Origin of the sequence: Streptomyces flaveolus, from assembly GCF_000716535.1 — a bacterium.
GTDB lineage: Bacteria > Actinomycetota > Actinomycetes > Streptomycetales > Streptomycetaceae > Streptomyces > Streptomyces flaveolus_A.
This window is the reverse complement of the sequence record NZ_JNWV01000038.1, coordinates 1-57671: the sequence shown is the minus strand read 5'-3', so window position 1 is coordinate 57671 and position 57671 is coordinate 1. Positions and strand designations below refer to the sequence as shown.

Genomic DNA, 57671 nt, shown 5'->3' with positions numbered 1-57671 from the left:
GTGGACAAGCCGCGGGTGGCGGGCGCGGTGGACTTCCGGGGCGCGCGCTGGGTGGGGGCCTCGGCGGCGAACTACCGGCTCGCGGACCGGCCGTCCGACTACCGGGTGGACCGGGTGGTCATCCACGTCACCCAGGGCGGCTACGCGTCCGCGGTGAAGGTCTTCCGGGACCCGGGGCACGGGGCGGCGGCGCACTACATCGTGCGCAAGGACGGGCGGGTCACGCAGTTGGTCCGGGAGCTGGACGTGGCCTTCCACGCGGGCAACCGGCAGTACAACGAACGCAGCGTCGGCATAGAGCACGAGGGCTTCGTGGAGGACGCGTCGTCCTTCACGGACGAGATGTACGCGGCCTCGGCGCGGCTGACGGCGGCGATATGCGAGCGGTACGGCATGCCCGTGGACCGCGAGCACATCATCGGGCACGTGGAGGTGCCGGGGACGGACCACACCGATCCGGGACGGTTCTGGGACTGGGACCGGTACATACGCCTGGTCCGCGCCGCGCGGAAGGCGGCCGGGACGGCCGCGTCGCCCCGCGCGGCTACGTGAGTCCGGCCGCGCGGGCGCGTTCCACCGCCGGGCCGATCGCCTTGGCCACGGCCTCGATGTCCGCCTCCGTGGAGGTGTGGCCGAGGGAGAAGCGCAGCGTGCCGCGGGCCAGGTCCGGGTCGGTGCCGGTGGCGAGCAGGACGTGGCTGGGCTGGGCGACGCCCGCGGTGCAGGCGGAGCCGGTGGAGCACTCGATGCCCTGGGCGTCCAGCAGGAGCAGCAGGGAGTCGCCCTCGCAGCCGGGGAAGGTGAAGTGGGCGTTGGCCGGGAGCCGGCCCTCGGGCGCCGGGTCGCCGCCGAGGATCGCGTCCGGTACGGCGCTGCGCACGGCGTCGATGAGCTGATCGCGCAGGGCGCCGATCTCGTGGGCGAACCACTCGCGCTGCTCGGCGGCGAGCCGGCCGGCGACGGCGAAGGAGGCGATGGCCGGGACGTCCAGCGTGCCGGAGCGCACATGCCGCTCCTGGCCGCCGCCGTGCAGGACGGGTACGGGGGTGTGCTCGCGGCCGAGGATCAGCGCGCCGATGCCGTACGGGCCGCCGATCTTGTGTCCGGAGACGGTCATGGCGGCCAGGCCCGAGGCCTCGAAGTCGACCGGGACCTGGCCGAAGGCCTGGACCGCGTCGGCGTGCAGCGGGATGCCGAACTCGGCGGTGACGTCGACCAGTTCACGGATCGGCATGACCGTGCCGATCTCGTTGTTGGCCCACATCACGGTGGCCAGGGCGACGTCGGCGGGGTCGCGGGCGATGGCCTCGCGCAGCGCCTCGGGGTGGACGCGGCCGTAGCGGTCGACGGGGAGGTACTCGACGGTGGCACCCTCGTGCTCACCGAGCCAGTGCACGGCGTCCAGTACGGCGTGGTGCTCGACGGGGCTGGCCAAGATGCGGGTGCGGGCCGGGTCGGCGTCGCGGCGGGACCAGTACAGGCCCTTGACGGCGAGATTGTCGGCCTCGGTGCCGCCGGAGGTGAAGACGACCTCGCTGGGGCGGGCGCCGAGTGCTTCCGCGAGGGTCTCGCGGGATTCCTCGACCGTACGGCGTGCTTGGCGGCCGGATGCGTGGAGGGAGGAGGCGTTGCCCGTGATGCTCAACTGGGCGGTGAATGCCTCCGCCGCCTCCGGGAGCATCGGGGTGGTCGCGGCGTGGTCGAGGTAAGCCATGGTGAGGCGATTCTACGGCTCTCCTGCGGTCGGTTTCGGCCGCGAGTGGGTGCTGTTGGCTTCGCGCCTCGCGTCGGCCGCGCCAGGGCTCGGTGGCGGCGCACCCGGCACTGTCGGCCGCGCCCACCCGTTCCACCCTGCGGAACGATCGCCCACGGCGGGCGCGGCGCGGTGCAGCCGGTCCGACGGGGCGGCGATGCAGCCGGTCCGACGGGGCGGCGATGCAGCCGGTCCGGCGGGACAACGGCCGTGCGGGTGCCGCCAGGCGACGGAACGGCCAGTCGACAGGTGCGGCAGGGCGGCGGGGTGCCGGTCGGCACGCGCGACGCTGCGGCCGGCCGGCACGTGCGGTCGGACAGCAGCGCTGCGACCGGTCGGCCGGTGGGGCCGCCGTACGGGTGCGGCGGGACAACGGCCGTACGGGTGCCGCCAGGCGACGGGGCGGCCAGTCGACGGGCGCGGCGGGGCGGCGGGGTGCCGGTCGGCGCGCGTGACACTGCGGCCGGCCGGCGCGTGCGGTCGGACAGCAGCGGGGCGACCGGTCGGCCGATGCGATCGGACAGCAGCGTGGCGGCCGGCCAGCCGGTGGGGCCGCCTTGCGGGTGCGGCAGGACAACGACCGTGCGGGTGCCGCCAGGCGACGCAGCAGCCAGTCGACGGGTGCGGCGGGACAACGACCGTGTGGGTACCGCCAGGCGGCGGGGCGGCCGGGTGGGGCCGCCGTGCGGGTGCGGTGAAGGGCCCGGGGCTGCCGGCCGCTCACAGGCTCCAGGACACCGTGCCCGAGAGTTCCATCGCCGTGACGAGGACCGCCAGGTCGGCGATGCCCAGGGCCAGGCCGAGGTAGGCGCGGCCCCGGCGGGTCGTGCCGCGCCAGAGGGCGACCGTGGCCAGGACGATGGCGATCGGGCCGAGGAAGAGGTTGAGGACGAGCAGGCCGAGGAGGCCGAGGATGAAGGACGCGACGGCCATGCCGTCGGCGTCGCGGGGGCGCGGGCGGATGTCGGTGCGGGTGCGGCCGGTGGCCGGTGCGGTGAGGTGCATGACGCTCAGCTCCTGAAGTCCTTTCCGGGGGCGGCTGGCCGAGGTTCGGGCGGTCAGTTGGCCGAGGTGTGGCGGCGGCGCCCGTGACGCTCGCGGATGGCGAAGACGCCGAGCCAGACGGCGATGACGGCGGCCAGGACGGCGGTGACGGTCAGCGATGCGTGAGCGACGGTGCCCAGCACGACGCCGAGCAGCATGAGTGCGGCGACGAGGAACAGCATGGGATCAGATCCCCCCTCCGATATGCCTCGTGTTCAGCCGGTGTGAAGTCTCGGTGAACAGTTGTAGTAACAGTTGTTCACTGACTTCGAGTCTAGCGCTCCCGACGGCTTTTCAATTCCAGAGAACAGTTGTTAACTGGATGACATGAGTCACACCCTCGGCATCCGGCAGGCCCAGAAGCAGAAGACCCGGCAGGCGTTCCTCGACGCGGCGCTCGCGCTGCTGGAGGAGCAGAGCCTGAGCAGCCTGGGTCTGCGCGAGGTCACCCGAGCCGTCGGGGTGGCCCCGACCGCCTTCTACCGGCACTTCCGCTCGACCGCCGACCTCGGCGTGGCCCTGGTCGACGAGGCGCTGGGCAGCCTGCATCCGATGGTGCGGACGACGGTGTCCACCACGGGCGACAGCGAGGAACGCATCACGCGCGCCGTCGAGTTGATCGCCCGTCACGTAGACGCGTACCCCGCACATGTCCGTTTCATCGCCCGGGAGCGACATGGCGGAGTTCAGCCGGTGCGCGAGGCCATCCGGTCCCAACTGCACCGGTTCGCCGAGGAGGTGAAGACCGAGCTGGCCAAGGACCCGGAGGCGGCGGGCTGGAGCGACGACGACCTGCTGATGCTCGCGCACCTCTACGTCGACCAGATGCTCATCACCGCCTCCCTGTTCCTGGAGGCGCTGGAGGCCCCGGCGGAGGAGCGGGAGCGGGTCACGCAGCTCGCCACCCGCCAGCTTCGGCTCATCAGCATCGGCCGCAGCCACTGGCTGGACTGAGCCGTTCACGGCAGGCCGCACCTCTCCGCCACCGCTGGCGGGTTCAGCCGTCGGCCGGATCCTCCCCCTGGTACAGGGCCGTGACGGAGCGGGCCCCGGCCAGCAGTTCCGCGCGGGCCTCGGGCGGGTCCAGGATCTCCACCCGGTCGGAGAAGGCGAGGAGTTGGCGCACCGCGCGCAGCACCGGGTAGGCCAGCCGCGCGGTGACCCACTCGCTCGCGCCGTCGTCCTCGGGCGGAGCCGTCAGTTGTGCGGCGACCATGCGCTGGAACATGTCGAGCAGTTCACGCCGTACCCGCACGGTGACCTCGATCTCGTCCTCCCGCTCCTCCACCTGTCGGCGCAACAGCTCCCAGACGTCCGCGAGTTCGACGCCGGGCCGGCGCCGTACGGGCTCGTCCAGCAGACGGGCCGAGCGCACGCGGTCGGCGCGGAACAGCCGGGGCCGGCCGCGCCGGTCGGCGACGAGGTACCAGACCCCGGCCTTGGCGACGAGGCCGTAGGGATCCACGGTGTACGTCCGCGGTTCCCGCTCCCCGCTGTGCCGGTAGCGCAGTCTCAGGCGCCGGTCGGAGAACACCGCGTCCTGGAGCACGTCCAGGTCGGCGGAGTGCCGCGGGCCGCTCCTCCAGCGGGTGGCGTCGACCAGGATGCGGCGGCTGGTCACCTCGGCGGCGGGCCGGTGCGGCGCCGGCAGCGCGGCCATCACCTTGCGCAGGGCCGAGCCGAGAGCCGCGTCGAGGCCGAGTGCGGCATGGGCGCCCTGAGCGGCCAGGACGAACAGGGCGCGGGACTCGTCGGTGGTCAGCCCGGTGACGTCGGTGCGGAAGCCCGGGAGGAGTTCGATGCCGCCGTGCCGGCCGCGCTCGGCGTACACCGGGACGCCGGCGGCGGACAGCGCCTCCACGTCGCGGTAGATGGTGCGGACCGACACCTCCAGCCGGTCGGCGAGTTCGGGCGCGGGGACGCGGCCCCGGGTCTGGAGGAGCAGCAGGATCGAGAGCAGCCGGTCGGACTTCACCGCGCCAGGATCCCGCCGTGCGGGTGGCCGGGACAATGCCTGACAGTGGTTGTCAGGTTTTCGAGGGAGCCTCTTCCCAGCACCGACGCGCATCCACCCGAGAGAGGCCCGGCATGTCCATCGATCCCCGCCCCCTGTACGCCCGCGCCACCGTCCAGGCGACCGAGCTCATCCGGACCGTCCGCCCCGACCAGCTCACCCTCCCGACGCCCTGCACCGAGTTCGACGTGCGGGCGCTGCTGGGCCATGTCGTCGGCGGCACCCGCCGGATCGCGCTCGTCGGTGAGGGCGCCGACGGGCAGTCCGAGCCGATGACCGCGCCCGACGTCCCGGACAACCGCTGGGCGGAGGCGTACGACGAGGTCAGGGAGCGGGCCGTGAAGGCCTGGGCGAGCGAGGAGCGGATGGCGTCGACCGTGCGGATGCCGTGGGGAGAGATCTCCGGGCGGGCCGCGCTGTCGGCGTATGTGATGGAGATCGTGGCGCACACCTGGGATCTCTCCGAGGCGGTCGGCCATCCGCTCGCGCTCGATCCGGAGCCGGCCGAGTTCGCGCTGGCCGCCGCGCACGAGGCACTGCCCGACGGGCCGCGTGAGGGCCGCCCCTTCGAGGCGCCGGTGCCGGCCCCAGAAGGAGCCGGCCCCTACGAGCGCCTGGCGGCCTGGCTGGGGCGCGAGCCGCTCAGCCGAGCCTGACCCGGGCAAGCTGACGGGACTGGGCGACCAGGCGGTCCGCGCTGTCCCAGACCTCGGCGTCCTCCTCCAGGAAGCCGCCGGCCAGGTTGCGGGTGGTGATGGACACCCGCAGCGGGCCGGGGGCCGGGCGGTGCCGGACGTGGACGGTGAGCTCCACGGTGGGCACCCAGCCCTTGAGGCCCAGCTCGAAGGCGGTGGGCGGGAGGGCGTCCACGGCGAGGAGCAGCGAGAGCGGGTCGGCGTCCCGGCCGTCGGCGAGGCCGAGCCAGGCGCGCATCTCCCCCTTGCCGGAGGGCGCGCCGAGCGCCCAGCCGAGGGTGGCGGGGTCGAGCTTGAGCATCAGCCGGTCGGCGATGGCGGAGCTGCCCTCGACCGGGGCAGGCCCGTCCTCGGGGCCGAAGCACTGCTCCAGCGGAGGCATCGCGGGCGGGGCGGCGGTCGTCCGGACGTCGTCGGGGAGGGTGGCGAGGTCGCCGTAGGAGGCGAGGACGCGGATGCGTTCGACCTTGTTGCCCTCGTCGTCGTACTGGAAGAGCGAGGCCTGGCCGGTGGAGAGGGTGCGGCCGGTGCGGACGGTCTCGGTGCGGACGACCGCCGGGCCGGGCCGGGAGGCGGTCAGGTAGTGCGCGGTGACGGAGAAGGGGTCCGGGTGCGGGAGGGTGTCCGCGAGGGCCCGGCCGAGCACGGCCAGCAGATAGCCGCCGTTGACGGCGCTGATGATGGTCCAGCCGGCCGAGAGGTCGATGTCGTAGACGCCGGGCTCGCGCCGGGTGACCGCGGTGTCGCGGTCGAACTCGCTGTCGCCGATCAGGGCCCGCGTCGGGGATGGGGCGGAAGCTGCTTCTGGCATGGCTGAACGGTACAGCAGGAAACTACTAAGCGGTAGCTTTCTTGGCCTGGGGTGAAGTGATCAACGGATGATCCGCTCCCGCTCCCGGGTGAGGTTCCGGCAATTTCTCGGTAAGTGTCCGGACTCGTCCACAACCCGCCGCTCCGAATTCCCCTCTATGGGGACATGAGCCTCACCGGGACCCCGTTCCTCTGCACGGCCATCCTGCTGTCGGTCGTCGCCCTCATACTGCCGCTCGTCCTGTGGTCGCGGATGCGCGGGCCGAAACCCCTGCGGATCACGGCCCGGATCCTCATGCTGCTGTTCGCCCAGGGCACGGCCGTCACCCTGGTCTTCGTGCTGGTCAACAATCAGAACGACCTCTACGACAACTGGGCCGACCTGCTCGGCACCGGCGACCACGTCCAGCAGGCCGCCGACCTCGGCAAGGACGGCACCGGCGGCATCACGGTGGCCCGGCTGCCCAAGGTCCGACAGACCTTCGCGGCCGCCGACGGACCCGGCATGCGCGCGGCCGGCGGAGTCCGCGTCACCCAGCTCAGGGGCCGGGTCTCCGGCGTGAACGCCGAGGTCTACGTCTGGCTGCCGCCGCAGTACGACGAGCCGGCCTACCGGAACAAGAAGTTCCCGGTGGTGGAACTGCTGCCGGGCTACCCCGGTTCCGCGAAGGCGTGGTTCGGGTCGCTCAAGGCGCACGAGCAGTTGCTGCCGCTGATGAGGAGCGGGCGGGTGGCGCCGTTCATCCTGGTCGCCCCGCGCACCAACCTGCTGGCCGGCGTGGACACGGGCTGCGCCAACATCCCGGGACAGGTCAACGCCGACACCTGGCTCAGCATCGACGTCCCGAAGATGGTCATGGACAACTTCCGGGCCCAGCCGGCCCCCCGGGGCTGGGCGGTGGCCGGGTACTCGGCGGGCGCGCACTGCGCGGTGAAGCTCGCCGTGGCCCACCCCGACCGGTACCGGGCCGCGGTGAGCATGTCCGGCTACAACGACCCGATCGGCGAACGCGACTCCCTCGCCGCCCAGACCCCCGCCCTGCGCGCCGCGAACAACCCCTATCTCCTGCTCAGGCAGGCGGCCGTGCCGCCCAGGATCGCGCTGTACCTCTCCGGCGAGTCCGGCGACGGCTACCAGGCGGGCATGGCCCTGCAGGCCGTCGCCAAGGCACCGACCACGGTGCGGGTGGTGTTCCTGCCGCGCAGCGCGGGCGGGCACACCATGGCGCTGTGGCGCCCGCAGGTCGACACCGCCTTCCGCTGGCTGACCCTCCAGATGGGCCAGAGCCACGCCGAGGGGCGGGACACCTCCGTCGCCGGGACCGCTCCCGGGACTACTCCTCGGTCACCGTCGACCGGCGGTTCCACGCGCGCGGCGCTCGCCAGTGGTACCGCATCGCGAGCAGGCGCAGTACGAAAGCCGTGATCACCGCGAGCCCGCTGGTGAGCGGGGTCAGGACGTCGTAGCGGATGCACAGGACGACCATCGTGGCGCCGACCATCGCCGGGACCGCGTAGAGGTCGCGGTCCCAGCGCAGCAGCGAGGGCACCTCGTTGGCCAGGACGTCCCGCAGCACGCCGCCGCCCACGGCGGTGGCGAGGCCCAGCGTCGCCGACGCGGTCAGGCCGAGACCGTAGCTGTACGCCTTCGTCGTACCGCTGACACAGAACAGGCCGAGGCCGGCCGCGTCGAAGACGAGCACCGCCGCCTGGATGCGCTCCACGTGCGGATGCAGGAAGAAGACGACGAGCGTGGCGAGCAGTGGGGTGACGAAGTAGCCCAGGTCCGTGAAGGCGGCCGGGGGTACGGCTCCGATCACCAGGTCGCGGAACAGCCCGCCGCCCAGCGCGGTGACCTCGGCGAGGACGGCGATGCCGAAGACGTCGAAGTTCTTCCGCACGGCCAGCAGGGCGCCGGAGATCGCGAACACGAAGATGCCGATCACATCGAGCGTGTGCTGGACGGAGGGACTGAAGAGTTGCTGGAGCTGCACCCCGACATTCTCACCCGCCAGAGTGCGTGAACCTTACAAAGCCAGGCTCACAGGGCGGGTTTCCCTGTGGTGAACAACCAGGTGTCGAAGAGATCGTCGAGCTGCCGGCCACTGACGCGCTCGGCGAGGCGGATGAAGTCGGCGGTGTCCGCGTTGCCGTACCGGTGGAGCTTCGTCCAGGCCGGCAGCAGCTTGAAGAAGGCCGTGTCACCGATCCGCTCGCGCAGCATCTGGAGCGTCATCGCGCCGCGCTGGTAGACGGCCGAGGCGAACATCGTGTCCCGTTGCGGGTCGGCGACCTTGATCTGCCAGAAGGCGGAGTCGGCGGGGCGGGAGTCGTAGCCGGCCAGGAAGGAGTCGTGGGCGCTGCGGGTGCCCTGGTGCTCGGCCCACAGCCACTGGGCGTAGGTGGCGAAGCCCTCGTTGAGCCAGATGTCCTTCCACCGGGCCACGCTCACCGAGTCGCCGAACCACTGGTGGGCCAGCTCGTGCACGATGGTCGACTCGTTGCGCACGGCCGAGTAGGCGGGCTTGCTCTGCACCTCCAGCGAGAACCCCGCCTCCGGCATGTCGTCGACGATCGCGCCGGTCTCCTCGAAGGGGTAGGGCCCGAAGACCTGCGACCAGTAGTCGGTGGCGGCGGCCGTGACGGCGTACACGTCGACGCTGTTGCCGTTCTTCAACACGGGGTCGATGGCTACGTAGATGGGGATGCCGCCGGGGGTGCGCCCGGTGCGCACGTCGAACTTCCCGATGGTGGCGGTGGCGAGGTAGGTCGCCATCGGCTTCGACTCCCGCCAGTGGGTGTACGTCGAGCCGCCCTTGTCGTACGTCGACACCAGCCGGCCGTTGGAGACGCCGGTCAGACCCCGGGGGGCCTTGATCCGGATGTCGTAGGTGGCCTTGTCGGCGGGGTGGTCGCTGGACGGGAACCAGGTGGAGGCGGCGTTGGGTTCGCAGGCGACGAAGACGCCGTCGGGGGTCTTCATCCACCCGTAGTCGGAGCCGAAGACGATCGGCCCGCCGAGGGCCTGCGGTATGCCGCCGTAGGTCACGGAGACGGTGAAGTCCCGTCCCTGGGCGAGCGGGTGGCGCGGGGTGACGGTGATCTCGTCGCCGTCGCGGGTGAACCGCGCGGGTCTGCCGTCGACCTGGACACCGGTGACCTCGAGCTGCTGGAGGTCGAGGTCGAAGGAGGAGAGCTTCTGGGTGGCGCGGGCCGTGAGGGTCGTACGGCCGTCCAGGCGGCCGGTGTCCGGGGCGTAGGAGATGTCCAGGCCGTAATGGCGGGCGTCGAAGCCGCCGTTGCCCAGCCGGGGGAAGTAAGGGTCGCCGATGCCGGGGGCGCCGGGGGTGGGCGCGGAGGAGGCGGCGATGACGAAGAAGGAGGCTGCCGCGGTGGCGACAGCCCCCAGACGTGCCGAACGGGAGAGTGTCATGTGTCGTCCCTTTCGAGCGTGCCGATCAGTGGTCGGACACGGACGACTCTGCACTCTCCCGTTCGGGCATGTACATGACTTTACTGAGTTGTCATGTGCTACTTGTCGGTTGACTCCTGGGAGTCGGCGCCGGACGCCTTGCCGGTGGCCTCGGCCTCACGGCCGGTCTCCTCGGCGACGGCCTCGGTGTCGCCCGAGCCCTCCGTGGGAGCGTCGGCCGCGGCACCGGTGTCGGCGGTGGGCTCCTCGGCGGGAGCGTCGGCCGCGGGCGCGGCCTTCCCGGCCGAGACCTTCGCGCCGGGACCGGTCTTCACACCGGAAGCCGCCGCCTCCTCGGAAGCCGACTTCTCCTCAGAAACCGCCGGCTTCTCCTCAGAAACCGCCGGCTTCTCCTCGGAGGCCGCCGCCTCCTCTGAAGCCGCCGCCTCCTTCTCAGAAGCTGCCGTCTCCTTCTCGGAAACCGCCGCCTCCTCAGAAGTCGCCGCCTCGGAAACCGCCGCCTCTTCGGCGGCGGCCGTCTCCTCGTCAGCCGTCGCCTTCTCCGCCACCGGTTCCTTCTCGGCCGGACCCTCGGAGAGCACCGCGTCCGGTACCAGCTCCGAGGCCTCCTTCGCCGCCGTCAGCAGGACCGTGTCCTGCGGGGCCTGGTCGGCGAAGTTCTCCGGGTGGTGGCAGGCGACCCGCTGGCCCGGCCTCAGCTCCACGAGCTGCGGCTCGGTCGTCTTGCAGATCTGCGTCGCCTTCCAGCACCGGGTGTGGAAGCGGCAGCCGGAGGGCGGGGCGATGGGCGAGGGCACATCGCCGCGGAGCAGGATGCGCTCGCTCTTCTGGCCCCGGCGCTTCGTATCCGGCACCGGCACGGCAGACATCAGCGCCTTGGTGTACGGGTGCATCGGCGACTCGTACAGCGAGGTGCGGTCGGCGAGTTCCACGATCTTGCCGAGGTACATCACCGCGATGCGGTCCGAGACGTGCCGGACGACCGAGAGGTCGTGGGCGATGATCACGTAGGTCAGGCCCAGCTCCTGCTGGAGGTCGTCCATCAGGTTCACGACCTGCGCCTGGATCGACACGTCCAGCGCCGAGACCGGCTCGTCCGCCACGACGAGCTTCGGCTTCAGGGCGAGCGCGCGGGCGATGCCGATGCGCTGGCGCTGACCGCCGGAGAACTCGTGCGGATAGCGGTTGTAGTGCTCGGGGCTGAGGCCGACCAGGTCGAGGAGCCGCTGGACCTCCTTCTTCACCCCGCCCTCGGGCTCCACGCCCTGGAGCCGGAAGGGCGCCGAGACGATCGAGCCGATGGTGTGCCGGGGGTTCAGGGAGCCGTACGGGTCCTGGAAGATCATCTGGATGTCGCGGCGCAGCGGACGCATCTGCCCGGTGCTCAGCCGCGTGATGTCCTGGCCCTCGAAGGTGATCTTCCCGCCGGTCGGGTCCTGGAGGCGGGTGATGACCCGGCCCATGGTCGACTTGCCGCAGCCCGACTCGCCGACCACGCCCAGGGTCTCGCCCTTGCGCACCTCGAAGTCGATGCCGTCGACGGCCTTCACGGCGCCGACCTGGCGCTGCAGGATGCCCTTCTTGATCGGGAAGTGCTTGGTCAGCCCCTCGACCTTGAGCAGCACGTCCCGCTCCTCGGGAGCCGACGCCTGCTTCGGGACCGCGGCCTCGGCGGCGGTGTCCGTCTTCTTGGTCTCACTCACAGCTTGGGCGCAATCTCTTCGGTCCAGATCCGCTGACGGTCCTCGGCCGAGAGGTGGCAGGCGGACCAGTGCCCGGTGCTCACCTGCTCCAGCTCGGGGCGCACCGTGCGGGTGACGTTCCCCTTCGGGATGTCCGCGTACGGGCAGCGGGGGTGGAAGGCGCAGCCCGAGGGGACGTTGATGAGGCTCGGCGGCGAGCCCTTGACCGGAATGAGCCGTTCGGAGGTCTCGCGGTCGATGCGGGGCATCGAGCCGAGCAGGCCCCAGGTGTAGGGGTGCTGCGGCTGTTCGAAGACCTCGTCGGCCGGACCGCGCTCCACGCACCGGCCGCCGTACATCACGAGGACGTCGTCGGCGATCTCGGCGACCACGCCGAGGTCGTGGGTGATCATGATGACCGCGGAGCCGAACTCCTTCTGCAGGTCACGGATCAGGTCGAGGATCTGCGCCTGGACGGTCACGTCGAGGGCGGTGGTCGGCTCGTCCGCGATGAGCAGTTCGGGGTTGTTCACCAGCGCCATGGCGATCATGGCGCGTTGGCGCATACCGCCGGAGAACTCGTGCGGGTAGCCGTCGACACGCTTGGCCGGCTCCGGGATGCCGACCCGGTCGAGCATCTCGATGGCCCGCGCGCGGGCGACCTTCTTGCTGACGTCGTGGTGCACCCGGTAGGCCTCGACGATCTGGTCGCCGACCTTGTAGTACGGGTGCATCGCGGACAGCGGGTCCTGGAAGATCATCGCCATCTCGCGGCCGCGGAGCTTGCGCACCTCGTCCGGGGCGGCGGAGACCAGTTCCCTGCCGTCCAGCCAGATCTCGCCGGACATCTGCACGTTCTTGCCGCGGGTGCCGAGCCGGTGCAGGCCCATGATGGCCTGCGAGGTGACGGACTTGCCGGAGCCGGACTCGCCCACGATGGCGAGGGTCTTGCCCTTCTCCAGCGAGAAGCTGAGCCCGTCGACGGACTTCACCAGGCCGTCGTCGGTCGGGAAGTGCACCTTGAGGTCGCGGACCTCCAGGAAGGCTTCGGGGGCCTTGCCGGACTCGGTGGGCTCGCCCACCGCGGCGCCGGTCTTGGAGAGTTCGGTCACGAGAGCCTCACCCGCGGGTCGGCGGCGGCGTAGAGCACGTCCACCACAAGATTTGCGATCACGACGAAGAAGGCGGCGAGCAGGGTCACGCCGAGGATCTTGGGCAGGTCGTTGTCGGTGATGCCCTGGACCGCGTACTGACCGACGCCGCCCAGCGAGAAGACACTCTCGGTGATCACGGCGCCGCCGAGCAGCAGACCGAGGTCCATGCCGAACACGGTGATGATCGGGGTGAGGGCCGCGCGCAGTCCGTGCCGGACAACGACGTTGCGCTCGCGCAGGCCCTTGGCGCGGGCCGTGCGGATGAAGTCCTCGTTCATCGTCTCCAGCATGCCCGAGCGGGTGAGCCGCGCGTAGATGGCGGAGTAGAGCAGCGCCAGCGAACACCAGGCGGGGAAGAGGGTGTTGGCCCACTGCTCGGGGTTCTCGGTGAACGGGACGTAGTCGCGTCCGAAGATCGGCCAGTTGAAGACGAAGAGCAGGATCGCCAGGTTACCCGTGAAGAACATGGGCAGCGAGACACCGGCGAGTGCGATGCCCATGAAGGTGCGGTCGAAGACCGAGCGCGGCTTCAGCGCGGAGATGACACCGATGACCACGCCCGAGACGAGCCACAGTACGGCGGCGCCCGCCGCGAGCGAGAGGGTGATCGGAATGCGCTGGGTGAGCTGCGGCCAGACCGCGACGTGGTCCTTGAAGGAGTAGCCGAAGCAGGGCACGTCGCAGTGCACCGTGGTGGGCCCGAGGTTGTAGTCGGCGCCGGCCACGATCCCCTTGATGAAGTGCCAGTACTGGACGTAGACGGGCTGGTCCAGACCGAGGTTGTGCTTGACCGCGGCGATGTCCGCCTTCGACGGGCTCTTGCCGATGTACTGCTGCGCCAACTGATCCGCTGTCTGGCCGGCGAGCCGTGGCAGCAGGAAGAAGATGGCAAAGGTGACCGCGGAGACGACCAGCAGCAGGATCACTGCCGCGAACGTCCGGCGGAGGATGTACGAGATCACGGGGACCGGCGCTGGTGCCCGCGGGCCGCGAAGCCCGCGGGCACCAATGCCTTCACCTGCCTTCCGGGGCTGCTACTTCGACGCGACGCCGATGTTGAGGTAGTCGTACTGACCGCTGAAGGCCGCCGTGGAAACCAGGTTGGTGTAGTTCTGCGGGCGGGCCAGCAGGACCTTGAAGTAGGTCAGCGGGACGAGGACAGCGTCGTCCATGGCCTTCTTGTCGATCTGCGTGTAGAGGCTGTTGCGCTCGTTGGTGTCCTGAGTGCCGATCGCCTTGGACAGCAGGGCGTTGACGTCCTTGTTGTCGTACTGCGACAGGTTGGTGTTACCGGACTGGCTGATCGCCTTGCCGTTCAGGATCTGCTGCAGGAAGCCGTAGCCGGAGGGCCAGTCGGCGCCCCACTGCATCATCTCCAGGCCGATGTTCTGCTTCTTGGTGAACTTCGGCACGCCCGCGTAGTCGGTGAAGTACTTACCGGACGGGTACTGCTTGAGGGTGGCGTTGATGCCGACCTTCTTCAGCGAGTTGATGATCGCCGTGGCGGCGTCGATCTCCTGCGGACGGTCCGAACGGGCGGAGATGTTCGTCGAGATCGAGGACTTGCCGCAGGCCTTCAGCTGGTCCTTGGCCTTGGCGACGTCACCCTTGTTGCCCGTGGTGGCGTAGACGTCGGACTTGGCGTAGCCCGGGATGTCCGGCGGGAGGACCGTGGAGGCGATCTCACCGCGGATCGGGCCGCCCTCGGCGGTCTGCACCGAGACCTTGTCGATCGCGTACTGGACGGCCTTGCGGCACTCGACCTTGTCGAACGGCGCGACCTTGGTGTTGATCGCCATGTAGACCAGACGGCCACCGTAGGTGTTGTCCGTGTTGGCCTTCTTCGACGGGTCGGTGATGACCTGCGCCTGCGTGGCGGCCTGGACACCCGTGCCGCCGAGGTCGATCGCGTTGCCGGCGAGGACGTCCTTGTCGATCGTCTCCGGGTTGACCTTCAGCTTGACGACGATCTTGTCCGGCAGCTGCTTGCGCAGCGGGTCGGTCTTCGCGTCCCAGTTCTCGTTGCGGACGAGGACGGCCTGCTGGCCCTCCGCGTAGCTCTGGAACTTGTACGAGCCCGAGGAGACGATGTGCTTGACGTAGTCGACGCCCGTGTCCTTCGCCTTGGGCACCGGGGCCGTCTGCGGGGCGGCGACCAGGTAGTCGAACTCCTGGAAGGCCTGCTTCAGGTGGAAGACGATCGTGGTGTCGTCCGGCGTCGCGATGGAGGACAGGCCCTTGTCGCTCTTGTCCTTGTACGGGCCCTTGTACTTGTCGCCGCCGGCCAGGAACTGCTGGAAGTAGTTCGGGCCGAGGGAGAGCACGTCACGCGCGAAGTTCGAGCGCTCGACGGCGTACTTGACGTCCTTCGAGGTGATCGGCGAGCCGTCCTCGTACTTCAGGCCCGAACGCAGCTTGTACGTCCAGGTCTTGCCGCCGTCGCTCGGGACGCCCTTGCTCGCGGCGAGGTCCGGGACCAGGGCGTTGCCCTCTTCGCCGGGACCGGGCTTGAAGGTCATCAGCGGGCGGGCCCACAGCCGGCTGAGGTTGTACATGTACGCGTAGTACGTGTTGCCCGGGTCGAACGAGTCCGGGACGTCGGACAGCTCGTAGGTGAGCGTGCCGCCCTTCTTGTCGGACGCGTTGACGACGCCCTTGGTCGCGGCGTTGGCCCCGGCCGACTTGGTGCCGTTCTCGTTCTTGTTGTCATCGGCCTTGCTGCAACCTGCAAGAAGCAGGCTGGCGGAGCCGATGGCCGCGATCGCGGCCAGCGCTGACCTTCGCATGATGGGCGCTTTCCCCTCCATTGATCGGAAAATTTTCGGGCTCTCCGCGGCAGGCGTCAGCGGCTGCGCGGGTCGAGAGCGTCGCGGAGACCGTCACCCAGCAGGTTGAACGCCAGGACGGTCACGAAGATGGCGAGACCAGGGACGATCATGAACATCGGGTCGACCTGGTAGAAGTTGACCGCCTCACGGAGCATGCCACCCCAGGACGCCTGCGGGGGCTGGATGCCGACGCCGAGGAAGCTGAGGGACGCCTCGAAGAGGATGTTGGTCGGGATGAGCAGCGTCGAGTAGACGATGATCGGGCCGACCAGGTTGGGCATCAGCTCCCGGAACAGGATGTACGGGGCCTTGGCGCCCATGCCCCGGGAGGCGTCGACGAACTCGCGCTCGCGCAGGGCGAGGGTCTGGCCTCGGACGATCCGGCCCAGGTAGGGCCAGTTGAAGAAGCCGATGACGAAGATCAGCACGCTCAGGTGGAGCGGCAGTCCGTCCAGGCCGAACGCGCCGCCCTGGAGGGTGGCGGAGATGGAGATGGCGAACAGCAGGAGGGGGAAGGCGAGGAACGTGTCCATCAGCCGGCTGATGATCGAGTCCACCCGTCCGCCGTAGTAGCCCGCGATGACGCCCATGATGGCGCCGATCACGTTGGACAGGATGGTGGCGCCGAAGGCGACCACCAGCGACACCCAGGAGCCCTCCAGGATGCGGGTGGCGATGTCCCGGCCGAACTTCGGGTCCACACCGAGCGGGTGATCGGCGCTGATGCCGCCGAAACTGCCCTTCGGCAGCGAGGTGTCCGGACTGATCAGGTCCTGGTTGAAGGCGTTGGGGTCGAGCCCGAACGCGGCCTGGATGGGGCGCGAGAGGATCGCGACGAGGATCAGCAGGACGACGATGACGCCGCCCGCGACGGCGACCTTGTCCTTCTTGAACCGGGTCCAGGCGATCTGGCCCAGGGAACGACCCTCGATCTGCCCCTTACCGGCACCCTCCAGCACAGCCTCCGGCTGTGCCTCGGCTGCCGCCCCGGTGGTCTCGATCGGTGCGGTCACGGTGAGCGACCCCTCTCGCCGGTGGTGACCGGCCTGCGCTGCCGCGGATTGCGGCTTTGTCGACTTGCCATCGAGCATGAGGTCTCGACCTCATGTCTGAGTCGGGAGTCTTCAGCGTCTTTGTGATCACCCGCCAGAGCTGACGGCGAAAGTATGCGCAACCGTGATGCAGTCCAGGGGATTCCGTTATCCGATCAGTGGGTAACGGCCATCGGACGCGGGCCAGTTGGGACAGAACGGCGAATCTACGCGCTTCGGGACGATCGGGCGATGTCTACGCGCGCAGAAGTGTGTCGGCCGTGTGAATTCTGCGACCCGGCCTCAAAGAACGTGCCACTCCGCTTGGTTGTCAGTAACCGCCGTGCACCGGTGGGTAGCCGTACCCGCCGGCCGGGGCCTGCGGCGGGACGGGAGCCTGAAGCTGGGGCTGCGGCGCGGGGGCGTGCGCCTCGCGGTCGTAGAAGGGGCGCGCGTTGGCCCGCATCCACATCACGACCGGGTCGTAGCCGTCGGTCATCGCGACCGTCGACACCGGCAGCCCCTCCGGGACGGCGCCGATGGACTGCTGCATCATCGCGCGCACCGAGTCGACCGCGGCGGGCGAGGTCTCGTACACGTCCAGGCCGATGGCGAGATACGGCGCCCCGAGCGCGGGCTGCACCCAGGCGCGGCGCAGCGAGCGGAGCGCGGGGGTGCGGTGCGCGTTCTGCGCGAGCAGGGCGTAGAACTGCGGGATCTCGATGCCGGGCTCCGACAGGCGGAGCGGGCCGGCGGGCTGGCGGTCCAGGCCGGTGGCGATGCGGCGCAGGTCCAGCCAGGGGATGCCGACGCCGCCGCCCGGGGCGTGCGGATTGAGCCAGAGGCCGAAGTGGTCGGGGTAGAGGGTGCGGGCCACGTCCAGGCCGTCGACCACTTCGTACGAACGGTTCCAGCCGCTGGCCGACAGCTCCTGGGCGGAGGTGACGCAGGGGGCGTAGTGGAAGCCGTCCACCTCCATGTCCCCGTACTGGGCGTCCGGGGAGCCGGCCTGGCCGTGCCACAGGAGCATCCAGATCTGGCCGGAGGAGGGGGTGGCGAGGGCGCGGAGCAGGGCCTCGTAGGCGTCGTAGCGTCCGGGGGTGACCTGGCGCAGCATGTGCTCGACGCTGCCGCTGTGGCTCGCGCTCACCTGTTGTACCGGCCCTTCTTCTCCGTGCCCCGCGTTTGGAGACAGCTTAAGCGCCCAGTGGCTCGGGGCCTTCTGTTCGTGCGCGGGTGCGGGTGGTGGTGGGTTCTCGCGCAGTTCCCCGCGCCCCCTGCGTCGGCTGCACCTGGGCCGGGTTCTAGTGGCCGTACTGGTAGAAGGGCCGGACGTTCGTCTTCAGCCAGTCGGAGACCGGGTCCTCGGCCACGTCCATGAGGACCAGGTTGACCGGCCATTTGACCGGGACTTTGCCGAGGGCCCTGCCGAGGGCGTCCAGGGGCAGGGCCCGGATGTCGCCCTCCCACTGGGAGAGTTCCACGCCCACGAACATCACCGGGTCGGCCGTCTCGATGGCGGCCAGGCAGCGGCGGGCGGTGAGGACCACGCCGGTCCCCGCGAACTCGGCGGAGGCCGCGGAGAGGAAGTCGACCGGGTCCTCCTGCCAGTCGGGCTCGAAGAGGCGGACCCGGCCGCCGGTGCCGGGGCCGTCGAGCGGGGTGCGGCCGGCGCGGCACAGCTCGGCCACGGCGTCGGGCGGCAGCGGGATGCCGACCACACCGCCCGGGTTCACCGCGATGCCCGCCTGCGGCGGCAGACCGCGCGCGAACTCCACGGCCGGGGCGATGGTGTACGACATGTGGGAACCTGCCGCCTGGCGCAACTGCTCCTCGGAGCTGAACACCGGGACGTACACCTGGCCGTCGATGTCCATCGTCGGCAGGTCCAGCGGGCCGCTGTGCGGTCCCCCGCCGTTGGGCAGCGGTATCCACAGGAAGCTGCGGCCGAGGACCTCGATGATCCGGCCGCCCGCCGAGGGGATGCCCAGGGAGGCCGACAGCACCTCCTCCAGTTCGTTGCCGGGCCATCCGCCGTGCGGGTGGGGGTGCGCCTGTGCCGGGAAGTCCGCGGGAATGTCCGCCGGGAAGTCCATCTGCCTACCGCCTGCTGGTAACCACTGCTGTGAGCAAGAAGGCTAGCGGGTGGCCGTGACGGTGCCTCACCGTGCGAAGCCGACCCGGCTCAGGACGTCCGCCGCGTCCCGGTCCAGCAGCACCGCCGCGCCGCAGCCGGCGGGCAGCTCCCCCTTCTCCACCGCGCGCAGCAGCCGTCCCGTGGTACGGCGGTGCCGGCGGAAGGCGTAGCGGGAGACGCCCCGGCCGCGCTCGCGCTGGCCCGCCCGGGCCGTCTCGGGGCTGACGTCGAGGAGGAGCAGGTGCAGGGTGGCGCCGCGGCGCCGGGCCTCGCGGGCCAGCCAGGCGCGCACCCAGGGCTGGGTGCCGCAGTCGTGCACGACGACGCCCTCGCCGGTGCGCAGCGCCCGGCGCAGCCCGGCGTAGTGGGCGAGGCGGACCAGCGGGCGGTAGAGCGCGTAGGGGACGTGGCGGGGGACGCGGGCGTCCCAGCGGTCGCGGGTGTCCTGGGAGTCGACGCGGTGGCCGGTGACCGCGCGGTGCATCAAGGTGGACTTGCCGCTGCCGGGCAGACCGGTGATCACCACCAGGTCGCGGGGGCCGAAGAGCAGGGCGTGCGGGCTGCGGCCCGCGCGGTCGCGCAGGTCGCGGACGACCGGGGCGGGGCGGTCCGCGCGGCGCCCGCGGGCCAGGGCGGAGGGCTGTCCGGGCACCGCGATGCCGGCGTCGGTGGCGTAGGCCGATGTCCTGTTCACCGTGATCGTCCTCCCCTGTGGGCTCGGTCATCCCCATGCCCGTTGTATGTAAAGAGAAGGTAATGGGCAACGGTAGGAGGTTCATGTGCGTTCTGCCACAGCTCGGTCACAAGGAGCACGCTCTGGATGGCCGGGGAGCGGCGTGCAATGATGTGCCCGCCAACTGCATACCGGCCGCTTGAATCCGCGCGGGAGAGTTCCCAGCCCCGGGCTGGGACGCCGAAGGAGCAAGTCCCTCCCTTGAATCTCTCAGGCCCCGTTACCGCGCGGGCGAGGCACATCTGAAAAGCGGGCCGCTGTGTCAGTGGCTCCACCCAAGGTGCAAGCCCCGATCGTCCCTGTGGCGGTCGTGGCGAACCTCTCAGGTTCCGATGACAGATGGGGAGGAACGTTCCTCGCCTGTCCGCTCGCCTTGGGAGACGACCGTCCGATGAGCAGCACTGAACTCCGCCACACCGCGCTCGATGCCGTGCATCGCGCGCTCGGTGCGACGATGACCGACTTCGCCGGCTGGGACATGCCCCTGCGCTACGGCTCCGAGCGCGACGAGCACCTCGCCGTGCGGACCAGGGCCGGTCTCTTCGACCTCTCCCACATGGGCGAGATCACCGTCACCGGCGACCAGGCCGCCGCGTTCCTGAACCACGCCCTGGTCGGCAACATCGCCTCCGTCGGCGTCGGCCGCGCCCGCTACACGATGATCTGCCAGGCCGACGGCGGCATCCTGGACGACCTGATCGTCTACCGGCTGGCCGAGACCGAGTACATGGTCGTGGCCAACGCCTCCAACGCCCAGGTCGTGCTGGACGCGCTGACCGAGCGCGCCGAGGGCTTCGACGCCGAGGTCCGGGACGACCGGGACGCGTACGCGCTGATCGCCGTGCAGGGCCCGGAGTCCCCCGGCATCCTGAAGTCCCTCACCGACGCCGACCTCGACGGCCTGAAGTACTACGCCGGCCTGCCCGGCACGGTCGCCGGCGTCCCGGCGCTGATCGCCCGCACGGGCTACACCGGTGAGGACGGCTTCGAGCTGTTCGTCAGGCCGGAGCACGCCGTCGAGCTGTGGCAGGCGCTGACCAAGGCGGGCGAGGGCGCCGGGCTGGTCCCGTGCGGGCTGTCCTGCCGGGACACGCTGCGCCTGGAGGCGGGCATGCCGCTGTACGGGCACGAGCTGACCACCTCCCTCACCCCGTTCGACGCCGGGCTCGGCCGCGTGGTCAAGTTCGAGAAGGAGGGCGACTTCGTCGGGCGCGAGGCGCTCGCCGAGGCCGCCGCCCGGGCCCAGGAGAACCCGCCGCGGGTCCTGGTCGGCCTGGTCGCCGAGGGCCGCCGGGTGCCGCGCGCCGGTTACGCCGTCGTCGCCGGCGGCGAGGTGGTCGGCGAGGTCACCTCCGGTGCCCCCTCCCCCACCCTGGGCAAGCCGATCGCCATGGCCTACGTCGACGCGGCGCACGCGGCGCCCGGCACCGAGGGCGTCGCCGTGGACATCCGGGGCACCCACGAGCCGTACCAGGTCGTGGCGCTGCCGTTCTACAAGCGCCAGAAGTAGACACTGGGCGCGGTCGCGCCTCCCGGGGACCCCGGTCCCGTGGCCGGGGCGTGACGCTGCGCACATTCGCCCGCTCACCAGCGGTTTCCATAGTCACCCCGTCATCAGCACCCTCGCGTGTACAGGAGAATTCAGGCCATGAGCAACCCCCAGCAGCTGCGCTACAGCAAGGAGCACGAGTGGCTGTCGGCCGCCGAGGACGGCGTCGCGACGGTCGGCATCACGGAGCACGCCGCCAACGCGCTCGGTGACGTCGTCTTCGTCCAGCTCCCCGAGGTCGGCTCCACGGTGTCCGCGGGCGAGACCTGCGGCGAGCTGGAGTCGACGAAGTCGGTGTCCGACCTGTACTCGCCGGTCACCGGTGAGGTCACCGAGGTCAACGAGGACGTCGTCAACGACCCGTCGCTGGTGAACTCCGCCCCCTTCGAGGGTGGCTGGCTGTTCAAGGTACGCGTCGCGGAGGAGCCGGCCGACCTGCTCTCCGCCGACGAGTACACCGCCTTTTCCGCCGGCTGAGGAGTCGTAGCCGTATGACTGTCCTGAACACGCCCCTGCACGAGCTGGACCCGGAGATCGCCGCCGCGGTCGACGCCGAGCTGGTCCGCCAGCAGTCGACCCTGGAGATGATCGCCTCCGAGAACTTCGCGCCGCTCGCGGTGATGGAGGCGCAGGGCTCGGTCCTGACCAACAAGTACGCCGAGGGCTACCCGGGCCGACGCTACTACGGCGGCTGCGAGCACGTCGACGTCGCCGAGCAGATCGCCATCGACCGGGTCAAGGAGCTGTTCGGCGCCGAGTACGCCAACGTGCAGCCCCACTCCGGCGCCTCCGCGAACCAGGCGGCCCTGTTCGCGCTGGCCCAGCCCGGGGACACCATTCTCGGCCTGGACCTGGCGCACGGCGGCCACCTCACCCACGGGATGCGGCTGAACTTCTCCGGCAAGCAGTTCGACGTGGTCGCCTACCACGTGGACGCCGAGACCGGCCTGGTCGACATGGCCGAGGTCGAGCGGCTCGCCAAGGAGCACCGCCCCAAGGTGATCATCGCGGGCTGGTCGGCGTACCCGCGGCAGCTCGACTTCGCCGAGTTCCGCCGGATCGCCGACGAGGCGGGCGCGTACCTGTGGGTCGACATGGCGCACTTCGCGGGCCTGGTCGCGGCCGGTCTGCACGCCAACCCGGTGCCGTACGCCGACGTGGTCACCTCCACCACCCACAAGACGCTGGGCGGTCCCCGCGGCGGCATCATCCTCGCCAAGAAGGACTTCGCGAAGAAGCTGAACTCGTCCGTCTTCCCGGGCTTCCAGGGCGGTCCCCTGGAGCACGTGATCGCGGCCAAGGCGGTGTCCTTCAAGGTCGCGGCCTCGGAGGACTTCAAGGAGCGCCAGCGTCGTACGGTGGAAGGTGCCCGCATCCTCGCCGAGCGCCTGACCGCCCCGGACGCCCGCGAGGCCGGCGTGAACGTGCTGTCCGGCGGCACGGACGTGCACCTGATCCTGGTGGACCTGCGCGCGTCCGAGCTGGACGGGCAGCAGGCCGAGGACCGGCTCCACGAGGTCGGCATCACGGTCAACCGCAACGCCGTCCCGAACGACCCGCGGCCGCCGATGGTCACCTCGGGTCTGCGCATCGGTACGCCGGCCCTGGCGACCCGCGGCTTCACGGCCGAGGACTTCGCCGAGGTCGCGGACGTGATCGCCGAGGCGCTGAAGCCGTCCTACGACGCCGAGGCCCTGAAGGCGCGCGTGAAGGCGCTCGCCGACAAGCACCCGCTGTACCCGGGCCTGAACAAGTAAGTCCCCGGTGGGGCACCCGCGGAGGGTGCCCCACCACCCCCCTGCTGTCTTGAGGAGTGACCGTGGCCATCTCGGTCTTCGACCTGTTCTCGATCGGCATCGGCCCGTCCAGCTCCCACACGGTCGGCCCGATGCGCGCGGCGCGGATGTTCGCCCGCCGCCTGCGCAACGAAGGCCTCCTGGAGCGGGCCGCCGCCGTCCGCACGGAGCTGTACGGCTCCCTGGGCGCGACCGGCCACGGCCACGGCACCCCGAAGGCCGTCCTGCTCGGCCTGACCGGCGACTCGCCGCGCACGGTGGACGTGGAGACGGCGGACGCGCGCGTGGAGGCGATCAGGTCGGAGGGGCGGATCCGGCTCCTGGGCGAGCACGAGATCGCCTTCGACTTCGACCGGGACCTCGTGCTGCACCGCCGCAAGGCCCTGCCGTACCACGCCAACGGCATGACGCTGTGGGCCTACGACGCCGACGGCGAGGAACTGCTCACCAAGACGTACTACTCGGTGGGCGGCGGTTTCGTCGTCGACGAGGACGCGGTGGGCGCGGACCGGATCAAGCTGGACGACACGGTCCTGAAGTACCCGTTCCGCACGGGCGACGAGCTGCTGCGCCTGACGAAGGAGACGGGCCTGTCGATCTCCTCGCTGATGCTGGAGAACGAGCGGGCGTGGCGCTCCGAGGAGGAGATCCGCGCGGGCCTGCTGGAGATCTGGCGGGTGATGCGCGCGTGCGTGGAGCGCGGCATGTCCCGCGAGGGCATCCTGCCCGGCGGTCTGAAGGTCCGCCGCCGCGCGGCCGTCTCGGCCCGCCAGCTCCGCGCCGAGGGCGACCCGCTGGCGCACGCCATGGAGTGGATCACGCTCTACGCGATGGCGGTGAACGAGGAGAACGCGGCGGGCGGCCGGGTCGTGACCGCCCCCACGAACGGCGCGGCCGGCATCATCCCGGCGGTCCTGCACTACTACATCAACTTCGTGCCGGGCGCCGACGAGGACGGGGTCGTGCGGTTCCTGCTGGCGGCGGGCGCGATCGGCATGCTCTTCAAGGAGAACGCCTCCATCTCCGGCGCCGAGGTCGGCTGCCAGGGCGAGGTGGGCTCCGCCTGCTCCATGGCGGCGGGCGCGCTCGCCGAGGTGCTCGGCGGCTCCCCCGAGCAGGTGGAGAACGCGGCCGAGATCGGCATGGAGCACAACCTCGGCCTGACCTGCGACCCGGTGGGCGGCCTGGTGCAGATCCCGTGCATCGAGCGCAACGGCATGGCCGCGGTGAAGGCCGTCACGGCCGCCAAGATGGCGATGCGCGGCGACGGCTCCCACAAGGTGTCCCTGGACAAGGTCATCAAGACCATGAAGGACACCGGCGCGGACATGAGCGTCAAGTACAAGGAGACGGCGCGGGGCGGGCTCGCGGTGAACATCATCGAGTGCTAGCCCGGCCGGGCCCCGGGAGGGGAGGCGGATCCCGAGGATCCGCCTCCCCTTCGCCGTCTCGTGGGCGGGTCGGCCGGTCGTCAGCGTGGTGTCCGGGCGGGGACGGTGGCCGAGACCGCCTGCTTCCACAGCGTGTAGGCGACACCGTCGGCGCTGCGGTTCAGGCCGGTGACGTTGACGTTGGCGGTGGTGTCGCAGGAGGAGTGGTAGCAGCGGTCGTACGCGGCGCCCGCCGTGCCGCCCCATTTGGCCGCCTGCGCCGAGGTCTTGCGGGCGCTCGCGCCCATGGCGTAACCGGACGTCGCGATGCCGTAGGCCTCGAAGGAGTAGTCGTCGGAGCGGCCCGCGCCCTCGGTGTTCTCCTCCGGCCGCAGGTTCAGCGAGTCCCAGTACGCCTTCATCGGCGCGGCGGCGGTGGAGTTGATGTGGTTGATGAAGTAACCGCCGTTGGGCGAGGCGACCATGTCGAAGTTGTAGTACGCCTTGATCGCCGAACGCTGGGCGGAGGTCAGGGAACGGACGTAGAAGTCCGAGCCGTTGAGACCCTGCTCCTCGTCCGTCCACCAGCCGAAGCGGACGCGGGCCGCCATCGAGGGGCGGGTCTCGGCCAGTTTCAGCGCGACCTCCAGGAGGGTCGCGCTGCCGGAGCCGTTGTCGTTGATGCCGGGTCCGGCGGAGACGCCGTCGAGGTGTGAGCCGAACATGTACACCTTCGACGCGTCGCCGTAGGGCCACTCGGCGATCAGGTTGGGTCCGGCGCCGCGGGTGCAACCGGAGGTGCACGCCTGCTCGGTGACGGTGTAACCGGCCGCCTGGAGCCTGCCCTTCACATAGGCGACCGAGTCGCGGTAGCCCTGGCCGGTCGACCTGCGGTTGCCGCCGTTGCGGCTCGCTATGGCGCCCAGTTCGCCGAGGTGCGCCTGGACCCTGGTGACGTCGATGTCGGGCGCGGCCGCGGTCAGGGCGGCGGTGGCGGGGCGCGGGGAGGCCGCTTCGGCGCTCGGGGGCAGCGCGGCGAGGCCGGCGGCGGTCGTGGCGAGCGCGAGGCCCGTCAGGGTGACTCTTCGTGGTGCTCGCACTGTGTCTCCTTGTGGGGTGAGGAAACGGAAGGTGAGGGCCGGGCCTGGGGAGCCGCGCCACCTCCCCCTGATAGTCATGTACATGCCAAGAGCTGGTCAAGCCTCGGTCCATGAGATCGGCCGGATCAGGAGCCTGCGCCCGCCCTCGCGGCCGATGTTCCCCGTGGGGCTACCGTGCGATAACCGCACCTGCCTACGCTGCCGCCAATTCTCCTCCGACCAAGGGAAGTTGGCGCATGCGTGGATTGAGACGGCCGGCGGTGCTCGTGGGTGCCGCGGCTGTGTTGGTGATGGTGCCGGGCAACGCCCACGCGGCGTCGCCGAAGTTCTCCGAGACGACGGCCATCGGCACGCACAACGCGTACGACAAGGCCAAGTACACGTACTTCGCACAGGCGTTGGACTCCGGCGCCTCACTGCTGGAGCTGGACGTCTACGTCGACAGCATCACCCACCGCTGGCGCGTCAGCCACAGCAACCCGCTGGGCAACGACAACAACTGCGAGGCGGCGAAGACCCCGAGCGAGCTGTACAGCAAGAGCCGCAACCAGGACCTCGGCGGCTGCCTGGACAACATGGCCGCCTGGAACCAGCTCCACCCCGACCACCCGCCGATCGTGGTCAAGGTCGAGATGAAGGTCGGCTTCAACGACAAGGCGGGCCTCGGACCGGACGAGTTCGACACGCTCGTCGCGCAGAAGCTGGGCAGCAGTGTCTACAAGCCGGCCGATCTGCTCGGCGGGACGTACGGCACCCTGGACGCGGCGGCGAAGGCCAACGCCTGGCCCGCCCGGGACTCCCTCAAGGGCAAGTTCGTCTTCGACCTGATCCCGGGCACGGTGGAGCAGTCCAACCCGTTCGACAGCTACTGGACGGACGAGGAGTACGGCGACCACCTGCGCGACCTGAAGGCGGCCGGCAACATCTCGGCGGCCCAGGCCTTCCCGGTCGTCCTCGGCGCCGCGAACGGCGACCCGCGCACCAGCCGCTACGACGCCTCGATCCGCCCCTGGTTCGTGTTCTTCGACGGTGACGCGGCCACGTACGTCAACAACGGCTACGACACCTCGTTCTACTCCGCGAACCACTACATCCTGATCACCACGGACGCCCACAACGTGTCACCGGCGATCTCCTCCACCAACCCGACGGACGCGGAAGTCGCCGCACGCCTGGATCTTTTGGCCAGGAACCACGCCAGCCTGATCACCTCGGACTGGTCGGCGAAGTCCGCCTCGGTCCTGAGTTCGGTGACCACCCGAAGCTGAGGTTCCACAACGGCGCTCACGGGGGACAACCTTCACATGCTGCATGGCATCGACGTGAGCGCCTACCAGTCCTCCTCCTACGCGACGAACGGTCTGTCCTTCGTCTTCATCAAGGCGACGGAAGGCCGTTCGTACGTCAACCCCAGACTCGCGGCCCAGACCAAACACGGGCGCGACGCGGGCCTGGTCGTCGGCTTCTACCACTTCCTGTGGCCCGGGAACCTGACCGCCCAGGCCGAGTACTTCCTCAGCCACGCCCCGGACCGCCGTGGCGACCTCCTCGCCGTCGACTGGGAGACCACCGGCGACGGCACCCACGCGAGCAACGCGGAGAAGGACCGCTTCATCCGCAAACTGAAGGAACTACGGCCGGACAACCGGGTGGTGCTCTACTGCAACCGCCACTTCTGGCTGAACGTCGACACCACCTCCTACGCCGGAGACGGGCTGTGGATCGCCGACTACGTCACCGCCGGCAAGCCCCGCATCCAGGCCAAGTGGCGGTTCCACCAGTACACCAGCGAACCCCACGACAAGGACGTGGTGAACTTCGCGAGCAAGGCGGCACTGAAGGAGTGGGCCACGAGCGCGTGACGGGCTCATGGCCCCGCTCACCTCGCCGGGGTCAGCCCCGGAAGTCCGCCGGGCGTTCCGGGGAGGCCTCGGTGAGGGCCTTGCGTACCGCCTCCGTGCCGGCGCGGAGGCCGTAGACCGGGGTGCCGGGCTGCTGGCGCCAGGAGTCGGCGATGGTGCCGGCGTCGACCGTGTCGAAGCCGAGTTCGTCGATCAGGTCGCGGACGATCCGCTTGGCCGCCTCGTCGTCGCCGGCGACCGGGAGGGCCATGCGCTCGGGATCGCCTGCGGGGCGGGGCCGGTCCAGGATGTCCTGGGCGTAGGTGCCGTTGAAGGCCTTGATCACCGGGTGGCCGAGGTGCTGCTCGGTCCAGCGGCTCTCGGTGAGGCCCTCGTCCTCGATGGCCGCGATCCGGCCGTCCCGCTGCTGCGGGTAGTAGTTTCCGGTGTCGATCACCGCGACGTCCTCCGCCGCGCCGTCCAGCAGGCCGGCAGGCAGGTCCGGGACCGTCTTCAGCGGCACGGTGACGACCACGACCTGGGCGCCCTTGGCCGCGTCCTCGGCCCGGACAGGGGTGGCGCCGGTCTCCTGCGCGAGGTCACGGAGCGTCTCGGGGCCCCGGGAGTTGGCGACGGACACGTCATGGCCGAGGGCGGTGAGCCGCCGGGTGAGGTTGCCGCCGATGTTCCCCGCGCCGATGATGCCGATCTTCATGGCTGACCCTCCGGATGATCTATGCATGTGCATGCAGATGTTCCCGCGTCAACCTCGCTGAACGCCGGACTATTCCGCGCCGTGCGCCGAATCGGTGACGCCGCCCGGCCGGCGCGCGGCGCGCTCAGATCCGTACCACGATCTTTCCCGTGTGCTCGCTGGACTCCATCAGCCGGTGGGCGTCCGTGATCCGGTCCAGGCCGTAGAAGACCTCGGCGATCACCGAGCGCAGGGTGCCGTCGGCAAGGTCGGAGCCGAGGTGGTGGGCGGCGCGGTGGCGGCCCCCCGGATCGCCGGTGATCACGAGGTTCGCGTACCCGTGGACAGTGAGCGGCCACCGCCGGGGCAGCAGGATGGGCTGCTCGTCGAGCCGGCCGTAGCTGACCAGGGTGCCGTCGGGGGCGACCGCGTCACCGAGCGCGGCGAAGCCGGGACCGCCGACCGCGTCCAGGACGATGTCCACGCCCCGTCCACCGGTCACCCCAGGAGGTCTCCCTGACCGTCCGGGCCGGTGAGCACTGGGCGCTGCTCGGCGCCAACGGCGCGGGCAAGTCGACCCTGCTGGGGCTGCTCGGCGCGGTGGTCCATCCGACCCGGGGCACGGTGCGGGTGCTCGGGCACCGGCTGGGCCGGGTGGACCTGCGTGAGCTGCGGGCCCTGGTCGGGCACGTCGACCCGCGCCATCCGCTGACCTCGCCGCTGCGGGTACGGGACGTGGTGCTCACGGGGGCGACGAACTCGGTCGAGCTACTCCCCCGGTGGCGGCCCACCCCGGAGCAGCCGGAGCGGGCCGAGGCACTGCTGGCCACGCTGGGGCTGGGGGCGCTGCGGGACGCCCGGTGGCCGACGCTCTCACAGGGACAGCGCGGCCGGACGCTGATCGCGCGGGCACTGATGCCCGAGCCGCGGCTGCTGCTCCTGGACGAGCCGGCGACCGGCCTGGACCTGCCCGGCCGGGAACAACTGATCGATGCGCTGGAGGAGTTGCGGACGGCTCATCCGGCGCTGGCGACGGTGCTGGTCACCCACCATCTGGAGGAGCTGCCGGCGGGCACCACGCACGCCGTGCTGCTGCGCGACGGACGGGTGCTGGCCTCGGGGCCGGTCGCGTCGGTGCTCACCGGTGACCAGGTCGGCAAGTGCTTCGATCTGCCGTTGACGCTGGAGCGGCACGACGAGGGGTGCTGGAGCGTGCGGATCCGGCGCGCGGCGTGACGGCACGACGGCATGACGAAGGGGGTGCCCGGACCGCTCGGGGCGGGCACCCCCTGTCGCCGGCGGGTCACTTGCTCAGGTAGGCCCAGAACTCGTCGAACGACAGCACCTTGTCGCCGTTGAGGTCACGGGTCTTGATGACGGCCTCCGCGACCGTCTCGGTGACGTTCCAGTCACCCTGCTGCGCGAGGGCGGACTTGAACTCCGCTGCGGTGATGAATCCGTCACCGTCCGCGTCGATCCGCTGGAACTGCTTGCGTGCTTCCTCGATGTCCGCCACCGATCCGCCCCTTTTGGTCGTGTTTCTCATGCCGTGCTGGCGTACTGACGCTGGTCAGATTAACGGCCCGCACGAGCGCGGAGTGCGGCGACCACCCAGGCGAAGTCCTCGGCGTGCGGTGGCGCGGGCTGCCGGTTCACCACGGCGAGCAGTTCCCGGTAGCGGGCCACGCGATCGTCGAAGCCGGCCGTCATGCGGTCCAGTACGTCGCCCCGGTCGGCGTCGCCGAACAGTTCCTCCAGCACCTCCTCCGCCCCGGGCCCGGTGGGGTCGACGCCGCCCTCACGGACCGGCGCCACCAGGTCCACGAGCCGCTTGGCGAACCACAGCGCCCGCCCGCGCGGCTCACCGGGCCGCCGGTCGGCCGCGTTGAACTCGACGGCCCGGCGCATCTGCGCGCGGAACCCGGGGTCCTGGAGCATCTCGGCCAGCTCCACCCAGGCGTCGGCCTCCTCGGGCGTGGGGTCCTCCGCCAGGTGGACGGCGGTGCGCCGCATCCGCTCCTGGATGTCCGGGTCCACGGTGTCGAGCCCGTGCAGCGTCTCCGCCACGAACTCCTCCATGATCCGCTGCCGTTCGGCGGCGGACAGTCGCGCCAGCTTGTTCACGAGTGCCATCTCCTCTGCGGTCGAACCGCGTCGCGCCACGGTGGACAGCACCGCACGGGTCACCATGAGCGACCGGATCTGCGCGTCCAGCGCCGCGACATGCGTGGCCGCGACCTGGGCCACGGTCCGCTCGCCGGCCAGCACCCCGCGCACGTCCGCCAGGCCGAGGCCCAGTTCGCGCAGGGTGCGGATCAGCTCCAGGCGGGCCACGCCGCCGGCGTCGTAGAGCCGGTAGCCGCCGGACGACCGGGTCACCGGGCTGAGCACACCCGCGTCGGACCAGTAGCGGATGGTGCGCACGCTCAGTCCGGTGGCGCGGGCGAGCTCGCCGATGGTGAGAAGTCCGGTGCCGTCTTCGATCATGTCTGCGAGTCTGGGCCTTCCAGTGGGTGGAGACTCAAGGAGCGGGACTTGGAGACCTTGCGGGACATTCTCGACGCGGTGGCGGCCGGCGTGTTCCCGCCGGCGGACGGCGGTACGACGGTCGTGGCGCAGCCCTCACCGCGGGACGCCGGGGTGCTGTCCTTCACCGCGCACTCGGTGGTCTTCACCGACGAGGACCCGGAGTGGGTGCACGAGACGCTGCGCGGCCTGGACTGCGATCCCCTGGCGGCCACGATGAACCCGCGCTTCCTGACCGCCCTCATGGACCGGACCGGACGCCGGGCCGAGACCGTCGACGCGGTGCTGGTGGGCGACCCGCTGCCGGGTGAGCCCCCGCTCGCGCTGACGGAGATCGAGGACGCCGGCCACCCCCGGATCCGGTACGCCCACGGGCGCCGGGACGAGGTGCGGGCCTGGGTGGCCGACGGCGGGGTGCTGGTCATGGGGCGCGGGGTCGCCGGGCGGCTGGAGGTGTCGGTCGAGGTGGCCGAGGGCGCCCGGCACCGGGGGCTCGGGCGGCTGCTGGTGACCGCCGCCCGGCAACTCGCCGCGGAGCCGCTGTGGGCGCAGGTCGCCCCGGGGAACGCCCGTAGCCTGCGGGCGTTCCAGGCCGCCGGGTACCGTCCGGTGGGTGCGGAACTGCTGCTTCAGCGGAAGATGCCGGTGTGCCCCAGTGAGTAGCGGCCCGGCTGGGGGTAGACGGCGAGGCCGTGCGGACCGCTGCCGACCTTGACGCGGGCCAGCTCGGCGCCGGTGCGGGTGTCGATGGCGTACACCTCGGAGTTGTACCGGCCGGACAGCCACAGGACCTTGCCGTCGGCGGAGACCCCGCCCATGTCGGGGCTGCCGCCGCCGGGCAGGCGCCACTTCTTGGTGAGCCGGTTGCGGGTGAAGTCGAAGATGGAGATGGTGCCCTCGCCCCGGTTGGAGACGTACATCTCGCGGGAGTCGCGGCTGACGTAGAGGCCGTGGGCGCCCTTGCCGGTGGCGAGGAACCGGGGCGGGGTGAACTTGTCGCCGTCGAGGATCCACAGGCCGTTGGCCATCATGTCGGCGATGTAGAACAGCTTGCCGTCCGGTGAGATCTTGACGTCCTGCGGCATGGCGCCGTGGAACGGCAGCTTCTCCTGGGCGACGACCTTCATCCGCGCCGTGTCGACCTTGAGGATCTCGCCGCTGAACTCGCAGGAGACGATGAAGTAGCGGCCGTCGATGGAGAAGTCGGCGTGGTTGACGCCGTAGCAGGTCACCGGGACGGCCTTGACGACCTTCATGGTGTGCGCGTCGCGGAAGACGAGTTGGCGGTCCATGGAGGCCATGACGACGGCGTACTTGCCGTCGGGCGTGAAGTACAGGTTGTACGGGTCGTGCACGGCGACCGGCTTGCCGGCCCGGCCGGTCCGCGGGTCGATCGGGGTGAGGCTGTTGCCGAGGTCGTTGTTGACCCAGAGGGTCTTCAGGTCCCAGGACGGCACGACGTGCTGTGGCTGGCGGCCGACCGGGATGGTCTCGACGATCCGGTAGGTGGCGGGGTCGATGACGGTGACGGTGTCGGAGTTGGTGTTGGGGACGTACACGCGGGAGGGGAAGTCCTTGACCACGGGCGAGAGCCGGTTCGGCCGGTCGGCGGCGTAGAGGTCGGCCGGGTCGTCCACCGGTGGCATCCCGGGCAACACGTCGACCAGCGGCTTCCTCACCTGCGGCTGGACCGGCGCCTTGCTGACGGCGGGCTCGTCCGCGTGGTCGCGGGACCCGCCGCCGCACGCGGAGAGCAGCGTCAGGGCGGTGACGGCGGCACCGGCGGCCAGCAGGCGGGCGGCTTTCGTGGTTCGCATCAGCTCAGCAGCTCCGTGGTGGTGACCGCGCGCAGTCCGCGGCGGTCGAGTTCGGTCAGGACGTCGGGGAGGGCGGTGAGCGTGTCCGGGTATCCGAAGTGCAGGCTCACCACCGAGCCGTTGCGGACGCCGGCGAGGATCTCGCGGGTGACGGCGGCGGCGCCGGGGCGGGTGTAGTCGAGCGAGTCGACGTCGTACGACAGCACGTGCGGGTAGCCGGCGGCGCGGGCCAGCCGGGCGACGAGCGGGGAGGCGACCGGGGCGCGGGAGGGGCGGAACCAGGTTCCGATGGAGCCGGTGAGCCGCTTGAGCCGCTCGGCGCAGTCGGTGATCTCCCGGCGGGCCTCCGCCTCGGGCAGCGTGTTGACGCCGATGTGGCGCTGGGTGTGGTTGCCGAGGTCGTGGCCGCCGTCGAGGATGCGGCGGGCGAGGTCCGGGTGCTGGTCCAGCCAGGTGCCGACGGCGAGCACGGTGAGCCGCGCACCGCGCTGTTCGGCGGTGTCGAGCAGGGCGCGGGCGAGGGCGGGGTCCCCCTGGCCGTGGAAGGTGAGGGCCACCTGGGGGCGGGTGCGGGGGCCGTGGGTGATCTGGGCGGGGTGGCCGGGGTAGGCCCGCGGGGCGGGGGCCGCCGGGGGGTGGACGGAGGGGGAGGTGGGGGCCTGGGCGGGGGGCGGGGCGGCGGCCTGGCCGGTACCGCACCCGGCGGCGAGCGCGCCGCCGGCGACGAGCCCGGCCCCGGCGCGCAGCACATCACGGCGGTGAGTGGGGGTCACCCGCACCATTTAAGGCTGAGTTCAGGAGAAAACCGGCGATTAGCCCGATTTACACTGACTCCGGGTCGTGCGGCAGCGTCCGGAGGGACGCGGGCCCGCATCGATGCGCGGCTCCGCCGCACGGGCGTGACGGAGCCGCACCCGACGTCCGTCGAACCTCAGCGGTCGGTGACCCGCATCTCGAACCACGTCGTCTTGCCCCGCGGCAGCAGGTCGACGCCCCAGCGGTCGGCGAGCTTGTCGACGAGGAACAGTCCGCGTCCGCTGACGTCCAGCTCCTGGACCGGCATCAGGCAGGGCAGCCCGCGCGAGGGGTCGCGGACCTCGATCCGGATCCAGCCGGTGCGGCGGCGCATCCGCAGGCCGAAGACGCGGGCGCCGGTGTGCCGCACGGCGTTGCCGACGAGTTCGGACACGAGCAGGACGGCGTCCTCGGCCAGTTTGGGGGTGAGCCGCCAGGTGCGCAGGACGACGACCTGGGCGAGCCGGCGGGCGGTGGCCGCGGACTCCGGGCGGGACGGCAGCGGGACCTCCGCCTCCGTCGGGTTTCCGAACAGTTCGAGCGCCTTGAGTCCCTGTTCGTCCTCGACCGCGGGTGACCAGCGTGCCGCGGCCGCACGGCTGTCTCCCCGCGGCTGTTCGATGCCCTCCAGCCCCGCCATGCCCCCATGATGGCCGTCCGGAGCCGTCTTGGGGGCCGTTCCGGCGGAATACGCCCCTCGTACGCCCCCGCCCCGCACCTGCCGATCGGCATATGCCGTAGGCATGTCGATGTCCGGATCAACCCGGCTGACCTGCGGCGACGGCTCACTTCCGGGCAATCGACGGACTCCCTCGACAAGGCAGGCTTAAGGCTGCGTTAAGGCTCCCATAAACCGCCCCATCGAGGGACCCGAATGAGACGACGCGTCAATTGCAAGGCCCTCCACCGCAGTCGGCGGGGCGCGCACGCGGTTGACGGTCAGACGAACTTGGCCTTGCCGGGCCCCTCCTCCACGAAGCTGCGCATGCCGCGCTCGCGGTCCTCGGTGGCGAACAGACCGGCGAACCAGTTCCGTTCGACGGCGAGCCCGGTGTCGATGTCGGCCTCCAGGCCGGTGTCGACCGACTCCTTGGCAGCGCGCAGCGCGATGGCCGGGCCCTGGGCGAGCTTCGCGGCCCAGGCGTGCGCCTGCTCGTACACCTCGGCGGCCGGTACGACGCGGTCCACCAGGCCGATGGCGAGGGCCTCGTCGGCCTTGACCTGACGGCCCGTGAAGATCAGGTCCTTGGCCTTGGAGGGGCCGATCAGCCGGGGCAGCCGCTGGGTGCCGCCGGCACCCGGGATCAGGCCGAGCAGGATCTCGGGCTGGCCGAGCTTGGCGTTGTCGGCGGCGATGCGGTAGTCGGCGCACAGGGCCAGTTCGCAGCCGCCGCCGAGGGCGTAGCCGGTGATGGCCGCGACGACGGGCTTGGGGATGCGGGCGACGGCGGTGAAGGAGTCCTGCAGCGCGCGGGAACGCCGGACCATCGCCGCGTGGTCCATGTTCTGCATCTCCTTGATGTCCGCGCCCGCCGCGAACACCCGCTCGCCGCCGTAGATGACCACGGCGCGCACGTCGTCGCGGTCCGTGGCCTCCTCGGCGAGCTCCTTCAGCCGGTCCTGGGTGGCGATGTCCAGCGCGTTCATCGGCGGCCGGTCGAGCCGCAGGGTGCCGACGCCTTCGGCGACTTCGAGAGTGACGGTCATGGGGGTCAGGTTAACGGCCACTAACGGCAATGGGCCCGGTGCCGTAGGTCACAGCACCGGGCCCTTACGTCAGACGGGGCTCACTTCTTCCAGTCGGCCCACGACATGTTCCAGCCGTTGAGCCCGTTGTCGGGGGCGACCGTGGCGTCGTGGGAGTTCTTGACGACGACCACGTCACCGATCATCGAGTGGTTGAAGAACCAGGCGCCCGGGACGGAGCCGTCGTAGCCGCCGCGCACGTCGCGCAGGCCGATGCAGCCGTGGCTGGCGTTGTAGTTGCCGAAGGCGTCGCCGCCCCAGTAGTTGCCGTGGGCGAAGGTACCGGAGTTGGTGAGGCGGATGGCGTGCGGGACGTCCTTGATGTCGTACTCGCCGCCGTAGCCGACGGTCTCGCCGTTCATGCGGGTGACGGTGAGCTTCTCGCTCATGACCATCTGGCCGTTCCAGGTGTCGTAGCCGGGCTTGCCGGTGGTGACCGGGATCGTCTTGATGACCTTGCCGTCCTGGGTGACCTTCATCGTGTGCTTCTTCGCGTCCACGACGGAGACCTGGTTGCGGCCGATGGTGAACTTCACGGTCTTGCGCTGCTTGCCGTAGACGCCGTCGCGGCCCTCGACGCCGTCCAGGTCGAGGTCGACGGTGACCTTGGTGCCTTCCTTCCAGTACTTCTCGGGACGGAAGTCCAGGCGGTCGTTGCCGAACCAGTGACCCTCGACGTCGACGGCCGGCTCGGTCTTGATGCGGATGGCCTTCTCGACCGCGTCCGGGCTGGTGATGCCCCGGGTGAAGCGTATGGAGAACGGCATCCCGACGCCGACCGTGGAGCCGTCCTCCGGGGTGAAGTAGCCGACGAAGGTGTTCTTCGGGGTCAGCGTGGTGAAGGTGGAGTCCTCGGCGGCCTCGCGGCCCTCGGAGTCCTTGGCGACCGCGTGCACCGTGTACTTGGTGCCGGCGGCCAGATGGGTCGACGGCGTCCAGGAGGCGCCGCCGCCGGATATCGCGCCCTCGACCTTCTCGCCCTTGGCGTCCTTGACGGTGACCTCGGTCAGCTTGCCCCGGACGACGCCGACCTTGAGCGTCCCGCTGGTGTCGACGCCGGTGGCACCGGACTTGGGCGTGATGCTGACCGCGGCCGTGGACTGCTCGCTCTTCTGGCTGCCGGCGCCCTTGCCCTTCCCGTTCCCGGTACCCGAGTCGTCTCCCCCGCCGCACGCGGAGAGCGACAGCACCAGGGCACCGGCTATGAGTGCCAGTCCCCTACGGCCTCGCCGCCCCCGAGCCGACGCCCCCGCCACAGGCCGCGTGTTCACGTTGTTCTCCCCTCCAGCGGACCTGGTCAGGCCCGCTCCCCACCACATTGTGCGCGCATATTAACTGCCAGGATTTGAGCTGGGTGTCAGGCGAATGTCACCGTTCCGTCGCAACTTCCGCCCGGCACCCGTACCGCGCGCCCCGCCCCCTCACCTGGTTACTTCACCGCGCTGCCCGCTTTCCATTCCTTCCAGCCCATGTTCCACCCGCCGAGGCCGTTGTCGGGAGCGACGGTCTTGTCCTTGCTGTTGACCACTTCGATGACGTCCCCGACGAGGCTGCGGTCGAAGAACCAGCCCGCCGGGGTGTCCGAACTGCCGCCCTTGACGTCCGTCAGGCCCACGCAGCCGTGGCTGACGTTGACCTGGCCCGGGGCGTCCGGCGCCCAGTAGTTGCCGTGCAGGAAGGTGCCGGAGTCGGTGAGCTTCATGGCGTGCGGGACGTCGGGGATGTCGTACTCGGCGCCCAGGCCGACCGTCTGGCTGTTCATGCGGGTGACCTCCAGCATGTCCATCACCACCATCTTCCCGTTGTACGTCGGGTGCTTGGGGGCGCCCGCGGTGATGGGGACGGTGGCGAGGAGCTGACCGTCGCGCCGGACGTCCATGGTGTGCTTGGCCGCGTCGACCAGGGAGACCTGGCTGCGGCCGACGGTGAAGGAGAACGTCTTGTCCTGAAGCCCGTAGATCCCGCGGGCGCCCTGGACGTCCCGCAGGTTCAGGTCGACGGTCACCTCGGTGCCGGGCTTCCAGTAGTGCTCGGGACGGAAGTCCAGACGGCCCTTGCCGAACCAGTGCGGGCGGATCTCGACCGGGGGCCGCGCGCTGACCCGGACCGCGCGCTGGACGGCGGCGCGGTCGGTGATCTCCTGGCTGAAGGAGAGGGAGACGATCATGCCGGTGCCCACGGTGGCGCGGTTCTCAGGGCTGACGTAGGCGATGAACCGCTGGTCGGGGACGTAGGTGGTGAAGGTGGTGTGCCGGGCGGAGCGGCGGCCGTGGGAGTCCAGCGCGACCGCGTCGACGGTGTACTCGGCGGCCAGCGCCAGCCGGTCCTCGTCGGGCCGCCAGGTCAGCCCGTCCTCGCTGATGCGCCCCGGGACCGGTGTCTCCTGCGCGTCCTGCGACTTGACCACCGTCACCTTCTCCAGGCGCCCGCCGGGCACCCTCACCTGTAGCCGGTCACCCGGACGTACGGCCTTGCTGCCGTCGTCGGGGGTCACCCGGATGACGTCCTCGGGAGCCGGGGGCTTGCCCAGCGCCCCGCCCACGCCCAGGGGGCCCGAGCCGTCCATGGAGCAGCCCGCGAGCAGCCCCGCCCATGTCAGTGCGGCGGCCAGCGCGGCCCCCACGCGCCGTGCGCGTCCAGTTACGTGCCTCACGCGAGACCCAACGACCGGGCCCGCTCCGGGGAAACGTGAGTGCGAGCCACGCGCTGGGCAGAACAGAGGGAAGGACGACACGTTGGGAGGTCTCCCCGCAGGAGACCCCCGGCCCGCGTCGGAGCCGTCGGGGCGCGGTCGGACCGGGTGGCCGGGGTGCCGGAAGCGCCCCGGCCGCTCGGCGCGGCCGGTCGCGCCCCTCGGGCGAGCCACTGGGAAGAGGGGCGACAGTGACGAGCGCAGCCGAGCAGCGGGCACCGGCCGGGGGGCCGGCCGCGGGGACCGGGCAACCGGCGGCGGTGAACGGCGCCCGGCGGGCCGTACCGCCGGTCCCGGCCGTGTGGCCGGGTGCGCCGACCCCGCTGGGGGCCCGGTTCCGGGTCGGCCCGGACGGGGTCGCGGGCACCAACTTCGCGCTGTGGGCGGCCGGCGCGGAGGCGGTCCGGGTGTGCCTCTTCGACGAGGGCGGCCGGGAGACGCAGATCCCGCTGACCGAACTGACGCACGAGATCTGGCACGGCTTCGTGCCCGGTGTGATGCCCGGTCAGCGCTACGGCTACCGGGTGGACGGGCGCTGGGACCCGTGGACCGGCGCCCGCTGGAACCCGGCCAAGCTGCTGCTCGACCCGTACGCGCGCGCGGTGGACGGAGATTTCGGCCTGCCGCCGGAGGTGTACGGGCACGTGCGGGACTGGCCGGACCAGTCGGTCGCCGACACCGTGCGCGACGAGCGGGACTCGGCGCCGTACGTCCCGAAGGGGGTCGTCGTCCACGACGACGACGACTGGTCCGACGACCGGCGCCCCAAGACGCCGTGGGCCGACTCGGTGATCTACGAGCTGCACGTGCGGGGCTTCACCAAACTGCACCCCGGCGTCCCCGAGGAACTGCGCGGCACGTACGCGGGGCTGGCGCACCCGGCCGCGATCGAACACCTCGTCAGGCTGGGTGTCACGGCCGTCGAGCTGCTACCGGTGCACCAGTTCGCGCACGAGGACCACCTGCTGCGCCGGGGCCTGAGGAACTACTGGGGCTACAACTCCATCGGCTACTTCGCCCCGCACGCCGCCTACGCGGCCTCCGGTACGACCGGACAGCAGGTCGGCGAGTTCAAGCGGATGGTGCGCGCGCTGCACGCGGCCGGCATCGAGGTCATCCTGGACGTGGTCTACAACCACACCGCGGAGGCCGGCGAGCTGGGCCCCACGCTGTCCCTGAAGGGCATCGACAACCGCGGCTACTACCGGCTCCAGGACGACGCCCGCCGGTACGCCGACTACACCGGCTGCGGCAACACCCTGCACGTGGTACGCCCCCAGGTGCTGCGCCTGATCACCGACTCGCTGCGCTACTGGGTGACCGAGATGGGCGTGGACGGGTTCCGTTTCGACCTCGCGGCGGCGCTGGCCCGCTCGATGCACGACGTCGACATGCTCTCCCCGTTCCTGGCGGTCATCGCCCAGGACCCGGTGCTGCGCCGGGTGAAGCTGATCGCCGAGCCGTGGGACATCGGCTCCGGCGGCTACCAGGTCGGCGCCTTCCCGCCCCTGTGGACCGAGTGGAACGACCGTTACCGCAACGCGGTCCGGGACTTCTGGCGGCACGCACTGCCCGACGTGCGCGAGATGGGCTACCGCCTCTCCGGCTCCAGCGACCTGTACGCCTGGGGCGGCCGGCGCCCCTACGCCTCCGTCAACTTCGTCACCGCGCACGACGGCTTCACCCTGCGCGACCTGGTGTCGTACGAGACCAAGCACAACGAGGCCAACGGCGAGAACAACCGGGACGGCACGAACGACAACCGCTCCTGGAACTGCGGCGCCGAGGGCGAGACCGACGACGAGGGCGTACGGGCACTGCGCCGCAGGCAGCTGCGGAACCTGCTGACGACCCTGCTGCTGTCCACCGGCGTGCCGATGCTGGTCGCGGGCGACGAACTCGGCCGCACCCAGCGCGGCAACAACAACGCCTACTGCCAGGACAACGAGATCAGCTGGCTGGACTGGTCGCTGCTGGAGCAGCCCGGCTGGCGGGCCCTGTCCGACCTGACCTCGCGGCTGATCGGGCTGCGCCACCGGCATCCGGTGCTGCGCCGGCGGGCCTTCTTCTCCGGCCGTGCCCAGACCGCGGACGGGCTGCGCGATCTGGCCTGGTTCACCGCGCGGGGCGCGGAGATGACCGAGGGCGACTGGTACGCGCCCGCCGCCACGCTCGGCATGTACCTGTCCGGCCGGGACATCCCGGGCCGCGACGAGCGGGGCGCGCCGGTGGTGGACGACAGCTTCCTCGCCGTGCTGCACGCGGGTGACGGGCCGACCGGCTTCGTGCTGCCCGGGCCGCCGTGGGCGGAGCGGTACGAGGTGGTCGTGGACACCTCGGTGGAGGAGCAGGAGCGGGCGCCGGGCACGGTCCACCGGGCGGGGGCGGAGATCACCGTCCCGGCGCGGACGGTGCTGCTGCTGAGGGTGGCCTGAACCCGCGTGAGAGCCGCGTGTGACGCGAGTCACGGCCCACGAGTGCAACGCCCTTGGGTCGCAGCACCTTTTCTCTGGTGTCGGCCGCCATTTGGCGCACCGGTCCATTTGGCACGCCGACAGAGATGAAAGGCGCAGCTTCAATCATTGGGATTTCAATCAACCGCCTTTCGGTCAACTGTTCCGCTGTGATTGTCATCTGATAACTTCTCAGCTCTCAATCACTCGGCGAGTCGACGCCGAGTTCATTCATGGAGTGATGCCTGCTATGAACAAGCTCGCGCGCGTCTCGATCGTGGCAAGTGCCATGTCGGCCGCATTGTCCATGTTCGTGGGAATGGCACCGTCGGCATCGGCGGCGTCCGGCCCCCGGCTCATGAACGACAACAACTACTGCCTGGGCAGCCAGGGCGGAGCCAATAGGACGAACGCCCTGCAGTGGTACTGCAACAGCAACCCCGATCAGTCCTGGCACTTCAACAAGATGGGGAGCGATTCCCACGGCACCTACTACCGGGTGACCAACGACAATGGCCAGTGTCTGGGCATCAATGGCGTCTCCCAGGCGTCCGGCGCGACCGCCACGGTGTGGGATTGCAATGGAAACAAGGACCAGCTGTGGTACTGGCAGAAGGGTTCCAGTGCGGGCTGGTACCAGATGATCAACAGGAATTCGCAGATGTGCCTGGGCACAAAGGGCTCCGCCGTTGGAGCCAAGGCGATTCAGTGGCCGTGCAACGGAAACCCCGATCAGCGATGGGGCCAGTTGGACCACTGAGGGTGGTGGTCCCCGGCCGGGGCTATGACGACGAGGCGGCTGCCGGTCCCAGGAAGGCCGCGACGGCCGCCACGAACCGGTCGGCGTCATCGCGCCACGGGTAGTGCCCGGCGCCCGACTGGACGACGAGCCCGGCGTCCGGGAAGAGGTCCGCGAACTCGGCCATGGTGCCGGGAGGGGCTCCCGCGTCGACCTCGCCGGCCAGGACGAGGACAGGTCCCGGGAACCGGGCGAGCGCGGTGCGGGTGGCGGCCGGGGTGAAGGCGCCTTCGGCACCGAAGGCCGCGACGATCTCCGGGTCCATCCGCTCGTCCTCGGTGGCCTGACGGGCCCGGGCCGCCGCGTCCCAGCGGTCGTGGGAGAACGGCGCGACGGCCTTCCAGCGGTCGGCGGTGGCCCTGCCCGCCACGATCGCCTCCAGGGCGGCGAACGCCTCCGGGAACCACGGCTCGTCCCGGCGCAGCCGCGCGGTCCGAAGCCGGAGGTCACCGGTGATCGTGAGGCCGACGGCCCGGACGCTCGGCGTGATCAGCGCGAGCTTGCCGACGGTGTCCGGACGGCGGCTCGCGCAGAGCACGGCGAGATTCGCGCCGGCGCAGTGCGCGAGCAGGTCCATCCGGTCCAGGCCCAGGTGTTCCCGCAGGGCCTGGACGTCGTCGACCAGGCGGTCGCAGCGGTAGGAGGCGGTGTCCTGCGGTGTCGCGGACCGGCCGGTGCCCCGGAGATCCAGCCGGATCACCTGCCGGTGCGCGGACAGCCCGCCGAGGTCCCCGAGGTAGGCGGAATCCGTCGGGCCTCCGGGCAGACAGACCACCGGAGGGCCGTCTCCGACGACGTGGTAGGCGAGCCGGGTCCCGTCGTACGCCGAGAAGGTAGGCATGGGCAGGACCCTGTCAGCGGCGTGCCGGCGAGGGCAACCGGGTTTCCCCGAGGTGTTCGTCCCGGGCGCCCGGCGACGTCACACCAGGCTGTCCCGCCAGGCCTTGTGGAGGTCCGCGAACCGGCCCTTGCCGCCGACGAGTTCGTCCGGGTGGCCGTCCTCGACGATCCGGCCGTGTTCCATCACCAGCACCCGGTCCGCGATCTCCACCGTGGAGAGCCGGTGTGCGATCACCACGGCGGTACGGCCCCGCAGCACCGTCGCCATCGCCCGCTGCACCGCCCGCTCCCCCGGGATGTCCAGCGAACTGGTCGCCTCGTCCAGGATCAGCACGGCCGGGTCGGCGAGCAACGCGCGGGCGAAGGCGACCAGTTGGCGCTGCCCGGCGGAGATGCGGCCGCCGCGCTTGCGGACGTCGGTGTCATAGCCGTCGGGCAGCGCGCTGATGAACTCGTGCGCGCCGATCGCCTTCGCGGCCCGCTCGATCTCCTCCCGGGTGGCGTCGGGCCGGCCGAGCGCGATGTTGTCGGCGACCGTGCCGGAGAACAGGAACGACTCCTGCGTCACCATGACCACCCCGCGCCGCAGTTCGGGCATCGGCAGCTCGCGCAGATCCACGCCGTCCAGCAATACGCGCCCGGCGGAGGGGTCGTAGAACCGGGCGAGCAGCTTGGCCAGGGTCGACTTGCCCGCGCCGGTGGAGCCGACGACCGCGACCGTCTGCCCGGCGGGCAGGGTCAGGTCGAAGCGGGGCAGCACCTCGCCGCCGGTGCGGTAGCCGAACCGGACCCCGTCGAAGACGACCTCGCGCCCCGGGAAGTCGCCCTTCAGCGGCGGCAGTTCGCGGGGGTGCTCCGGTTCCGGCACGGACGGCGTCTGCGCCAGCAGCCCGGCGATCTTCTCCAGGGAGGCGGCGGCCGACTGGTAGGAGTTCAGGAACATGCCGAGCCGGTCGATGGGGTCGTACAGCCGGCGCAGGTACAGCACGGCCGCCGCCAGCACACCCAGCTCCAGCGAGACGGACGCCACCCGGTAGGCACCCCAGAGCACGATCCCGGCGACCGCCGTGTTCGCCACCAGCCGGGAGCCGACCACGTAGCGGGCCATCTCCAGCAGCGAGTCGCCGTTCGTGCGCTCGTGCCGCGCGTTCAGCACGGCGAAATCGGCGTCGTTCGCGGCCTCGCGGCGGAAGGCGCGCACCGGCCGGATGCCGTTCATCGTCTCCACGAACTTCACGATCACCGCCGCGATGGCCGTGGACCGCGCCCCGTACACCCGTGCCGCGCGTCGCCGGTAGAGCCGGACGAGCAGGTACAGCGGCAGGAGGGACGCCACCGCGACCGCGCCGAGGCCGAGGTCGAGCCAGAGCAGCGTCGCCGAGATGTAGACGAAGGACAGGATGACGGTCACCAGCTCCTGGAGCCCCTCGTCGAGGAGTTCGCGCAGCGACTCGACGTCCGTGGTGGACCGGGAGATCAGCCGGCCGGAGGTGTACCGCTCGTGGAAGTCGACGCTCAGCGCCTGCGCGTGCCGGAAGATCCGCCCGCGCAGGTCCAGGAGCACGTCCTGGCTGACCCGGGCGGAGGTCTGGATGAACGCGAACTGGAGCACTCCGGAGGCGAGCGCGCACAGCAGATAGCCGGCGGCGACCGCGAACAGCGGCCCGTGCCGGTCGTCCCGGAACGCGGGTACGGCGGTGTCGATGGCGTACGCCACCAGGAGCGGGCCCGCCTGCACCGCCGCCTGCTGGAGCAGCAGCAGGAGCGTGGTGAGCGCGACCCGCGCCTTCATGGGCGCGAGCAGCGAGCGCAGCAGGGCGGCCGTGGCGCCGGGCGGGCTGGGCAGGACGTCCCGGTCGAAGTGGTCGCCCGGACCGCTCGGGTCGCCCGCCTCCCGGGGGCGGGCCGGGCCGTCGCTGTCGTCGTCGCCGACGGCGGGGGTGGAGGGGGTCGTGGTGGTCAACGGGAGTCCTCCTGTTCCCCGGATGCCGAACCGGACATCAGACGGGCGTACTCGGCGTTCTCGCGCAGCAGTTCCTGGTGGGTGCCGACGGCGGCGATCCGGCCGCCCGAGAGCAGGGCGACCCGGTCGGCGAGCAGCACCGTGGACGGGCGGTGGGCCACGATCAGCGCGGTGGTGTCGGCGAGCACCCGGCGCAGCGCGGCCTCCACGGCGGCCTCCGTGTGCACGTCCAGGGCGGACAGCGGGTCGTCCAGCACCAGGAACTCGGGCCGGCCGACCACCGCGCGGGCCAGCGCGAGGCGCTGCCGCTGGCCGCCGGACAGGCTGAGGCCCTGCTCGCCGACGCGGGTGTCGGTGCCCTGCGGCAGCGCGTGCGCGAAGTCGGCCTGGGCGATGGCGAGGGCCCGGTCGAGTTCCGGCTTCACCGCGGCGTCCCGGGCGCCCATGAGCACGTTCTCACCGACACTGGCCGAGAACAGCGTGGGTTCCTCGAAGGCCACGGCGACCCTGCCGCGCAGTTCCTCGCGGGACATCGTGGCGATGTCCACGCCGTTGAGCGTGATCCGCCCGGAGGTCACCTCGTGCAGCCGGGGGACGAGCGCGGTCAGCGTGGTCTTCCCGCTCCCGGTGGCCCCGACGAGGGCCATGGACTCGCCGGGGCGGACGTGCAGATCGACGGCCGTGAGCAGGGGCGGGGAGCCGGGGGGCGCGTCGGGGTAACGGAACGACACGTTCTCGAACCGGAGTCCCGACGCTGCGGCACCCCGCGCGGCACCTCGCGAGCGTGGGCGAGCGTCCCCGCCCCCGCCTGACCGGTCCTCCGGCGCCTCGTCCATCACCTCGAAGTACCGCTCCGTGGCGGTCGCCGCCTCCTGGCTCATCGCGAGCAGGAACCCGATGGAGTCCACGGGCCACCGCAGGGCGAGCGCCGTGCTCAGGAAGGCCACCAGCGTCCCGGCGGACAGCTCCCCGTCGGCCACCCGCAGGACGCCCAGCACCAGCGCCGCCCCGATCGCCACCTCCGGCAGCGTCACGATGACGCCCCAGATCGTGGCCAGCAGCCGTGCCTTGCGCAACTCCGTCCCCCGGAGCCGGCCGGAGAGTTCGCGGAAGGCGCGCGCCTGGCTGCGGTGGCGGCCGAAGCCCTTGATGACGCGGATGCCGAGCACGCTCTCCTCGACCACCGTCGTCAGGTCGCCGACCTGGTCCTGGGCGCGCCGCGCCACCTGCGCGTACCGCCGTTCGAAGACCACGCACGTCCACACCACGGGGATGGCGGGGCCGAGGATGACCAGTCCCAGCACCCAGTCCTGGAGCAGCATGATGACCAGGCCGACGAGGATGGTGACGCCGTTGACGAGGAGGAACGTCAGCGGGAAGGCGAGGAACATGCGCACCAGCATCAGGTCGGTGGTGCCGCGCGAGAGCAGCTGGCCGGAGGCCCAGCGGTCGTGGAAGGCCACCGGGAGCCGTTGCAGGTGCCGGTACAGGTCTGCGCGCATCTCCGCCTCGACGCGCGAGAGCGGCCGGGCCACGAGCCAGCGCCGTATGCCGAACAGGACCGCTTCGGCGATGCCGAGCAGGAACAGGTACAGCGCGCCGAGCCACACGCCGGCCGGGTCGCGGTCGGCGACGGGCCCGTCGACCATCCACTTCAGGACGAGCGGGATCACCAGCCCCGTGCAGGAGGCGACGACCGCGACGACCGCGGCGGTGATCAGCCGGGCGCGTACGGGACGGACGTACGGCCACAGCCGGAGCAGGGTCCGTACGGCGGAGCGGTCGGTGGTTTCACGTGTCGTGGCCATCAACCGCGAGCGTACGGACCACCACTGACAACGCCCACCGAGTTTTGGCCGCGGGCCCGCGCGGACAGGCTCGTGGAGTGGACCGGGGGGACGGATGATCGACGCGTACGAGGATCCGGGCACGCCCGACACCCGTGGCGGCTGGCGGTTCCTGTGGTGGCTGGTGCGGTGTCAGTCGGGGCGCTCGGCGACCGGGGCGCTGCTGGGCAGCACCTGGATGGTGCTGCTGGCCGCGCAGCCGTATCTGATGGCGCGGGCCGTGGACGACGGGCTGCTGCCGGGGCGGCTCGGGGTGCTCGCCGGGTGGACCGGGGTGATGCTCGTCGTCGGGTCGCTGAACGCGTGGGTGAGCATCCTGCGGCACCGGGTGATGACGCGGGTCCGGATGGACGCCAACTTCCGTACGGTCAAGGTGGTCGTCGGGCATGTGGTGCAGCTGGGGGCCGCGCTGCCGCGCCGGGCCGGGGCCGGGGAGGTCGTCACCATCGGGGTCGGGGACGTACAGACCCTGGCGCAGGCGCTGACCGTGGTCGGGCCGGGGGTCGGCTCGATCGTGGTCTACGGGGTGGTGGCCGGGCTGCTGCTGGCGGTCTCCGCGCCGCTGGCCGCGGTGGTGCTGCTCGGGGTGCCGGTGATCGCGCTGCTCACCGGGCCGCCGGCGCTGCGGCTGCAGGGAGCGGAGACCGAGTACCGCGAGCTCCAGGGGGTGCTCACCGCGCGCATCGGCGACCTCGCGGGCGGGCTGCGCGTCCTCAACGGGCTGGGCGGCAAGGGGCTGTTCGCGGACGCGTTCCGACGCGACTCGGGGCGGTTGCGGGAGCAGGGGTACCGGGTGGGCGCGGTGGCGAGCTGGGTGCAGGCGCTCGGGGTGGGCCTGCCGACCCTGTTCCTCGCCGTGGTGACCTGGCTGGCCGCCCGGCTCGCCGCCCGAGGTGCCATGTCGGTGGGTGAGTTGGTCTCGGTCTACGGCTATGTCGCGGTGCTCGTCGGACCGGTCGCGTTCTTCGTGCGGATGGCCTACGACCTGAACCGGGGCGTGGTGGCCGCGCGCCGGGCGGTACGGCTGCTGCGGCTGGAACCGGAACCGGACACCGGCACCCTGCCTGCGCCCGCGGGGCCGGCCGAACTGCACGACCCGGTGTCCGGGGTGCGGGTGGCGCCGGGCCGGCTGACCGCGCTGGCCGCCGCCCGGCCCGCCGAGGCCGCCGCCGTGGTCGACCGGCTCGGCCGGTACGGGCCCACCGACGCCACCTGGGGCGGGGTACGGCTCGACGCGGTCCCGCTGACGGACGTACGACGGCGGGTCCTGGTCGCGGACAACGAGGCGGACCTGTTCGCCGGACCGCTCCGGGAGGTGCTGGCCGCGGCGCACCCGGCCGACGAGGCGGCACTGCGCCGGGCGGTGTACGCGGCGGCGGCCGAGGACGTGGTCCGGGGTCTGCCGGACGGCCTGGATTCGGCGGTGGCCGGGCAGGGCCGCAGCCTCTCCGGTGGACAGCGGCAGCGCGTGCGCCTCGCCCGGGCGCTGCTGGCCGACCCCGAGGTACTGCTCGCCGTGGAACCGACCTCGGCCCTGGACGCCCACACGGAGGCAGCGGTCGCCGACCGGCTCCGGGCGGCACGGGAGGGCCGCACCACGCTGGTGACGACGACGTCCCCGCTGGTCCTGGCCCGGGCGGACACGGTCGTGTTCCTGGCCGACGGCAAGGTGGTGGCGACCGGGCCGCACCCGTGTCTGCTGGCGGAGGAACCGGCGTACCGGGCGCTGGTCGCACGGGACGACGGGACGGCGGACATGACGGACCCGGCAGTCGCGATGGGCGTGCTGGACGCGACGGATTCCACCGGCATGACAGGCGCGACGACCCCACCCGCGAAGGAGCCCCGCGATGACCTCCGGTGACGCCCTGCTGCCCGTCGCCGGCCGGGCGGCCGTGCGGCGGGCCACGGCGCGGCTGGTGTCGGCCGACCGGTGGGCGTTCGCCGCGGCACTGGGGCTGAACGCGCTGGCCGCCGCGGCGGGACTGGCCGGGCCCTGGCTGGTGGGCCGGATCGTCGACGAGGTGCGGGACGGGCACGGGGCCGGCGCGGTGGACCGGCTGGCGTCCTGGATCGTGGTGTGCGCGCTGGCGCAGACCCTGCTGGCCCGCTGGGCGCGGTACGTCGGGCACCGGTTCGGCGAGCGCACGCTGGCCCGGGTCCGCGAGGAGTACGTCGAGCGGGTGCTCGCGCTGCCCGCGTCCGTCGTCGAGCGGGCCGGTACCGGCGATCTGACCGCGCGGGGCACGGCGGACGTCGCGACCGTCGGCACGACACTGCGGGACGTCGGCCCGGAGCTGCTGGTCGACACCGTGCAGGCGGTCTTCGTGCTGGGCGCGGTGTTCGCGCTCGACCCCCTGCTGGGGGCGTTCGGCCTGCTCGGTCTCACCCCCATCTGGCTGGCGCTGCGCTGGTACCTGCGGCGCGCCCGGGACGGGTATCTCGCCGAGGGGGCGGCGACCTCGCAGGTCGCGGAGATCGTCGCGGCGACGGCGGCCGGCGCGCGGACCGTGGAGGCGTTCCGGCTGCGGGAGCGGCGGATCGCGGCGAGCCGGGACGCGCTGGAGGAGTCCCGCCGCACCCGCCTGTACACCCTGCGCCTGCGGTCGGTGTTCTTCCCGGCGGTCGAGGTGACGTACACCGTCCCCGTGGTCGGTGTGCTGCTGCTCGGCGGCTGGCTGTACACCCGGGGGACGGTCGGGGCGGGCGCGGTGGTGGCGGCGGCGCTGTACCTGCGGCAGTTCACCGAGCCGCTGGACCAGATCCTGATGCGGGTGGAGCAACTGCAGAGCAGTGGGGCGTCGTTCGCGCGCGTGGAGGGGCTGGCGCGGGCGCCCCGGGACGAGGGCGACGGCGCGTCCGCGGTGCCGGTGGACGACCGGATCGAGGTGCGCGGGGTGCGGTACGCGTACGAGCGCGGCGGCGAGGTGCTGGGCGGGGTGGACCTGACGGTACGGCCCGGGGAGCGGCTCGCCGTGGTGGGGCCGTCCGGCGCCGGGAAGACGACCCTGAGCCGGCTGCTCGCGGGCATCGACCGGCCCGGTTCCGGCACGGTGACGGTGGGCGGGGTGCCGGTGGCCGAGCTGGCGCCGGAGCTGCTGCGCCGGCAGGTGGCGCTGGTCACCCAGGAGCACCACGTCTTCCTCGGGACGGTGCGGGACAACCTGCTCATCGCCGAACCCACCGCCGACGACTCCGCGTTGTGGTCGGCGCTCGCGGCCGTGGGCGCCGACGACTGGGTGCGCGGTCTGCCGGACGGGCTCGACACCCGGCTGGGCGAGGGCGGCCGGCCGACGGACGGTTCGCAGGCCCAGCAACTCGCCCTCGCGCGCGTGGTCCTGGCGGATCCGCACACGCTGATCCTCGACGAGGCGACGGCCCTGCTGGATCCGGCCACGGCCCGGCACACCGAACGCGCCCTCGCCGCGGTGCTCCAGGGCCGTACGGTCATCGCCATCGCCCACCGTCTGCACACGGCGCACGACGCGGACCGGGTGGCGGTCATGGAGGACGGCCGGCTGACCGAACTGGGCACGCACGAGGAGCTGGTGGCGGCGGGCGGAGCGTACGCGGCACTGTGGCGGACGTGGCACGGGCGGACGCCCGAGCGGTGATCCGGCACCGCCCCGACCGGTGGTCCACCACCGTCCCGGGCGATGCTCCACCCGACCAACGGTCCGCATACCGAACATGAACATCCGGTCAACGAACCATTTCCGGCCAAGTTGGTGACGCGGTCCTGACAAGTGGCGAGATCTCCTGCCACTCTTCCCTGGCCGACTCACAGCAACCCCACAGTTTCTGCGCTTCTGTGTGAGCCGGCTCCGCACCTGCACGTGGCTTTCGCAACGCCCTGTTCTGCCCGGACGCCCCAACCACCGTCCGGTCTCCCCGGCCGCGCGACCCGCGGTCACGCAGAAGGAGTCAGTGTTGAGAAGCAATTCCTCTCGCGGACGCACCTCCCACACCCCCACCGCGCACCGCCGTACCGCCACCGTCGCCCTCGCCGGCGTCGCCGCCCTGATCGCCGCCGCCGTCCAGTCCGGCGCGGCCACCGCGGCCCCGGCGACGCCGCAGGCCGGCAAGGTCACCCCGGCCCACGCGGCGGTCGGGCTCACGCCCGCGCAGCGCGCCGAGCTGATACGCCACGCCGACGCCGGCACGGCCGCCACCGCCCGCCGGATCGGCCTGGGCACCCAGGAGAAGCTGGTCGTCAAGGACGTCGTCAAGGACGCCGACGGCACGCTGCACACCCGCTACGAGCGCACGTACGGGGGCCTGCCGGTGCTCGGCGGCGACCTGGTGGTCACCACCGCCGGGTCGGGCAAGACCATGGACGTGATCCGGGCCACCAACGCCACGCTGAAGGTCGCCGGTCTCACCCCGGCCGTGTCGAAGGCCGCCGCCGAGCAGCAGGCCGTCCAGCGGGCGAAGGCGCTCGGCGGGACGAAGTCCGCCGCGGACAGCGTCCGCAAGGTGATCTGGGCGGCGAGCGGCAAGCCCGTGCTGGCCTACGAGACGGTCGTCGGCGGCCTCCAGGACGACGGCACCCCGAACCAGCTGCACGTCATCACCGACGCGGCCACCGGGAAGAAGCTCTTCGAGTACCAGGGCGTCAAGAACGGCATCGGCAACACCCAGTACAGCGGGCAGGTCACCCTGACCACGACCCAGTCGGGCTCGACGTACACGCTCACCGACGGCGCGCGCGGGGGCCACAAGACGTACAACCTGAACCGGGGCACCTCCGGCACCGGCACCCTGTTCTCGCAGACCAGCGACACCTGGGGCAACGGGACCACGTCGAACGCGGCCACCGCGGGCGCGGACGCCCACTACGGCGCGGCGGTCACCTGGGACTTCTACAAGAGCGCGTTCGGCCGCAGCGGCATCAGGAACGACGGCGTCGGAGCCTACTCCCGCGTGCACTACGGCAACTCCTACGTGAACGCCTTCTGGGACGACAGCTGCTTCTGCATGACCTACGGCGACGGCTCCGGCAACGCCAAGCCGCTGACCGCGATCGACGTCGCCGGCCACGAGATGAGTCACGGCGTCACCTCCAACACCGCGGACCTCAACTACAGCGGGGAGTCCGGCGGTCTGAACGAGGCGACCAGCGACATCATGGGCACCGGCGTGGAGTTCTACGCCAACAACTCGTCCGATGCCGGCGACTACCTCATCGGCGAGAAGATCGACATCAACGGCAACGGCACCCCGCTGCGCTACATGGACAAGCCCAGCAAGGACGGCGCGTCCAAGGACAGCTGGTACTCGGGCATCGGCGGGGTCGACGTGCACTACTCGTCCGGCCCGGCGAACCACTTCTTCTACCTGCTCAGCGAGGGCAGCGGCGCCAAGGTGATCAATGGCGTCAGCTACAACTCGCCGACGGCGGACGGGCTTCCGGTCACCGGCATCGGCCGGGACAAGGCGCTGCAGATCTGGTACCGGGCGCTGACCACCAAGTGGACGTCCACGACCAACTACGCGGGCGCCCGCACCGGCACCCTCGCGGCGGCCGGCGAGCTGTACGGCACGACCAGCGCCGAGTACAAGGCGGTGCAGGACGCCTGGGCGGGCGTCGGGGTCGGCTCGCGCTCCGGTGGCGGGGGCGGCGGCGGTACGTCGTACGAGAGCACCACGCCGGTGTCGGTGCCGGACAACGGCGCTGCCGTCACGTCCGGCATCACCGTCTCCGGCCGCAGCGGGAACGCGCCGAGCAACCTCCAGGTGAGCGTCGACATCACCCACACCTGGCGCGGTGACCTGGTGATCGACCTCGTCGGCCCGTCGGGCACCGCCTACCGGCTGAAGAACTTCAGCTCCTCGGACTCCGCCGACAACGTGAACGAGACGTACACGGTCAACGCCTCGGCGGAACCGGCCAACGGGACCTGGAAGTTGCGGGTGCAGGATCAGGCCACCTACGACACCGGAACGCTCAACGGCTGGAAGCTGACCTTCCCGTAAACCGCACGCCGGCGGCCCGGGATCACGGCGCTGTCCGGGGGTCGAACACCCTCGGACAGCGCCTGGTTCATCTGCCTGAAACGTTTCTCGGACAGTTGCCTTTCGGCCAACATCACGTCAGGGGCCTGACATGTACGCGTCCTTGATGTCACTCTCTCTCCACCCGCCGCAGCAGCACAGCAACTTCGCAACGCCACACACTCCGGCCAGTAACCCCACGCTGCCCGGACTCCCCCACGAGAAGGAGCTTCTGTGAGCCCCCTCTACGCGCGTCACAAGCGCACCACTCTGGCCATCGCCACCGCTGTCGCCGCCGGAGCCCTGCTCGCCACCGGTGTGACCACCAGTGCCACCGCCCAGCCGACGGCGAAGCCCCTCGCCGCCGCTCCGACCGCGCTGTCCGCCGCTGCGCGCACCACCCTGATCCAGCAGGCCCAGGCCGACGCGGCCGGCACCGCCCGGCAGATAGGCCTCGGCGCCCAGGAGAAGCTGGTCGCCAAGGACGTCGTCAAGGACGTCGACGGCACCCTTCACACCCGCTACGAGCGCACCTACGCGGGCCTGCCGGTGCTCGGCGGCGACCTGATCGTCCACACGTCCGAGTCCGGCAGGACCGAGGGCGTCACCAAGGCGACCAAGTCGGCCATCAAGGTGGCCTCGCTCAAGCCGCAGATCACCGCCGCCAAGGCCGAGAAGCAGGCGGTGTCCGCCGCCAGAACGCTGGGCTCCGCCAAGACCACGGCGGACGGCGCCCGCAAGGTGATCTGGGCCGGCTCCGGCAAGCCCGTCCTCGCCTACGAGACGGTCGTCGGCGGCCTCCAGGACGACGGCACCCCGAACCAGCTGCACGTCATCACCGACGCGGCCACCGGCAAGAAGCTCTACGAGTACCAGGGCATCGAGACCGGCACCGGCAAGAGCCTGTACTCCGGCACGGTCACCCTCAACACGACCCTGTCGGGCTCGACCTACCAGCTGTACGACACCACGCGCGGCGGCCACAAGACGTACAACCTCGCGCACAAGACCTCCGGCACCGGCACGCTGTTCACCGACGCCGACGACGTGTGGGGCACCGGCACCGCCTCCAGCTCGTCCACGGACCAGACGGCCGCCGCCGACGCCGCCTACGGCGCACAGGTGACCTGGGACTTCTACAAGTCCACCTTCGGCCGCAGCGGCATCAAGAACGACGGCAAGGCCGCCTACTCCCGCGTGCACTACGGCAACTCCTACGTGAACGCGTTCTGGGACGACAGCTGCTTCTGCATGACCTACGGCGACGGCAGCGGCAACACCCACCCGCTGACCTCGCTCGACGTCGCCGGTCACGAGATGAGCCACGGTGTCACCTCCAACACCGCCGGCCTGAACTACAGCGGGGAGTCCGGCGGCCTGAACGAGGCCACCAGCGACATCTTCGGCACGGGCGTGGAGTTCTTCGCGAACAACTCGTCCGACGTCGGTGACTACCTCATCGGCGAGAAGATCAACATCAACGGCGACGGCACCCCGCTGCGCTACATGGACAAGCCCAGCAAGGACGGCGGCTCGGCCGACTACTGGTCCTCGTCCGTCGGCGGCAAGGACGTGCACTACTCGTCCGGCGTCGCGAACCACTTCTTCTACCTGCTCAGCGAGGGCAGCGGTACGAAGACGATCAACGGCGTGACCTACAACTCGCCGACCTACAACGGAGCCGCGGTCACCGGCATCGGCCGCGCCAAGGCGCTGCAGATCTGGTACAAGGCGCTGACCACGTACATGACGTCGACGACCAACTACAAGGCCGCCCGCACGGCGACCCTGAACGCGGCGTCCGCGCTGTACGGCTCCACCAGCACCGAGTACAAGGCGGTCGCGGCGGCCTGGACGGCGGTCAACGTCAGCTAGTCCGCGCCGGCTCGTGAGGGGGCGGCACCCGGGAAGAGGTCCTTCCGGGTGCCGCCCTACCCTTGTGACCCATGTCCTCGGCGCCCTTCACCTACGAGCCGGTCGGTGCGACCCGCGACGACCTCACCGTCTGCCCGCCCGGCTTCCACCCCATGCTGGTCCGCACCCGTCTCGGCGAGGGCCAGGAGGTGTTCCGGCGAGCCGCCGAGGCGGTCCTGACCTGGGAGATGCACCGCGCGCTGGGCGTCGGCATCGACGCCGCCGCCGACCGCGCCGCCCCCGGCGTCGACGTCACCGTCACCCTGGCCGGCGTCATCAAGGCCCCCTGCCGCATCATATGGACGGCCGAGGAGCACCGCCGGGCCGGCTGGGCCTACGGCACCCTCGAAGGCCACCCCGAATGCGGCGAGGAGGCCTTCCTCGTCGACCGCACCGGCGACGGCACGGTCTGGCTGACGGTGGCGGCCTTCAGCAAGGCCGCCAAGTGGTACGCCCGCGCGGGCGGCCCGGCGACCCGGGGATTGCAGCAGGCGTACGCACGGCGATGCGGGTCGGTACTGAAGAGGCTCTGCGGGGACCTGCCCGAGGCGTGACCGCACCGGCCCCGCCCCTCACGTCACCGCAACACCATCCCCGCCCCCTCCCCCACCTCCTGTGACGGCACCGTCACCAGGCCCAGTTCCGCGGCGGAGGACAGGAGGGGGTGGGTGGGGAGGATGCGGATCGTGTAGCCGTAGGGGCCGGTGCGGTCCAGGGAGAGGGGGCCCTCGTAGAGGAGGCGGCCCTCCAGGTCGGGGGTGCCGGCCGGCTTCAGAGGGACCACCGTAGCGTCGGTGATGCGGTCCTCCTCGTCCACCCGCCCGGACACCGCCTGCACCTCCACGTCGTCCGGGCCCAGTTCGCCGAGGCCGACCCGCACCCGCAGGCCCACGGTGCCGCCCAGTTCCGCCGTGGCCGTCGTCGCCGTCGTCTCGACGTGGTCGACGCTCACCGCGGACCAGGCGGCCCGCACCCGCGCCTTCCACTCGGCGAGGTCCCGGGCGGTGTCCGGGGTCAGCGCGCGGTGCGCCCGCGCGGCGGGGGCGTAGAGCCGGTCGACGTACTCCCGGACCATGCGGCCGGCCAGCACCTTCGGGCCGAGCTGGGACAGGGTCTGGCGGACCATCTCGATCCAGCGGTCGGGCAGCCCGCCCCGCCCGCGCTCGTAGAAGCGCGGGGTGATCCGCTGCTCCAGCAGGTCGTACAGAGCGGCCGCCTCGATGTCGTCCCGCCGGTCGGGGTCGGTGCCGGCGCCGTCCGCGGTCGGGATCGCCCAGCCGAAGTGCGGCTGGAACCACTCGTCCCACCAGCCGTCCAGGACCGAGAGGTTGAGGCAGCCGTTCAGCGCCGCCTTCATGCCCGAGGTGCCGCAGGCCTCCAGCGGCCGCAGCGGGTTGTTCAGCCAGATGTCACAGCCCGGGTAGAGCTTCTGCGCCATCGCCATGCCGTAGTCGGGCAGGAAGACGATCCGGTGGCGGACCCGCGGGTCGTCGGCGAAACGGACCAGTTCCTGCACCAGGCGCTTGCCGCCGTCGTCCGCCGGGTGCGCCTTGCCCGCGACCACGATCTGGACCGGGCGCTCCGGGTGCAGCAGCAGCTCCATCAGGCGGTCGCGGTCGCGGAGCATCAGCGTCAGGCGTTTGTACGACGGGACGCGGCGCGCGAAGCCGATCGTCAGGACGTCCGGGTCCAGCACCCCGTCGATCCAGCCCAACTCCGCGTCCCCCGCGCCGCGTTGCCGCCAGGACGCCCGCAGCCGCTCCCGTACCTCCAGCACCAGCTGCTCGCGCAGGGTGCGGCGCAACTCGAAGATCTCCTGGTCCGGGATGTCCGCGACCGCGTCCCAGCGCTCGGAGCGGCCGACGCTCAGCGCGTCCTCGGCCCGCTGGGCGCCGATCTGCCGGACGCCGAGCCGCAGCACCTCCGGCGCCACCCAGGTCGGCGCGTGCACCCCGTTGGTCACGGAGGTGATCGGCACCTCCTCGGCGTCGAATCCCGGCCACAGTCCGGCGAACATGTTCCGGCTGACCTGCCCGTGCAGCAGCGACACCCCGTTGGCCCGCTGGGCCAGCCGCAGCCCCATCACCGCCATGTTGAACAGGTTCGGCTCGCCGCCCGGGTAGGTCTCCATGCCCAGCGCCAGGACGCGCTGCACGTCGATGCCGGGCAGCTCGGCGTCGGGGCCGAAGTGCCGGCCCACCAGCTCCCGGTCGAAGCGGTCGATGCCGGCCGGCACCGGGGTGTGCGTGGTGAACACCGTCCCGCCCCGCACGGCTTCCAGCGCCGAGTCGAAGTCCAGCCCGTCGGCGCACAGTTCGGCGATCCGCTCCAGGCCGAGGAAGCCCGCGTGCCCCTCGTTGGTGTGGAACACCTCCGGCTCCGGGTGCCCGGTGAGCCGGCAGTACGTCCGTACGGCCCGCACACCTCCTATGCCGAGCAGCATCTCCTGGAGCAGCCGGTGCTCGCTGCCGCCGCCGTAGAGCCGGTCGGTCACCCCGCGTTCGCCGAGTTCGTTCTCCTCCACGTCCGAGTCGAGCAGCAGCAGCGGCACCCGGCCCACCTGGGCCAGCCAGACCCGGGCGCGCAGCGCCTTGCCGCCGGGCAGCGCGAGGGAGACCTGCGCGGGGGTGCCGTCGGCCTCCTTGAGCTGGGTGAGGGGCAGTTCGTTGGGGTCGAGCACCGGGTAGTGCTCCTGCTGCCAGCCGTCCCGGGAGAGGGTCTGCCGGAAGTACCCGTGCCGGTACAGCAGCCCCACCCCGATCAGCGGCACCCCGAGGTCGCTGGCCGCCTTCAGGTGGTCGCCGGCGAGGATGCCGAGGCCGCCGGAGTACTGCGGGAGCGCGGCCGTGATGCCGAACTCGGGCGAGAAGTAGGCGACGGCGGCGGGCAGGCCGTCGGCCTGTTCCTGGTACCAGCGGTCGCCGGTCAGATAATCGTCGAGGTCGTCGGCGGCGGCGGTGAGGCGGCGCAGGAACCGCCGGTCCCCGGCCAGCTCGGCCAGCCGGGCCGGCGGGACGCTGCCCAGCAGCCGCACCGGGTCTCCGCCGGCGCCGGCCCAGCCCTCGGGACAGACGGACTGGAACAGGTCGCGCGTTTCGGCGTGCCAGGACCAGCGCAGGTTGCGCGCCAGGTCGCTCAGGGGCCGGAGGGGGTCGGGGAGAACGGGACGGACGGTGAACCGACGGATCGCCTTCACATGCCACCTCGACGCGTCGCGGGATGAGACGCACGGCGTTGTACGTCTCGTCGTCGTCTTCGACGGTAGTGGTTACCGCGCGGTCGGTGGGGACGTACCCGGGGGTGTCGGGGGGCGTCAAGACCCGGTCACCGGGCACTCGGAAAAAGGGGCCGGTCTTGTGGGTGGACGTACGCGCCAGTAGTTAACAAAGTGCCGGATTGCCCACCCGAACCGGGTGGGAAGGCTCCTCCGGTACGCACCCCACAGCAGCACCACAGCACCTCCGCAGGACCCACCTCCCCATATCCATCCGCCCACACCCTCGTTGAAGCGGACAGGAGCGGTCATGCCCGCCACGCACCACTCGTCAGCACCCCCGACAAGCAGCAAGGCCAAGGCAGCAGGAAAGAAGACGACGGGCAGGAAAGGCGCGACGCCGGCCGGCGCGGCCGGTCCGTCGTCAGCCACCGCCGGGGAACGGTCCTCCCCGGACGCGGCCACCACCGTGGGCCGTATCCCCGTCCTCGACGTACGTCCCGTGGTCCAGCGCGGTCGCCGGCCCGCCAAGGCCGTGACCGGGGAGTCCTTCGAGGTGTCGGCCACCGTGTTCCGGGAGGGCCACGACGCCGTCGCGGCGAACGTGGTGCTGCGGGACCCGGCGGGCCGGCCCGGCCCCTGGACGCCGATGCGGGAACTCGCCCCGGGCACCGACCGCTGGGGCGCCACCGTCACCGCGGGCGAACCCGGCCACTGGACCTACACGGTGGAGGCCTGGTCGGACCCGCTCGCCACCTGGCGGCACCACGCCCGGATCAAGATCCCGGCGATCCGATGCCGTTGCTGGTGGAGCGCGAACGGGCCCTGTTCGGGTCGTGGTACGAGTTCTTCCCCCGCTCGGAGGGGACCGCCGAGGAGCCGCACGGCACGTTCCGCACGGCCGCGCGCCGGCTGAAGCCGATCGCGGACATGGGCTTCGACGTCGTCTACCTGCCGCCCATCCACCCGATCGGCACCACGTTCCGCAAGGGCCGCAACAACACGCTCACCGCGGGCCCGGACGACGTCGGCGTGCCCTGGGCCATCGGGTCGCCGGAGGGCGGCCACGACGCCGTGCACCCGGACCTGGGCACCCTGGAGGACTTCGACTTCTTCGTCGGCGAAGCGAGACCCGGACGTGATCTTCCTGGCGGAGGCGTTCACCCGCCCGGCGATGATGCACACGCTGGCGCAGATCGGTTTCCAGCAGTCGTACACGTACTTCACCTGGCGCAACACCAAGCAGGAGCTGACCGAGTACCTGACGGAGCTGTCGGGTGAGGCGGCGGCCTGGATGCGGCCGAACTTCTTCGCCAACACCCCCGACATCCTGCACGCCTACCTCCAGCACGGCGGACGTCCCGCCTTCGAGGTCCGCGCGGTGCTGGCCGCCACCCTCTCCCCCAC

49 protein-coding genes, 1 pseudogene and 2 riboswitches (1 of these 52 running past the window's edge) are annotated in these 57671 nt (G+C 71.4%); of the genes and pseudogenes, 20 read left to right on the top strand and 30 right to left on the bottom strand.

Going from position 1 to position 57671, the window contains the following annotated elements:
• A protein-coding gene (locus OO52_RS36345) for an N-acetylmuramoyl-L-alanine amidase (RefSeq protein WP_030654138.1) crosses the window boundary here: on the top strand, positions 1 to 552 show its 3' portion. 135 nt of this gene lie to the left of the window's left edge; only the last 552 of its 687 coding nucleotides appear in the window; the start codon falls outside the window, past its left edge; its stop codon occupies positions 550 to 552.
• Here the strand turns inward: OO52_RS36345 and OO52_RS36340 are convergent.
• The 3 genes from OO52_RS36340 to OO52_RS51760 form a co-directional block, all read right to left on the bottom strand.
• On the bottom strand, positions 545 to 1714 hold the full coding sequence (locus tag OO52_RS36340) for a cysteine desulfurase family protein (protein WP_030654135.1): 1170 nt from the start codon (positions 1712 to 1714) through the stop codon (positions 545 to 547). The two genes, OO52_RS36345 and OO52_RS36340, sit on opposite strands and share 8 nt — an antisense overlap.
• 759 nt (positions 1715 to 2473) lie before the next feature.
• The gene (locus OO52_RS36335) at positions 2474 to 2758 is read right to left on the bottom strand and encodes a hypothetical protein (RefSeq protein ID WP_030654132.1); all 285 of its coding nucleotides are present in this window, start codon (positions 2756 to 2758) and stop codon (positions 2474 to 2476) included.
• A gap of 53 nt (positions 2759 to 2811) precedes the next feature.
• Positions 2812 to 2979 carry a hypothetical protein gene (locus OO52_RS51760; RefSeq protein WP_030654129.1) on the bottom strand — a complete coding sequence of 56 codons (168 nt, stop codon included), beginning with the start codon at positions 2977 to 2979 and terminating at the stop codon, positions 2812 to 2814.
• A 145-nt stretch (positions 2980 to 3124) separates the two neighbouring features.
• Here OO52_RS51760 and OO52_RS36325 point away from each other — a divergent pair, with 145 nt between their 5' ends.
• On the top strand, positions 3125 to 3751 hold the full coding sequence (locus OO52_RS36325; RefSeq protein WP_030654126.1) for a TetR family transcriptional regulator: 627 nt from the start codon (positions 3125 to 3127) through the stop codon (positions 3749 to 3751).
• Positions 3752 to 3794: 43 nt separating this feature from the next.
• Here OO52_RS36325 and OO52_RS36320 read toward each other — a convergent pair whose 3' ends face one another.
• Positions 3795 to 4772, bottom strand: coding sequence for a helix-turn-helix transcriptional regulator (locus tag OO52_RS36320; protein ID WP_030654123.1), 978 nt, complete (start codon positions 4770 to 4772; stop codon positions 3795 to 3797).
• Positions 4773 to 4885: 113 nt separating this feature from the next.
• On the opposite strand from OO52_RS36320, the gene OO52_RS36315 reads away from it, so the two are divergent.
• Complete coding sequence (locus OO52_RS36315; RefSeq protein WP_030654121.1) at positions 4886 to 5467, top strand: TIGR03086 family metal-binding protein; 582 nt, start codon at positions 4886 to 4888, stop codon at positions 5465 to 5467.
• Here OO52_RS36315 and OO52_RS36310 read toward each other — a convergent pair.
• The gene (locus OO52_RS36310; RefSeq protein ID WP_030654119.1) at positions 5454 to 6317 is read right to left on the bottom strand and encodes a thioesterase family protein; all 864 of its coding nucleotides are present in this window, start codon (positions 6315 to 6317) and stop codon (positions 5454 to 5456) included. The two genes, OO52_RS36315 and OO52_RS36310, sit on opposite strands and share 14 nt — an antisense overlap.
• Before the next feature lie 165 nt (positions 6318 to 6482).
• On the opposite strand from OO52_RS36310, the gene OO52_RS36305 reads away from it, so the two are divergent.
• Positions 6483 to 7742, top strand: a complete 1260-nt coding sequence (locus OO52_RS36305) for an alpha/beta hydrolase (RefSeq protein WP_030654117.1) — start codon at positions 6483 to 6485, stop codon at positions 7740 to 7742.
• On the opposite strand, the gene OO52_RS36300 is transcribed toward OO52_RS36305, so the two are convergent.
• The 10 genes from OO52_RS36300 to OO52_RS36255 form a co-directional block, all read right to left on the bottom strand.
• Entirely contained in the window at positions 7651 to 8310 is a 660-nt protein-coding gene (locus tag OO52_RS36300; RefSeq protein WP_030654114.1) for a trimeric intracellular cation channel family protein, read from the bottom strand. The genes OO52_RS36305 and OO52_RS36300 overlap by 92 nt on opposite strands.
• A 47-nt stretch (positions 8311 to 8357) precedes the next feature.
• Complete coding sequence (locus tag OO52_RS36295; protein ID WP_030654111.1) at positions 8358 to 9749, bottom strand: M1 family metallopeptidase; 1392 nt, start codon at positions 9747 to 9749, stop codon at positions 8358 to 8360.
• Positions 9750 to 9847: 98 nt separating this feature from the next.
• Positions 9848 to 11452: an ABC transporter ATP-binding protein gene (locus tag OO52_RS36290; protein ID WP_030654108.1), complete on the bottom strand. Its 1605-nt coding sequence runs from the start codon at positions 11450 to 11452 to the stop codon at positions 9848 to 9850.
• A complete protein-coding gene (locus tag OO52_RS36285) occupies positions 11449 to 12543 on the bottom strand; it encodes an ABC transporter ATP-binding protein (RefSeq protein ID WP_030654104.1) in 1095 nt (364 codons plus the stop codon). Before OO52_RS36285 ends, OO52_RS36290 begins: the two co-directional genes overlap by 4 nt.
• A complete protein-coding gene (locus OO52_RS36280; RefSeq protein WP_030654101.1) occupies positions 12540 to 13547 on the bottom strand; it encodes an ABC transporter permease in 1008 nt (335 codons plus the stop codon). Before OO52_RS36280 ends, OO52_RS36285 begins: the two co-directional genes overlap by 4 nt.
• Before the next feature lie 72 nt (positions 13548 to 13619).
• On the bottom strand, positions 13620 to 15392 hold the full coding sequence (locus OO52_RS36275) for an ABC transporter substrate-binding protein (protein ID WP_030654096.1): 1773 nt from the start codon (positions 15390 to 15392) through the stop codon (positions 13620 to 13622).
• Between the two features lie 35 nt (positions 15393 to 15427).
• Positions 15428 to 16426, bottom strand: coding sequence for an ABC transporter permease (locus OO52_RS36270; protein WP_030654095.1), 999 nt, complete (start codon positions 16424 to 16426; stop codon positions 15428 to 15430).
• 349 nt (positions 16427 to 16775) lie between these two features.
• A complete protein-coding gene (locus tag OO52_RS36265; RefSeq protein WP_106972122.1) occupies positions 16776 to 17561 on the bottom strand; it encodes an enhanced serine sensitivity protein SseB C-terminal domain-containing protein in 786 nt (261 codons plus the stop codon).
• A 187-nt stretch (positions 17562 to 17748) separates the two neighbouring features.
• Entirely contained in the window at positions 17749 to 18540 is a 792-nt protein-coding gene (locus OO52_RS36260; RefSeq protein ID WP_030654093.1) for an enhanced serine sensitivity protein SseB, read from the bottom strand.
• Positions 18541 to 18606: 66 nt separating this feature from the next.
• Positions 18607 to 19275, bottom strand: coding sequence for an AAA family ATPase (locus tag OO52_RS36255; protein ID WP_030654091.1), 669 nt, complete (start codon positions 19273 to 19275; stop codon positions 18607 to 18609).
• A 179-nt stretch (positions 19276 to 19454) separates the two neighbouring features.
• A riboswitch (glycine riboswitch) is annotated at positions 19455 to 19550 on the top strand.
• A riboswitch (glycine riboswitch) is annotated at positions 19551 to 19663 on the top strand.
• A gap of 42 nt (positions 19664 to 19705) precedes the next feature.
• On the opposite strand from OO52_RS36255, the gene gcvT reads away from it, so the two are divergent.
• The 4 genes from gcvT to OO52_RS36235 all read left to right on the top strand — a co-directional run bounded on the left by gcvT (position 19706) and on the right by OO52_RS36235 (position 24050).
• A complete protein-coding gene (gene gcvT / locus OO52_RS36250) occupies positions 19706 to 20824 on the top strand; it encodes a glycine cleavage system aminomethyltransferase GcvT (RefSeq protein WP_030654090.1) in 1119 nt (372 codons plus the stop codon).
• A gap of 138 nt (positions 20825 to 20962) precedes the next feature.
• On the top strand, positions 20963 to 21340 hold the full coding sequence (gcvH, locus tag OO52_RS36245; protein ID WP_014675120.1) for a glycine cleavage system protein GcvH: 378 nt from the start codon (positions 20963 to 20965) through the stop codon (positions 21338 to 21340).
• A gap of 14 nt (positions 21341 to 21354) precedes the next feature.
• Positions 21355 to 22620, top strand: coding sequence for a serine hydroxymethyltransferase (glyA, locus tag OO52_RS36240; RefSeq protein WP_030654086.1), 1266 nt, complete (start codon positions 21355 to 21357; stop codon positions 22618 to 22620).
• A gap of 62 nt (positions 22621 to 22682) precedes the next feature.
• Positions 22683 to 24050 (top strand): L-serine ammonia-lyase, encoded by a 1368-nt coding sequence (locus OO52_RS36235; protein WP_030654083.1) that lies wholly within the window; start codon positions 22683 to 22685, stop codon positions 24048 to 24050.
• Between the two features lie 80 nt (positions 24051 to 24130).
• Here the strand turns inward: OO52_RS36235 and OO52_RS36230 are convergent, their stop codons facing one another.
• Positions 24131 to 25129 (bottom strand): M28 family metallopeptidase, encoded by a 999-nt coding sequence (locus OO52_RS36230; protein ID WP_030654080.1) that lies wholly within the window; start codon positions 25127 to 25129, stop codon positions 24131 to 24133.
• Between the two features lie 236 nt (positions 25130 to 25365).
• On the opposite strand from OO52_RS36230, the gene OO52_RS36225 reads away from it, so the two are divergent.
• A complete protein-coding gene (locus OO52_RS36225) occupies positions 25366 to 26397 on the top strand; it encodes a phosphatidylinositol-specific phospholipase C domain-containing protein (protein WP_030654076.1) in 1032 nt (343 codons plus the stop codon).
• 36 nt (positions 26398 to 26433) lie between these two features.
• The gene (locus tag OO52_RS36220) at positions 26434 to 26991 is read left to right on the top strand and encodes a glycoside hydrolase family 25 protein (RefSeq protein WP_030654074.1); all 558 of its coding nucleotides are present in this window, start codon (positions 26434 to 26436) and stop codon (positions 26989 to 26991) included.
• Positions 26992 to 27022: 31 nt separating this feature from the next.
• On the opposite strand, the gene OO52_RS36215 is transcribed toward OO52_RS36220, so the two are convergent.
• Both OO52_RS36215 and OO52_RS36210 read right to left on the bottom strand, forming a co-directional pair.
• A complete protein-coding gene (locus OO52_RS36215; protein WP_030654069.1) occupies positions 27023 to 27685 on the bottom strand; it encodes an NADPH-dependent F420 reductase in 663 nt (220 codons plus the stop codon).
• 124 nt (positions 27686 to 27809) lie between these two features.
• Positions 27810 to 28166: a zinc-binding dehydrogenase gene (locus OO52_RS36210; protein WP_030654065.1), complete on the bottom strand. Its 357-nt coding sequence runs from the start codon at positions 28164 to 28166 to the stop codon at positions 27810 to 27812.
• 14 nt (positions 28167 to 28180) lie between these two features.
• Here OO52_RS36210 and OO52_RS36205 point away from each other — a divergent pair, with 14 nt between their 5' ends.
• On the top strand, positions 28181 to 28900 hold the full coding sequence (locus tag OO52_RS36205; RefSeq protein WP_051818856.1) for an ABC transporter ATP-binding protein: 720 nt from the start codon (positions 28181 to 28183) through the stop codon (positions 28898 to 28900).
• 67 nt (positions 28901 to 28967) lie between these two features.
• Here the strand turns inward: OO52_RS36205 and OO52_RS36200 are convergent, their stop codons facing one another.
• The gene (locus OO52_RS36200) at positions 28968 to 29180 is read right to left on the bottom strand and encodes an EF-hand domain-containing protein (protein ID WP_014675107.1); all 213 of its coding nucleotides are present in this window, start codon (positions 29178 to 29180) and stop codon (positions 28968 to 28970) included.
• A 59-nt stretch (positions 29181 to 29239) separates the two neighbouring features.
• On the bottom strand, positions 29240 to 30151 hold the full coding sequence (locus OO52_RS36195; protein WP_030654059.1) for a MerR family transcriptional regulator: 912 nt from the start codon (positions 30149 to 30151) through the stop codon (positions 29240 to 29242).
• A 48-nt stretch (positions 30152 to 30199) separates the two neighbouring features.
• On the opposite strand from OO52_RS36195, the gene OO52_RS36190 reads away from it, so the two are divergent.
• Positions 30200 to 30853, top strand: a complete 654-nt coding sequence (locus tag OO52_RS36190) for a GNAT family N-acetyltransferase (protein WP_030654055.1) — start codon at positions 30200 to 30202, stop codon at positions 30851 to 30853.
• On the opposite strand, the gene OO52_RS36185 is transcribed toward OO52_RS36190, so the two are convergent.
• From OO52_RS36185 to OO52_RS36160, 6 genes are all read right to left on the bottom strand, one after another.
• Positions 30820 to 32007, bottom strand: a complete 1188-nt coding sequence (locus OO52_RS36185; RefSeq protein WP_030654051.1) for a hypothetical protein — start codon at positions 32005 to 32007, stop codon at positions 30820 to 30822. The two genes, OO52_RS36190 and OO52_RS36185, sit on opposite strands and share 34 nt — an antisense overlap.
• Positions 32007 to 32789 (bottom strand): polysaccharide deacetylase family protein, encoded by a 783-nt coding sequence (locus tag OO52_RS36180; RefSeq protein WP_199924869.1) that lies wholly within the window; start codon positions 32787 to 32789, stop codon positions 32007 to 32009. Before OO52_RS36180 ends, OO52_RS36185 begins: the two co-directional genes overlap by 1 nt.
• A 149-nt stretch (positions 32790 to 32938) precedes the next feature.
• Positions 32939 to 33547 (bottom strand): ATP-binding protein, encoded by a 609-nt coding sequence (locus OO52_RS36175; RefSeq protein WP_078630084.1) that lies wholly within the window; start codon positions 33545 to 33547, stop codon positions 32939 to 32941.
• 194 nt (positions 33548 to 33741) lie between these two features.
• Entirely contained in the window at positions 33742 to 34509 is a 768-nt protein-coding gene (locus tag OO52_RS36170) for an enoyl-CoA hydratase/isomerase family protein (protein ID WP_030658293.1), read from the bottom strand.
• Between the two features lie 80 nt (positions 34510 to 34589).
• Positions 34590 to 35819 carry a L,D-transpeptidase gene (locus OO52_RS36165; RefSeq protein ID WP_234317387.1) on the bottom strand — a complete coding sequence of 410 codons (1230 nt, stop codon included), beginning with the start codon at positions 35817 to 35819 and terminating at the stop codon, positions 34590 to 34592.
• Positions 35820 to 35977: 158 nt separating this feature from the next.
• Positions 35978 to 37201 carry a L,D-transpeptidase gene (locus OO52_RS36160; RefSeq protein WP_030658289.1) on the bottom strand — a complete coding sequence of 408 codons (1224 nt, stop codon included), beginning with the start codon at positions 37199 to 37201 and terminating at the stop codon, positions 35978 to 35980.
• Between the two features lie 230 nt (positions 37202 to 37431).
• On the opposite strand from OO52_RS36160, the gene glgX reads away from it, so the two are divergent.
• A complete protein-coding gene (gene glgX / locus OO52_RS36155) occupies positions 37432 to 39675 on the top strand; it encodes a glycogen debranching protein GlgX (protein ID WP_030658287.1) in 2244 nt (747 codons plus the stop codon).
• A 268-nt stretch (positions 39676 to 39943) separates the two neighbouring features.
• Positions 39944 to 40453, top strand: coding sequence for an RICIN domain-containing protein (locus OO52_RS36150; RefSeq protein ID WP_030658285.1), 510 nt, complete (start codon positions 39944 to 39946; stop codon positions 40451 to 40453).
• Between the two features lie 22 nt (positions 40454 to 40475).
• Here the strand turns inward: OO52_RS36150 and OO52_RS36145 are convergent, their stop codons facing one another.
• From OO52_RS36145 to OO52_RS36135, 3 genes are all read right to left on the bottom strand, one after another.
• Positions 40476 to 41333 carry an alpha/beta fold hydrolase gene (locus tag OO52_RS36145; protein WP_037631031.1) on the bottom strand — a complete coding sequence of 286 codons (858 nt, stop codon included), beginning with the start codon at positions 41331 to 41333 and terminating at the stop codon, positions 40476 to 40478.
• Between the two features lie 78 nt (positions 41334 to 41411).
• Positions 41412 to 43295, bottom strand: coding sequence for an ABC transporter ATP-binding protein (locus OO52_RS36140; protein WP_030658281.1), 1884 nt, complete (start codon positions 43293 to 43295; stop codon positions 41412 to 41414).
• Positions 43292 to 45103, bottom strand: a complete 1812-nt coding sequence (locus tag OO52_RS36135) for an ABC transporter ATP-binding protein (protein ID WP_030658279.1) — start codon at positions 45101 to 45103, stop codon at positions 43292 to 43294. Before OO52_RS36135 ends, OO52_RS36140 begins: the two co-directional genes overlap by 4 nt.
• A 94-nt stretch (positions 45104 to 45197) precedes the next feature.
• On the opposite strand from OO52_RS36135, the gene OO52_RS36130 reads away from it, so the two are divergent.
• The 5 genes from OO52_RS36130 (at position 45198) to OO52_RS36110 (ending at position 53604) form a co-directional block, all read left to right on the top strand.
• Entirely contained in the window at positions 45198 to 47006 is a 1809-nt protein-coding gene (locus OO52_RS36130; RefSeq protein ID WP_030658277.1) for an ABC transporter transmembrane domain-containing protein, read from the top strand.
• Positions 46993 to 48756, top strand: a complete 1764-nt coding sequence (locus OO52_RS36125; RefSeq protein WP_030658275.1) for an ABC transporter ATP-binding protein — start codon at positions 46993 to 46995, stop codon at positions 48754 to 48756. The genes OO52_RS36130 and OO52_RS36125 overlap by 14 nt, the downstream gene beginning before the upstream one ends.
• A gap of 316 nt (positions 48757 to 49072) precedes the next feature.
• Positions 49073 to 51118: a M4 family metallopeptidase gene (locus OO52_RS36120; RefSeq protein ID WP_030658273.1), complete on the top strand. Its 2046-nt coding sequence runs from the start codon at positions 49073 to 49075 to the stop codon at positions 51116 to 51118.
• 252 nt (positions 51119 to 51370) lie between these two features.
• Positions 51371 to 53011 (top strand): M4 family metallopeptidase, encoded by a 1641-nt coding sequence (locus OO52_RS36115; RefSeq protein ID WP_030658271.1) that lies wholly within the window; start codon positions 51371 to 51373, stop codon positions 53009 to 53011.
• A 71-nt stretch (positions 53012 to 53082) separates the two neighbouring features.
• Entirely contained in the window at positions 53083 to 53604 is a 522-nt protein-coding gene (locus OO52_RS36110) for a DUF1990 domain-containing protein (RefSeq protein WP_030658268.1), read from the top strand.
• A 23-nt stretch (positions 53605 to 53627) separates the two neighbouring features.
• Here the strand turns inward: OO52_RS36110 and OO52_RS36105 are convergent, their stop codons facing one another.
• On the bottom strand, positions 53628 to 56246 hold the full coding sequence (locus OO52_RS36105) for a glycosyltransferase family 1 protein (RefSeq protein WP_030658267.1): 2619 nt from the start codon (positions 56244 to 56246) through the stop codon (positions 53628 to 53630).
• 328 nt (positions 56247 to 56574) lie between these two features.
• Here OO52_RS36105 and OO52_RS48335 point away from each other — a divergent pair.
• Positions 56575 to 57671: pseudogene (locus OO52_RS48335) on the top strand (maltotransferase domain-containing protein); the annotation flags it as partial.

Coding starts and splice junctions, on each gene's coding strand:
- OO52_RS36305 (WP_030654117.1), top strand. CDS start 6,483: ATGAGCCTCACCGGGACCCCGTTCCTCTGCACGGCCATCCTGCTGTCG.
- OO52_RS36180 (WP_199924869.1), bottom strand. CDS start 32,789: ATGGTGCGGGTGACCCCCACTCACCGCCGTGATGTGCTGCGCGCCGGG.
- OO52_RS36325 (WP_030654126.1), top strand. CDS start 3,125: ATGAGTCACACCCTCGGCATCCGGCAGGCCCAGAAGCAGAAGACCCGG.
- OO52_RS36340 (WP_030654135.1), bottom strand. CDS start 1,714: ATGGCTTACCTCGACCACGCCGCGACCACCCCGATGCTCCCGGAGGCG.
- OO52_RS36125 (WP_030658275.1), top strand. CDS start 46,993: ATGACCTCCGGTGACGCCCTGCTGCCCGTCGCCGGCCGGGCGGCCGTG.
- OO52_RS36335 (WP_030654132.1), bottom strand. CDS start 2,758: ATGCACCTCACCGCACCGGCCACCGGCCGCACCCGCACCGACATCCGC.
- OO52_RS36220 (WP_030654074.1), top strand. CDS start 26,434: ATGCTGCATGGCATCGACGTGAGCGCCTACCAGTCCTCCTCCTACGCG.
- gcvH (WP_014675120.1), top strand. CDS start 20,963: ATGAGCAACCCCCAGCAGCTGCGCTACAGCAAGGAGCACGAGTGGCTG.
- OO52_RS36260 (WP_030654093.1), bottom strand. CDS start 18,540: ATGGACTTCCCGGCGGACATTCCCGCGGACTTCCCGGCACAGGCGCAC.
- glyA (WP_030654086.1), top strand. CDS start 21,355: ATGACTGTCCTGAACACGCCCCTGCACGAGCTGGACCCGGAGATCGCC.
- OO52_RS36225 (WP_030654076.1), top strand. CDS start 25,366: ATGCGTGGATTGAGACGGCCGGCGGTGCTCGTGGGTGCCGCGGCTGTG.
- OO52_RS36265 (WP_106972122.1), bottom strand. CDS start 17,561: ATGCTGCGCCAGGTCACCCCCGGACGCTACGACGCCTACGAGGCCCTG.
- OO52_RS36175 (WP_078630084.1), bottom strand. CDS start 33,547: ATGCCTACGGCATATGCCGATCGGCAGGTGCGGGGCGGGGGCGTACGA.
- OO52_RS36195 (WP_030654059.1), bottom strand. CDS start 30,151: ATGATCGAAGACGGCACCGGACTTCTCACCATCGGCGAGCTCGCCCGC.
- OO52_RS36135 (WP_030658279.1), bottom strand. CDS start 45,103: ATGGCCACGACACGTGAAACCACCGACCGCTCCGCCGTACGGACCCTG.
- OO52_RS36130 (WP_030658277.1), top strand. CDS start 45,198: ATGATCGACGCGTACGAGGATCCGGGCACGCCCGACACCCGTGGCGGC.
- OO52_RS36275 (WP_030654096.1), bottom strand. CDS start 15,392: ATGGAGGGGAAAGCGCCCATCATGCGAAGGTCAGCGCTGGCCGCGATC.
- gcvT (WP_030654090.1), top strand. CDS start 19,706: ATGAGCAGCACTGAACTCCGCCACACCGCGCTCGATGCCGTGCATCGC.
- OO52_RS36215 (WP_030654069.1), bottom strand. CDS start 27,685: ATGAAGATCGGCATCATCGGCGCGGGGAACATCGGCGGCAACCTCACC.
- OO52_RS36315 (WP_030654121.1), top strand. CDS start 4,886: ATGTCCATCGATCCCCGCCCCCTGTACGCCCGCGCCACCGTCCAGGCG.
- OO52_RS51760 (WP_030654129.1), bottom strand. CDS start 2,979: ATGCTGTTCCTCGTCGCCGCACTCATGCTGCTCGGCGTCGTGCTGGGC.
- OO52_RS36145 (WP_037631031.1), bottom strand. CDS start 41,333: ATGCCTACCTTCTCGGCGTACGACGGGACCCGGCTCGCCTACCACGTC.
- OO52_RS36150 (WP_030658285.1), top strand. CDS start 39,944: ATGAACAAGCTCGCGCGCGTCTCGATCGTGGCAAGTGCCATGTCGGCC.
- OO52_RS36185 (WP_030654051.1), bottom strand. CDS start 32,007: ATGCGAACCACGAAAGCCGCCCGCCTGCTGGCCGCCGGTGCCGCCGTC.
- OO52_RS36110 (WP_030658268.1), top strand. CDS start 53,083: ATGTCCTCGGCGCCCTTCACCTACGAGCCGGTCGGTGCGACCCGCGAC.
- OO52_RS36310 (WP_030654119.1), bottom strand. CDS start 6,317: ATGCCAGAAGCAGCTTCCGCCCCATCCCCGACGCGGGCCCTGATCGGC.
- OO52_RS36170 (WP_030658293.1), bottom strand. CDS start 34,509: ATGACCGTCACTCTCGAAGTCGCCGAAGGCGTCGGCACCCTGCGGCTC.
- OO52_RS36295 (WP_030654111.1), bottom strand. CDS start 9,749: ATGACACTCTCCCGTTCGGCACGTCTGGGGGCTGTCGCCACCGCGGCA.